The sequence below is a fragment of the Burkholderia sp. Ap-955 genome (assembly GCF_011753045.1).
Lineage (GTDB): Bacteria > Pseudomonadota > Gammaproteobacteria > Burkholderiales > Burkholderiaceae > Burkholderia > Burkholderia lata_D.
This window is the reverse complement of the sequence record NZ_VWWH01000013.1, coordinates 1-56620: the sequence shown is the minus strand read 5'-3', so window position 1 is coordinate 56620 and position 56620 is coordinate 1. Positions and strand designations below refer to the sequence as shown.

Annotated in this window: 54 protein-coding genes and 2 pseudogenes (1 of these 56 cut by a window edge); 15 read left to right on the top strand and 41 right to left on the bottom strand. The window is 66.4% G+C overall.

Features of this window, described 5'->3' with window-relative positions:
* On the bottom strand, window positions 1-129 hold the 5' portion of the coding sequence (locus tag F3J15_RS10390) for a hypothetical protein (protein WP_156814624.1). The gene continues 78 nt to the left of window position 1, outside the view; the window shows 129 of its 207 coding nt (coding positions 1-129); its start codon is at window positions 127-129; the stop codon falls past the left edge of the window.
* A gap of 38 nt (window positions 130-167) precedes the next feature.
* On the opposite strand from F3J15_RS10390, the gene flgE reads away from it, so the two are divergent.
* Entirely contained in the window at window positions 168-1412 is a 1245-nt protein-coding gene (gene flgE, locus F3J15_RS10385) for a flagellar hook protein FlgE (RefSeq protein WP_166890481.1), read from the top strand.
* Between the two features lie 104 nt (window positions 1413-1516).
* On the opposite strand, the gene asd is transcribed toward flgE, so the two are convergent.
* The 9 genes and pseudogenes from asd to F3J15_RS10340 form a co-directional block, all read right to left on the bottom strand.
* Window positions 1517-2638, bottom strand: a complete 1122-nt coding sequence (gene asd, locus F3J15_RS10380; RefSeq protein WP_089447393.1) for an aspartate-semialdehyde dehydrogenase — start codon at window positions 2636-2638, stop codon at window positions 1517-1519.
* An 81-nt stretch (window positions 2639-2719) separates the two neighbouring features.
* Window positions 2720-2839, bottom strand: coding sequence for a hypothetical protein (locus tag F3J15_RS38210; protein WP_047850271.1), 120 nt, complete (start codon window positions 2837-2839; stop codon window positions 2720-2722).
* Between the two features lie 98 nt (window positions 2840-2937).
* On the bottom strand, window positions 2938-4005 hold the full coding sequence (leuB, locus tag F3J15_RS10370) for a 3-isopropylmalate dehydrogenase (RefSeq protein WP_046549898.1): 1068 nt from the start codon (window positions 4003-4005) through the stop codon (window positions 2938-2940).
* A gap of 79 nt (window positions 4006-4084) precedes the next feature.
* On the bottom strand, window positions 4085-4735 hold the full coding sequence (gene leuD / locus F3J15_RS10365) for a 3-isopropylmalate dehydratase small subunit (RefSeq protein WP_069251144.1): 651 nt from the start codon (window positions 4733-4735) through the stop codon (window positions 4085-4087).
* Window positions 4736-4803: 68 nt separating this feature from the next.
* Entirely contained in the window at window positions 4804-4950 is a 147-nt protein-coding gene (locus tag F3J15_RS10360; RefSeq protein WP_166890478.1) for an entericidin A/B family lipoprotein, read from the bottom strand.
* Window positions 4951-4953: 3 nt separating this feature from the next.
* Complete coding sequence (leuC, locus tag F3J15_RS10355; protein WP_069251142.1) at window positions 4954-6363, bottom strand: 3-isopropylmalate dehydratase large subunit; 1410 nt, start codon at window positions 6361-6363, stop codon at window positions 4954-4956.
* Window positions 6364-6566: 203 nt separating this feature from the next.
* A pseudogene (locus tag F3J15_RS10350) lies at window positions 6567-7049 on the bottom strand (cytochrome-c peroxidase); the annotation flags it as partial.
* A gap of 92 nt (window positions 7050-7141) precedes the next feature.
* Complete coding sequence (locus tag F3J15_RS10345) at window positions 7142-7909, bottom strand: Tat pathway signal protein (RefSeq protein WP_166890475.1); 768 nt, start codon at window positions 7907-7909, stop codon at window positions 7142-7144.
* A gap of 30 nt (window positions 7910-7939) precedes the next feature.
* Window positions 7940-8761 (bottom strand): hypothetical protein, encoded by an 822-nt coding sequence (locus tag F3J15_RS10340; RefSeq protein ID WP_166890472.1) that lies wholly within the window; start codon window positions 8759-8761, stop codon window positions 7940-7942.
* Between the two features lie 392 nt (window positions 8762-9153).
* Here F3J15_RS10340 and F3J15_RS10335 point away from each other — a divergent pair, with 392 nt between their 5' ends.
* Together F3J15_RS10335 and F3J15_RS10330 are read left to right on the top strand one after the other, a co-directional pair.
* Window positions 9154-9477 carry a cupin domain-containing protein gene (locus F3J15_RS10335; protein ID WP_166890470.1) on the top strand — a complete coding sequence of 108 codons (324 nt, stop codon included), beginning with the start codon at window positions 9154-9156 and terminating at the stop codon, window positions 9475-9477.
* 128 nt (window positions 9478-9605) lie between these two features.
* Window positions 9606-10331: a glutathione S-transferase gene (locus tag F3J15_RS10330; RefSeq protein WP_069252887.1), complete on the top strand. Its 726-nt coding sequence runs from the start codon at window positions 9606-9608 to the stop codon at window positions 10329-10331.
* A gap of 167 nt (window positions 10332-10498) precedes the next feature.
* On the opposite strand, the gene F3J15_RS10325 is transcribed toward F3J15_RS10330, so the two are convergent.
* From F3J15_RS10325 to F3J15_RS10305, 5 genes are all read right to left on the bottom strand, one after another.
* A complete protein-coding gene (locus F3J15_RS10325) occupies window positions 10499-12031 on the bottom strand; it encodes an amino acid permease (protein ID WP_166890467.1) in 1533 nt (510 codons plus the stop codon).
* A gap of 102 nt (window positions 12032-12133) precedes the next feature.
* Window positions 12134-12598 carry an Lrp/AsnC family transcriptional regulator gene (locus F3J15_RS10320; RefSeq protein ID WP_089447388.1) on the bottom strand — a complete coding sequence of 155 codons (465 nt, stop codon included), beginning with the start codon at window positions 12596-12598 and terminating at the stop codon, window positions 12134-12136.
* 98 nt (window positions 12599-12696) lie between these two features.
* Window positions 12697-13455, bottom strand: coding sequence for an arginine deiminase family protein (locus F3J15_RS10315; protein WP_166890465.1), 759 nt, complete (start codon window positions 13453-13455; stop codon window positions 12697-12699).
* 206 nt (window positions 13456-13661) lie between these two features.
* Complete coding sequence (locus F3J15_RS10310) at window positions 13662-14912, bottom strand: DUF1479 domain-containing protein (RefSeq protein ID WP_166890462.1); 1251 nt, start codon at window positions 14910-14912, stop codon at window positions 13662-13664.
* Between the two features lie 110 nt (window positions 14913-15022).
* A complete protein-coding gene (locus F3J15_RS10305; protein WP_166890459.1) occupies window positions 15023-15412 on the bottom strand; it encodes a VOC family protein in 390 nt (129 codons plus the stop codon).
* 71 nt (window positions 15413-15483) lie between these two features.
* Between F3J15_RS10305 and F3J15_RS10300 the strand changes: the two genes are divergently transcribed.
* Window positions 15484-16461 carry an AraC family transcriptional regulator gene (locus tag F3J15_RS10300; RefSeq protein WP_166890456.1) on the top strand — a complete coding sequence of 326 codons (978 nt, stop codon included), beginning with the start codon at window positions 15484-15486 and terminating at the stop codon, window positions 16459-16461.
* A 90-nt stretch (window positions 16462-16551) separates the two neighbouring features.
* On the opposite strand, the gene gltA is transcribed toward F3J15_RS10300, so the two are convergent.
* The 7 genes from gltA to F3J15_RS10265 all read right to left on the bottom strand — a co-directional run bounded on the left by gltA (window position 16552) and on the right by F3J15_RS10265 (window position 22482).
* Window positions 16552-17853, bottom strand: a complete 1302-nt coding sequence (gene gltA / locus F3J15_RS10295) for a citrate synthase (RefSeq protein WP_069251133.1) — start codon at window positions 17851-17853, stop codon at window positions 16552-16554.
* 66 nt (window positions 17854-17919) lie between these two features.
* Entirely contained in the window at window positions 17920-18189 is a 270-nt protein-coding gene (locus F3J15_RS10290) for a succinate dehydrogenase assembly factor 2 (RefSeq protein WP_039358259.1), read from the bottom strand.
* Window positions 18190-18195: 6 nt separating this feature from the next.
* Complete coding sequence (locus F3J15_RS10285; RefSeq protein WP_011355743.1) at window positions 18196-18897, bottom strand: succinate dehydrogenase iron-sulfur subunit; 702 nt, start codon at window positions 18895-18897, stop codon at window positions 18196-18198.
* Window positions 18898-18918: 21 nt separating this feature from the next.
* Window positions 18919-20694 carry a succinate dehydrogenase flavoprotein subunit gene (gene sdhA / locus F3J15_RS10280; protein WP_069251132.1) on the bottom strand — a complete coding sequence of 592 codons (1776 nt, stop codon included), beginning with the start codon at window positions 20692-20694 and terminating at the stop codon, window positions 18919-18921.
* 3 nt (window positions 20695-20697) lie between these two features.
* Window positions 20698-21066 (bottom strand): succinate dehydrogenase, hydrophobic membrane anchor protein, encoded by a 369-nt coding sequence (gene sdhD, locus F3J15_RS10275; protein WP_011355745.1) that lies wholly within the window; start codon window positions 21064-21066, stop codon window positions 20698-20700.
* A gap of 4 nt (window positions 21067-21070) precedes the next feature.
* Window positions 21071-21487 (bottom strand): succinate dehydrogenase, cytochrome b556 subunit, encoded by a 417-nt coding sequence (sdhC, locus tag F3J15_RS10270; protein ID WP_069251131.1) that lies wholly within the window; start codon window positions 21485-21487, stop codon window positions 21071-21073.
* A 170-nt stretch (window positions 21488-21657) separates the two neighbouring features.
* Window positions 21658-22482: a GntR family transcriptional regulator gene (locus F3J15_RS10265; protein WP_039358249.1), complete on the bottom strand. Its 825-nt coding sequence runs from the start codon at window positions 22480-22482 to the stop codon at window positions 21658-21660.
* A gap of 288 nt (window positions 22483-22770) precedes the next feature.
* Here F3J15_RS10265 and F3J15_RS10260 point away from each other — a divergent pair, with 288 nt between their 5' ends.
* The 5 genes from F3J15_RS10260 to acnA all read left to right on the top strand — a co-directional run bounded on the left by F3J15_RS10260 (window position 22771) and on the right by acnA (window position 29940).
* Window positions 22771-23757 carry a malate dehydrogenase gene (locus tag F3J15_RS10260; RefSeq protein WP_069251130.1) on the top strand — a complete coding sequence of 329 codons (987 nt, stop codon included), beginning with the start codon at window positions 22771-22773 and terminating at the stop codon, window positions 23755-23757.
* Between the two features lie 184 nt (window positions 23758-23941).
* A complete protein-coding gene (locus F3J15_RS10255; protein ID WP_166890591.1) occupies window positions 23942-24949 on the top strand; it encodes an aldolase/citrate lyase family protein in 1008 nt (335 codons plus the stop codon).
* Between the two features lie 231 nt (window positions 24950-25180).
* Complete coding sequence (locus tag F3J15_RS10250) at window positions 25181-25696, top strand: hypothetical protein (RefSeq protein ID WP_069251128.1); 516 nt, start codon at window positions 25181-25183, stop codon at window positions 25694-25696.
* Between the two features lie 22 nt (window positions 25697-25718).
* Entirely contained in the window at window positions 25719-27170 is a 1452-nt protein-coding gene (locus tag F3J15_RS10245; protein ID WP_089447382.1) for a bifunctional 2-methylcitrate dehydratase/aconitate hydratase, read from the top strand.
* A 52-nt stretch (window positions 27171-27222) separates the two neighbouring features.
* Window positions 27223-29940 (top strand): aconitate hydratase AcnA, encoded by a 2718-nt coding sequence (gene acnA / locus F3J15_RS10240; RefSeq protein ID WP_089447381.1) that lies wholly within the window; start codon window positions 27223-27225, stop codon window positions 29938-29940.
* Window positions 29941-30063: 123 nt separating this feature from the next.
* Here acnA and F3J15_RS10235 read toward each other — a convergent pair whose 3' ends face one another.
* The 3 genes from F3J15_RS10235 to F3J15_RS10225 are packed head-to-tail and all read right to left on the bottom strand — an operon-like array spanning window position 30064 to window position 31252.
* The gene (locus tag F3J15_RS10235; RefSeq protein ID WP_089447380.1) at window positions 30064-30501 is read right to left on the bottom strand and encodes a DUF1801 domain-containing protein; all 438 of its coding nucleotides are present in this window, start codon (window positions 30499-30501) and stop codon (window positions 30064-30066) included.
* Entirely contained in the window at window positions 30498-30929 is a 432-nt protein-coding gene (locus F3J15_RS10230) for an SRPBCC domain-containing protein (RefSeq protein ID WP_089447379.1), read from the bottom strand. Before F3J15_RS10230 ends, F3J15_RS10235 begins: the two co-directional genes overlap by 4 nt.
* Complete coding sequence (locus tag F3J15_RS10225; protein WP_069252885.1) at window positions 30929-31252, bottom strand: metalloregulator ArsR/SmtB family transcription factor; 324 nt, start codon at window positions 31250-31252, stop codon at window positions 30929-30931. The genes F3J15_RS10230 and F3J15_RS10225 overlap by 1 nt, the downstream gene beginning before the upstream one ends.
* Window positions 31253-31895: 643 nt before the next feature.
* Between F3J15_RS10225 and F3J15_RS10220 the strand changes: the two genes are divergently transcribed.
* Window positions 31896-33629 (top strand): S53 family peptidase, encoded by a 1734-nt coding sequence (locus tag F3J15_RS10220; RefSeq protein ID WP_166890454.1) that lies wholly within the window; start codon window positions 31896-31898, stop codon window positions 33627-33629.
* 105 nt (window positions 33630-33734) lie between these two features.
* Here the strand turns inward: F3J15_RS10220 and F3J15_RS10215 are convergent, their stop codons facing one another.
* The 5 genes from F3J15_RS10215 to F3J15_RS10195 form a co-directional block, all read right to left on the bottom strand.
* Window positions 33735-35153, bottom strand: coding sequence for an MFS transporter (locus F3J15_RS10215; RefSeq protein ID WP_166890451.1), 1419 nt, complete (start codon window positions 35151-35153; stop codon window positions 33735-33737).
* 221 nt (window positions 35154-35374) lie between these two features.
* On the bottom strand, window positions 35375-36211 hold the full coding sequence (locus tag F3J15_RS10210) for an ABC transporter permease (RefSeq protein ID WP_069251120.1): 837 nt from the start codon (window positions 36209-36211) through the stop codon (window positions 35375-35377).
* Between the two features lie 37 nt (window positions 36212-36248).
* Window positions 36249-37505: an ABC transporter permease gene (locus F3J15_RS10205; protein WP_069252883.1), complete on the bottom strand. Its 1257-nt coding sequence runs from the start codon at window positions 37503-37505 to the stop codon at window positions 36249-36251.
* Between the two features lie 111 nt (window positions 37506-37616).
* Complete coding sequence (locus tag F3J15_RS10200) at window positions 37617-38663, bottom strand: ABC transporter substrate-binding protein (protein ID WP_069251119.1); 1047 nt, start codon at window positions 38661-38663, stop codon at window positions 37617-37619.
* Window positions 38664-38740: 77 nt separating this feature from the next.
* Window positions 38741-39847, bottom strand: coding sequence for an ABC transporter ATP-binding protein (locus tag F3J15_RS10195; RefSeq protein WP_166890448.1), 1107 nt, complete (start codon window positions 39845-39847; stop codon window positions 38741-38743).
* Window positions 39848-39955: 108 nt separating this feature from the next.
* Here F3J15_RS10195 and F3J15_RS10190 point away from each other — a divergent pair, with 108 nt between their 5' ends.
* Window positions 39956-41479, top strand: a complete 1524-nt coding sequence (locus F3J15_RS10190) for a PLP-dependent aminotransferase family protein (protein ID WP_166890445.1) — start codon at window positions 39956-39958, stop codon at window positions 41477-41479.
* Between the two features lie 36 nt (window positions 41480-41515).
* Here the strand turns inward: F3J15_RS10190 and F3J15_RS10185 are convergent, their stop codons facing one another.
* The 5 genes from F3J15_RS10185 to F3J15_RS10165 all read right to left on the bottom strand — a co-directional run bounded on the left by F3J15_RS10185 (window position 41516) and on the right by F3J15_RS10165 (window position 47152).
* Window positions 41516-42550: a lipase secretion chaperone gene (locus F3J15_RS10185; protein ID WP_166890442.1), complete on the bottom strand. Its 1035-nt coding sequence runs from the start codon at window positions 42548-42550 to the stop codon at window positions 41516-41518.
* A gap of 3 nt (window positions 42551-42553) precedes the next feature.
* Complete coding sequence (locus F3J15_RS10180) at window positions 42554-43648, bottom strand: triacylglycerol lipase (protein WP_166890439.1); 1095 nt, start codon at window positions 43646-43648, stop codon at window positions 42554-42556.
* 228 nt (window positions 43649-43876) lie between these two features.
* Window positions 43877-46009 carry a TonB-dependent copper receptor gene (locus F3J15_RS10175; RefSeq protein WP_166890437.1) on the bottom strand — a complete coding sequence of 711 codons (2133 nt, stop codon included), beginning with the start codon at window positions 46007-46009 and terminating at the stop codon, window positions 43877-43879.
* Between the two features lie 82 nt (window positions 46010-46091).
* Entirely contained in the window at window positions 46092-46460 is a 369-nt protein-coding gene (locus tag F3J15_RS10170; protein WP_166890434.1) for a DUF2946 domain-containing protein, read from the bottom strand.
* Between the two features lie 155 nt (window positions 46461-46615).
* On the bottom strand, window positions 46616-47152 hold the full coding sequence (locus F3J15_RS10165) for a cytochrome b (protein WP_046549930.1): 537 nt from the start codon (window positions 47150-47152) through the stop codon (window positions 46616-46618).
* 225 nt (window positions 47153-47377) lie between these two features.
* Between F3J15_RS10165 and F3J15_RS10160 the strand changes: the two genes are divergently transcribed.
* On the top strand, window positions 47378-48016 hold the full coding sequence (locus F3J15_RS10160; RefSeq protein WP_069252882.1) for a Pr6Pr family membrane protein: 639 nt from the start codon (window positions 47378-47380) through the stop codon (window positions 48014-48016).
* A 48-nt stretch (window positions 48017-48064) separates the two neighbouring features.
* Here the strand turns inward: F3J15_RS10160 and F3J15_RS10155 are convergent, their stop codons facing one another.
* Window positions 48065-48799 (bottom strand): peptidoglycan DD-metalloendopeptidase family protein, encoded by a 735-nt coding sequence (locus tag F3J15_RS10155; protein ID WP_069251112.1) that lies wholly within the window; start codon window positions 48797-48799, stop codon window positions 48065-48067.
* A 424-nt stretch (window positions 48800-49223) separates the two neighbouring features.
* Here F3J15_RS10155 and F3J15_RS10150 point away from each other — a divergent pair, with 424 nt between their 5' ends.
* A complete protein-coding gene (locus F3J15_RS10150) occupies window positions 49224-49544 on the top strand; it encodes a hypothetical protein (protein WP_166890432.1) in 321 nt (106 codons plus the stop codon).
* 118 nt (window positions 49545-49662) lie between these two features.
* Here F3J15_RS10150 and F3J15_RS10145 read toward each other — a convergent pair whose 3' ends face one another.
* The 5 genes from F3J15_RS10145 to F3J15_RS10125 form a co-directional block, all read right to left on the bottom strand.
* Window positions 49663-50004 carry a DUF4148 domain-containing protein gene (locus F3J15_RS10145; protein ID WP_089447368.1) on the bottom strand — a complete coding sequence of 114 codons (342 nt, stop codon included), beginning with the start codon at window positions 50002-50004 and terminating at the stop codon, window positions 49663-49665.
* A 199-nt stretch (window positions 50005-50203) separates the two neighbouring features.
* Complete coding sequence (gene gndA / locus F3J15_RS10140; RefSeq protein WP_043177729.1) at window positions 50204-51616, bottom strand: NADP-dependent phosphogluconate dehydrogenase; 1413 nt, start codon at window positions 51614-51616, stop codon at window positions 50204-50206.
* A gap of 97 nt (window positions 51617-51713) precedes the next feature.
* A complete protein-coding gene (locus tag F3J15_RS10135) occupies window positions 51714-52355 on the bottom strand; it encodes a DUF938 domain-containing protein (protein WP_069251110.1) in 642 nt (213 codons plus the stop codon).
* Window positions 52352-53248 (bottom strand): NAD-dependent protein deacetylase, encoded by an 897-nt coding sequence (locus F3J15_RS10130; protein ID WP_166890429.1) that lies wholly within the window; start codon window positions 53246-53248, stop codon window positions 52352-52354. The genes F3J15_RS10135 and F3J15_RS10130 overlap by 4 nt, the downstream gene beginning before the upstream one ends.
* Window positions 53249-54295: 1047 nt before the next feature.
* On the bottom strand, window positions 54296-54694 hold the full coding sequence (locus F3J15_RS10125; protein WP_166890427.1) for a lysozyme inhibitor LprI family protein: 399 nt from the start codon (window positions 54692-54694) through the stop codon (window positions 54296-54298).
* Window positions 54695-54878: 184 nt separating this feature from the next.
* On the opposite strand from F3J15_RS10125, the gene F3J15_RS10120 reads away from it, so the two are divergent.
* Together F3J15_RS10120 and F3J15_RS10115 are read left to right on the top strand one after the other, a co-directional pair.
* Window positions 54879-55838, top strand: coding sequence for an LLM class oxidoreductase (locus tag F3J15_RS10120; RefSeq protein WP_166890424.1), 960 nt, complete (start codon window positions 54879-54881; stop codon window positions 55836-55838).
* A 299-nt stretch (window positions 55839-56137) separates the two neighbouring features.
* A pseudogene (locus F3J15_RS10115) lies at window positions 56138-56620 on the top strand (mechanosensitive ion channel protein); the annotation flags it as partial.

The window sequence follows — 56620 nt, the reverse complement described above, 5'->3', positions numbered from 1 at the left end:
GTCGTTAGGATCGTCCTCAAACAAGAATCGGCGCAGTTCGACCATCGCGCTCGCACCCGCCATAAAAACGGGAACGCGGTCGGCCGGGCCGACGCCGTGAGGTGCCAGGGAGGCATCGCGCAGTCGCACGACTGCATTTACTCACCAGCTCGTTACGGGGATCGAACATGGGCTATCAACAGGGTTTGAGCGGGTTGGCCGGCGCGGCGAACCATCTCGACGTGATCGGCAACAACATCGCGAACGCAAACACGGTTGGCTTCAAGCAGGGTCGCGCGAACTTCGCCGACATGTATGCGAATTCGGTCGCGACGTCGACCAACACGCAGATCGGCATCGGCACGCGGCTCACGTCGGTGCAGCAACAATTCGGCCAGGGGACGATCAACACGACGAAGTCGTCGCTCGACATCGCGATCAACGGCAACGGCTTCTTCCAGATGTCGAACAACGGCGTGACGACGTACTCGCGTGACGGCGTATTCCACCGCGACAAGAGCGGCGCCATCGTCGACGCGCAGAACCGCAACCTGATGGGCTACGCGGCAGGCCCGGGCGGCGCGATCAACACTGCGGCGACCGTGCCGCTGCAAGCGCCGACAAGCAACATCGCACCGCAGGCGACGACGAAGATCACCGGCCAGTTTAACCTGAACTCGCAGGACAAGGTGCCGACCAAGACGCCGTTCAACGCGGGCGACAGCACCACGTACAACTACAATTCGTCGATCCAGGTGTACGACACGCTCGGCGGCGCGCAACAGGTGTCGATGTATTTCACGAAGAACGCGGCAGGTACCTGGCAGGCCTACGCGGGCGTGCAGGGCCAGACGCCGACGCATCTCGGCACCGTCACGTTCGACGCATCGGGCCGGATCAGCTCGACGACGTCGGCCGCAACCGGCCAGCCGACGCCGAGCCTCGGCCAGTTCGCGTTCTCGATCCCCAACGCGTCGGGCGGCGCCAATCCGCAAAACCTGACGCTCGACCTGACCGGCACGACGCAGTTCGGCGGGAAAAGCGGCGTGAACAACCTCGCACAGGATGGTTTCGCGAGCGGCACGCTGACGACGTTCTCGATCGGCACCGACGGCAAGCTCACCGGCAATTACTCGAACGGCCAGAGCGCCGTGCTCGGCCTGATCGCGCTCGCGAACTTCAACAACCCGAACGGGCTCGAGAACATCGGCGGCAACCAGTACGTGGAAACCGCCGCGTCGGGCGTGCCGCAGATCTCCGCGCCGGGCAGCACGAACCACGGCACGCTGCAGGGGAGCGCGCTGGAAAACTCGAACGTCAACCTGACGACCGAGCTCGTGAACCTGATCAAGGCGCAGCGCGATTACCAGGCGAACGCGCAGACGATCAAGGCGCAGCAGGCCGTCGACCAGACGCTCCTGAACATGCGCTGACCCGCACATGAAAAACGCGCCGCGCCAGCCTTGATATCGTCAAGGCCGACGCGGCGCGCAATCTTGTGCACCGCGGCCCGCATATCGCGGGCCGGACACGCAACTTACTTGTCGAGCAGGATGCGCAGCATGCGGCGCAGCGGCTCGGCGGCACCCCACAGCAGCTGGTCGCCGACCGTGAACGCCGACAGGTATTCACCGCCCATCGCGAGCTTGCGCAGGCGGCCGACCGGCACCGTCAGCGTGCCCGTGACGTTCGCCGGCGACAGGTCGCGCATCGACGCTTCACGCTCGTTCGGCACGACCTTCACCCAGTCGTTCGCCGATGCGAGGATGCCGTTGATCTCGTCGAGCGGCACGTCCTTGTTCAGCTTGATCGTCAGCGCCTGCGAGTGGCAGCGCATTGCGCCGATCCGCACGCACAGGCCATCGACCGGGATCGAACCCGGCTCGCCCATGGCCGGCTTGCCGAGGATCTTGTTGGTTTCCGCGCCGCCCTTCCACTCTTCCTTCGACATCCCGTTGCCGAGATCCTTGTCGATCCACGGAATCAGCGAACCGGCGAGCGGCACGCCGAAGTTGCTCGTCGGCATCGCATCGCTGTTCATCGCGGCCAGCACGCGGCGGTCGATGTCGAGGATCGCGGAAGCCGGATCGGCGAGCTGCTCCTTCACCGCGCCGTTCAGCGTGCCCATCTGCGCCAGCAGCTCGCGCATGTTCTGCGCGCCCGCGCCGGATGCGGCCTGGTAGGTCATCGCCGTCATCCAGTCGACGAGGTTCTCGCGGAACAGGCCGCCGAGTGCCATCAGCATCAGGCTGACCGTGCAGTTGCCGCCGATGAAGTTCTTCTGGCCCTTGACGAGCGCATCCTTGATCACATCGAGGTTGACCGGATCGAGGATGATGACCGCGTCGTCCTTCATCCGCAGCGACGATGCCGCATCGATCCAGTAGCCGTTCCAGCCGGCCGCGCGCAGCTTCGGGAACACGTCGTTCGTGTAGTCGCCGCCCTGGCACGTGATGATCACGTCGCACTTCTTCAGCTCGTCGACGTTGGTCGCGTCCTTGAGCGTAGTCTCGTTTTTCGCGAACGACGGCGCTTTGCCGCCCGTGTTGCTGGTGCTGAAAAACACCGGTTCGATCAGGTCGAAATCGCCCTCTTCCTGCATGCGCTGCATCAGGACGCTGCCGACCATGCCGCGCCAACCTACGAGACCTACGTTCATGACTAACCCTTTGATGGAGCTTCCCCGCCATTTCCGTCCCCGGTGTGACCGCGCGGGGAAATAGGCGGGCACGACGGACGATCAGCGTTTAATGATCGTTTTCGTGGTAATGGTTTTCGTGATGACGATGGCGCGCGCACCCGCACGGGCTGTGTTGCCGTGGAGTTTCAAGACCGGGGAGATCAGGGAAAGATGCGCCATCGTTCGAGTCTACACAAAGCCGGTGGCCCGCACAACGGCCAACCGCACGCGAACCGGCCGATTTCGCGGCCCGTTCGCACCCTTTCTACATGATTGCGTTACAGCGCCGCGACCACCGCGTCGCCCATCGCCGTCGTGCCGACCTGCTGGCAGCCCGGCGTCGCGATATCGCCCGTGCGGTAGCCCTGTTCGAGCACCGTTTTCACCGCGCGCTCGATGCGATCGGCCTGCTCGGCGCGATTCAGCGAATAGCGCAGCATCATCGCGGCCGACAGGATCGTCGCCAGCGGGTTCGCGATGCCCTTGCCCGCGATGTCCGGCGCCGAACCGTGCGACGGCTCGTACAGGCCCTTGTTGTTCTTGTCGAGCGATGCCGACGGCAGCATGCCGATCGAGCCCGTCAGCATCGACGCTTCATCCGACAGGATGTCGCCGAACATGTTGCCGGTGACGATCACGTCGAACTGCTTCGGCGCCTTCGCGAGCTGCATCGCCGCGTTGTCGACGTACATGTGCGACAGCTCGACGTCCGCGTATTCCTTCGACACGTCGATCATGATGTCGCGCCAGAACTGCGACGTCTCGAGCACGTTCGCCTTGTCGACCGACAGCAGCTTCTTCGCACGCTTGCGGGCCGCCTGGAACGCGACGTGCGCGATGCGGCGCACTTCCGGTTCCGAATAGCGCATCGTGTCGAAGCCTTCGCGCTCGCCGGCGAACAGGCCGTCCGGTGCGGCGCGCACGCCGCGCGGCTGGCCGAAGTAGATGTCGCCGTTCAGTTCGCGCACGATCAGGATGTCGAGGCCCGCGACCAGTTCGGGCTTCAGCGGCGAGGCATCGACGAGCTGCGGATAGCAGATCGCCGGACGGAAGTTCGCGAACAGCTCGAGGTGCTTGCGCAGCCCGAGGATCGCCTGCTCGGGGCGCAGCGCGCGCTCGAGCGAGTCGTACTTCCAGTCGCCCACGGCGCCGAACAGGATCGCATCGGCTTCCTTCGCGAGCTTCAGCGTCGCGTCGGGCAGCGGATGGCCGCTTGCCTCGTAGCCCGCGCCGCCGACCGGCGCCTGTTCGAGTTCGAACTTCTCGTCGAGTGCGTTCAGCACCTTCACGGCTTCATTGACGATTTCCGGACCGATGCCGTCGCCGGGCAGCACTGCAATCTTCATGCGAAATTCCTGACTGGGTAGGTTTTTATGGAGGCAGGCCGGCGAACGCGCCGCCGGCGCGCCCGCCCGAAAGGCGATCTCAGCCGACCAGCTTGGTGTTGAGCCACGGCTGCTTCACGAGGCGCTCGGCTTCGAACTGGCGGATCTTGTCCGCGTGGCGCAGCGTAAGGCCGATGTCGTCGAAGCCGTTCAGCAGGCAGTACTTGCGGAACGCGGCGATCTCGAACGGATACTCGCGGCCGTCGCCCGTGCGCACGACCTGCGCGTCGAGGTCGACCGTGACTTCGAAGCCGTTGAACGCGACCGTCTCGTTGAACAGGTGATCGACCTGCTGCTCGGTCAGCACGATCGGCAGCAGGCCGTTCTTGTAGCAGTTGTTGAAGAAGATGTCCGCGAAGCTCGGCGCGATGATCGCGCGGAAGCCGTACTGCTGCAGCGCCCACGGCGCATGCTCACGCGAGCTGCCGCAGCCGAAGTTCTTGCGCGCGAGCAGCACGGATGCACCCTGGTAGCGCGGCTGGTTCAGCACGAAGTCGGGATTCAGCGGACGCTTCGAGTTGTCCTGGCCCGGCTCGCCGTGATCGAGGTAACGCCACTCGTCGAACGCGTTCGGACCGAAGCCCGTGCGCTTGATCGACTTCAGGAACTGCTTCGGGATGATCGCGTCGGTGTCGACGTTCTCGCGATCGAGCGGCGCCACGACGCCGGTATGCACAATGAATTTTTCCATGATCCGTCTATCCGGTTGGAGGGCCGGCGTTCAGCCGGCGCACATCGACAAATTCTCGGTGGGGGACGTTACTCCGCGGCGCGCTTCAGCGCGCTGCCGGCGGCGTTGACGTCCTGCCCGAAACCCTGGACGGTATTGCAGCCCGCGAGGCCGAAGCCCAGCCCTGCGAGCGCCAGCGCGGCAACCAGCCACGCCACGAATTTCGATGCCGTCATGCGTTACCCCAGCTGGCGAATGTCGACGAAGTGACCTTCGATCGCCGCGGCTGCCGCCATCGCGGGGCTCACGAGGTGCGTGCGACCGCCCGCGCCCTGCCGGCCTTCGAAGTTGCGGTTCGACGTCGACGCGCAGCGCTCGCCCGGATCGAGCCGGTCGGCATTCATCGCGAGGCACATCGAGCAGCCCGGCTCGCGCCATTCGAAGCCGGCGTCCGTGAACACCTTGTCGAGCCCTTCGCGCTCGGCCTGTGCCTTCACGAGGCCCGAGCCCGGCACGACCATCGCGAGCCGCACGTTCGACGCGACGCGCCGGTTCAGCTTCTTCACGACATACGCGGCGGCGCGGATGTCTTCGATCCGCGCGTTCGTGCACGAGCCGATGAAGATCTTGTCGACCTTGATCGATTCGATCGGCGTGTTCGGCTCGAGCGCCATGTAGGCCAGCGCACGCTCCATCGCATCGCGCTTGACCGGATCCTTCTCGCGCTCGGGATCGGGCACGCGGCCGTCGATCGACGTGACCATTTCCGGCGACGTGCCCCACGTGACCTGCGGGACGATTTCGGCTGCGTTCAGCTCGACCACGCGATCGAACTGCGCGCCGTCGTCCGACTTGAACTGGCGCCAGTATTCGACGGCCTGGTCCCATTCCGCGCCGGTCGGCACGAACGGGCGGCCCTTCAGGTAGTCGATCGTCGTATCGTCCACCGCAACCATGCCTGCGCGCGCACCGGCCTCGATCGCCATGTTGCAGACGGTCATGCGGCCTTCCATCGTCAGCGCGCGGATCGTCGAGCCGCCGAATTCGATCGCGTAGCCCGTGCCGCCGGCCGTGCCGATCTTGCCGATGATCGCGAGCACGATGTCCTTCGCGGTACAACCGCGCGGCAACGTGCCCTCGACCTTCACGAGCATGTTCTTGCTCTTCTTCTGCAGCAGGGTTTGCGTGGCGAGCACGTGCTCGACTTCCGACGTGCCGATGCCGTGCGCGAGCGCACCGAATGCGCCGTGCGTCGACGTATGCGAATCGCCGCACACGATCGTCATGCCCGGCAGCGTCGCGCCCTGTTCCGGCCCGATGATGTGGACGATGCCCTGGCGCACATCGTTCATCTTGAACTGCGTGATGCCGAACGCATCGCAGTTCGCGTCGAGCGTGTCGACCTGGAGCTTCGAGACGGGATCGGCAATGCCGTGGCTGCGATCGGTGGTCGGCACGTTGTGGTCCGACACGGCCAGGTTCGCGCTGATGCGCCACACCGGACGCTGCGCCATCTTCAGCCCTTCGAATGCCTGCGGGCTCGTGACTTCATGCAGCAGCTGACGGTCGATGTAGAGCAGGGTCGTGCCGTCTTCCTCGGTGTGGACCACGTGGGTGTTCCACAGTTTGTCGTAGAGAGTCTGTGCCATGGGTATGCGGGGTCGTTGTGACTACAAGCCTTGCGGATGTGATCGATTATGCCACGCAAAATCGGCCCATGGAGTACCACGATAACGGAAAAAGTGAATAAAAACAGTGAGTTGGGTGGTACAGCCGATACCCGGATAAGCATTACCCGGCAACGCGGACACCACGGCGCGGCGGCGATTGCCGCCGCGCCGCGTTGCGCGTGTCAGGGCGACGCGCGCCGGCCGGCCGCTTTCGCCGGCGGCACATACCCGTCGTCGAGCGTCGCGAGGAAAGCCGCGACATCGTCGATATCGCGCGCGCTCCACACCGGTTTCTCGCCGCGCTTGCGCGTGAGCGGCACGTCCGTCGTGTCGACGTTCACGCGCAGAGGCGCAGGCAGGTCGTCGTACTGCACGACGCGGCCGTGCCGGTCGGCCGGATACCACTTCGCGGGGTCGGTATCGCGCTGCACGTAGAAGCGCAGCGCGTCCTTCAGCGTGTGGAAACGGCCGTTGTGGAAGAACACCCGGCGCAGCGACGTGTTGCGCAGCGAAGGCGTCTTGAACAACCCGCAGTTCGCGCGGTCCGCTGCCTGGTCCTTCCGGACGGGACCGCACAGCCCGAGGTCGTAGTAGTCGGGATTTGCGTTCGCGCGCAATTCGCGGTTGCGCGGCACGCCGAGCGCCTCGAACGTGAAGTCGGTCAGCGCGTGGCACGCAACCAAAAACGAAAGGACATGATGATTCCGGAATTGAAGAGGTGGATGAACGGGAAATGCTCCGCGAACGTCCGGCGGCTTCAGCCGTTCGGGTATTCGCGCTTGATCAGGTCGAGCCGCAGCATGCCCAGCTGCACGCCGACGTTGCTCAGCAGGTATAGGTCACGGCGCCGCAATGCGGGCATCTGCGCGGACGCGTCGTAAAGCGACGGCAGCGTCAGGGCCGCCGGCACCGCGGCCTGCATCCCCGCGGCATTCGACACGCGCACGGCAAGCGACGCCTGATCCGTATGGGTGACGATACCGACGTTGCCGAGTGCCGCAGCCGAGCCGGCCTGCTTGACGATCGCGGCAGCGACGCCGTCTGGCGTCGGTATCGGGCTGCCGGCGGCCAGGGCCGGGGTCGCGATCGACGTCACGCCGGCCGTCAGCCCGTATTTCGACGCGAGCACGCTCGCGACTTCCTGCTGCGCGAAGATCCGCACGGCAACCTTCTGGCGCAGCAGGAACACGGCGTCGGCAATCGCCTCGTTCACCGGGCCCGGCACCGGCGCGGCACCGGACGACGCCGCAGTGCGACTGCCGAAGCTGAATGCGGCAATCGTGTTGATCGCCGTGTTCTGGACGGTCGGCGGCATCCACGAGAAAAACGTATCGAACAGGTAACCGGTCTCGTCGGTGGCGGCTGCGCGGTCGTTCAGTTCGTTCGTCAGCTTACCGAGCATCTGGCGTTGCAGTTCGGCGTCTGAAACAGGCGCGTCGCTCGCGAAGGCCGGCGTACTGGCGGCAGCGGTCGCGGCCAGCGCGGAAGCGGAAACGGAAGCGAGAAAATGGCGGCGGGTCTGCATGGTCATCGGATTCGGGAGAAAGAAAGCGCGTCAGCCCTTCGGGAACGCCTGCATCGTCGCGCCGATCGCGCGGCCGAGCATCTGCGCATACATGTCGTGCACGAGGTACAGGCTGCGGTTACGCGTCCACGGCTGGCCCGACTGCGGGTCGTAAAGCGTCGGCAACGACACCTCGGCAACCGCGGCCGCCCTCATGCCCGCCTGTTGCGAGGCCTGGATGCAGCGCTTCGCGTGATCCCGATGACCGACCACCGCGACGCTGCCCATCGCGGCCGCGCCGCCCGCGCGCGACACGGCCTCGGCGGCCACGCCCGCCGTACTGAGGTACACGATCGTGCCGTCGCTCGCGATCACGGGCTCGATCGACGACAGCACGTCGGTGCCCATCCCGTATTTCGACACGAGAAAGCGCGCAATCTCCCACTGCGCGTAGACCTTGACCGGTTTCAGTTGCCGAATACGGTAGACGGCGTCCGCGAGCGCTTCGTTGACGGGCCCCGGATCGGGCAGCGCGGACTGGTTGCCGCCCGTGCTCGACGTATTGCCGCTTGCCGCGTTCGGGCGATTGCCGAAGCTGTACGCGACGATCGCGCCGACCTGGGCCGCCGGCATCGACGGCAAGTCCCAGGTAAAGCCGACGTCGGTCAGCGCCGGCTGGATCGCGCCGACCGTCGCGGCATCGCCGAGCTGCGCATTCAGCTTCGCGGACATTTGCGCGGCCAGCGCCGCGTCGGAAACGGGTGCCGACGTAACGTCGTCGCCACCGCACGCGCTCAGCAGCGGCACAGCCGCGACGGCCGGCGCGGCGGCCAGGAATTTTCTGCGTGAAGCAGCCAGCGGATTCAGTTTCATAAGAAATACGAAATGATGCGAATAACGTCGACGGGATAGCTCGGCATCGCATTCACGGTCACGGGAAATGGCAATCGGGCGGGTCGCGCAGGTGGGCGACGGACGGCCGTGCCGCAGCGCGGATCGAATCGCTGCGTCTCTGTCGATTGACGAGGCCGGATCGTAGTCGGTGTTTATTAAATTGCGGTGAAGCTCACGATAGAATCCGCGCAATCACATCGTCGTTTCACGGATGGACACCGCTGTTTCATGCGTGGCGAGCGCCCGTGTAACTCGTTCCACGGATGGCGATCGCGCGTCCCGCGCGCGCCGTATGACGCCCCGGCATTTCGCGCTACGATGGCACGATCCGTATGGCCCGATCCCCACGATCCAGACCCGGAGCCCCCGCCATGAAGCTCGGCCTGAACGAATCGCTCGCCCGCCTCGACGAAGAAGGCACGCTGTTCACGACACTGTTTCGCCACGGCACGCTCGACGTCGAGCTGTACCGGCCGCGCAGCGAGGACAAGCAGAAGCCGCATACGCGCGACGAGGTCTACGCGATCGCCACGGGCACGTCGCGCTTCGTCGTCGACGGACGCGAATGCGAAGTCGCGGCCGGTGACGTGCTGTTCGTCCCGGCACACGCCGAGCACCGCTTCATCGGCTTCTCCGACGACTTCTCGACGTGGGTGTTCTTCTACGGCCCCGAAGGCGGCGAGCGCGGCGCGTAACGCACGACGCACGCGGCACTTTTCCTGCGATCGCCTAGACTGTCTATTCGCAGCGGGTGGCGCGCGACGCGTGGCCGCCCGGTCGTCACGATGCCGGTGGCAGCCGGCTCAACGAACGGGAAAACAGCATGCGATACGAACTGTATTACTGGCCCGAGATCCAGGGCCGAGGCGAGTATGTGCGGCTCGCGCTCGAAGCGGCCGGAGCCGACTATGTCGACGTCGCGCGCGAATCGGGCCGCGGCATGGGTGTACCGGCAATGATGCGCATGATGGACAGCACGAAGGCGGAATGCGTGCCGTTCGCGCCGCCGTTCCTGAAGGCCGGCGACGTCGTCATCGGGCAGACCGCGAACATCCTGCTGTTTCTCGGCGCGCGGCTGGGGCTCGCGCCCGACGACGAAGCCGGCCGGCTGTGGGTGCACCAGCTTCAGTTGACCGTCGCCGATTTCGTCACCGAGATCCACGACACGCACCATCCGATCGCAAGCGGCCTCTACTACGAGGATCAACAGGCGGAAGCCGCCGAGCGTGCCGCCGATTTCCTCGAAAACCGGCTGCCGAAATTCCTCGGTTACTTCGAGCGTGTGCTCGACCAGAATCCGCACAAGAGCGGCTACCTCGCCGGCAACGCACTCAGCTATGCGGACCTGTCGATGTTCCAGTTGATCGAGGGCCTGCGCTACGCGTTTCCGAAAGCGATGAAGCGTGCGGAGCGGAAGATCGCGGCGCTGGTTGCACTGCACGACCGTGTTGCACTGCATCCGCCTGTCGCGCTCTATCTCGAGTCGGAACGCCGCATCCCGTTCAACGACATGGGCATCTTCCGGCACTATCCGGAGCTCGACAAGTAACGCCGGCACGGCATCCGCACCGCTTCCTTCATGCAGGGCGGCGGATGCCCGCTGCTCACGCGGCGACCGGCGTCTCGTGCAGATGACGCCGCACGCTAGCCGCCCGCATCGGAGCCCGCCGGACAAAACATGCCGGCTCCCGTTACCGCGCTTTCGGTACCAGGCAGTCAGTGCGACTGCCCGTGCTGCGTGGCCGCTGCATCGACGGCCTCGACCGAACGCGTCAGCCACGGCCCGATGTCCATCTCCTCGTAGCGCACGAGCCGGCTCTTGCGCGCACGGCGATACGCCCACCAGATCGCGACGAACAGCGGAATCCACACGTAGATCGACAGCACTTCCATCCAGTCGATACGGGCTGCGAAGAACGCCTGGTAATCCTGCCCGAGCGAGATCACGATGCAGATCGCGATCGCGAACAGCGGCCCGAACGGGAACCATTTCGCGCGGTACGGCAGCTGATCGAGCCGGTAGCCCTGCTTCAGGAACCCCTTGCGGAACCGGTAATGGCAGACCGCGATGCCGAACCACGCGATGAAGCCCGTGATGCCGACCGTGTTCAGCAGCCACAGGTAGATGCTCTGGTTGTTGGTCAGCGACGTGAGGAAGCACAGCCCGCCGACGGCCATGGTCGCGTACAGCGCGTTGCGCGGCACGCCGCCCGGCGATAGCGTCGCGAACATCGCCGGCGCGCGCCCTTCCGCCGCGAGGTTGTACAGCATCCGCGTCGCCGCGTAAGTCCCGGAATTGCCGGCCGACAGCACGGCCGTCAGGATCACGAGATTCATCGCGCCGGCCGCGAGCCGGAAACCCGCATGGCTGAACACCAGCGTGAACGGGCTCACGCCGATGTCGGTCACGTCGCTCTTCAGCAGGTTCGGGTCCGTGTACGGCACCAGCAGCCCGATCACGAAGATCGCGAACACGTAGAACAGCATGATCCGCCAGAAGATCTGCTTCACCGCACGCGGGATCGTCTTGCGCGGGTTTTCCGATTCGCCGGCCGTGATCCCGACCAGCTCGGTGCCGAGAAACGAGAAGCCCGCGATCAGCGCGACGCTCATCATCGCGTGTACCCCGCCGACGAACGGTGCGTCGCCCGTCGTGAAGTTGCGCAAGCCGACCGGATGCCCGTTCCCGATCAGGCCGGCGGCGATCAGCAGCCCGGCCGCGATGAACGCGACCACGGTGACGACCTTGATCAGCGGGAACCAGTATTCCGATTCGCCGAAACCGCGCACCGACAGCGTATTCAGCAGGAAGATCAGCACGAGGAAACCCGCGCCCCACCAGATGCCGGGTAGGGTTGGAAACCAGTAGCGCATCACGATCTGCGCGGCGACCAGCTCGATCGCGATCGTCACGGCCCAGCTGTACCAGTAGGTCCAGCCGAGCGCGACGCCGAAGCCTTCGTCGACGTACTTCTCGCCGTAGATCGCGAACGAGCCCGATACCGGCATCAGCGCGGCCATCTCGCCGAGGCCCGTGACGACGAAGTACACCATCAGCCCGATCGCGATATACGCGGCGATCGCCCCGCCCGGCCCCGCCTGGGCAACCGACGCACCCGACGCGACGAACAACCCCGTGCCGATCGAGCCGCCGATCGCGATCATCGCGATGTGGCGGCCCTGCAGACGGCGCTTCAGCGTCGTTCCGGACGGTGCGGCCGTCTCCGCTTCCGCTTGCAAAGCATCCATAGTGTTCACCCTGGTTCGATTGGAGCCTGACAATTTGCTTCGGAATGCAAATCGTCAGGCCCGGTCATTTGCGTCGAAACCGGCCCTTCCCGGCCGGCCGCATCACACGACGCTGCGCTTGATCGCCTGCAGTTCGGCCGTCGTCACGATCTTCTCGATCCGGAACCGCGGGCTTTCCAGCCACACGTTCGCGATCCGCCGGTACTCGTCGAGATCCTCGCACGCGAGCCGCACGAGAAAATCGAACGTGCCGCTGACGAGCCAGCAATCGAGCACGGCCGGATTCGTCCGCATTTCGTCCTCGAACGGCGCCTGCGAACGCCCGTGGTCGGCCAGCGTGATCTGCGCGATCACGACGATCGGCTTGGTCGCGCGCGGCGCCTTGATCACGGCACGGTACCCTTCGATCACGCCGAGCGCCTCGAGCCGCTCCACGCGCGCCTGGCACGGCCGCGGCGTGAGGTTCACGAGTTCCGACAGCTTCCGGTAGGAAATCCGCCCGTCGGTGCGCAGGATGTCGAGGATCCGGAGATCGATCTTGTCGAGCTGCATCTTCTTGTCGGTCATCCGCGTTCGCTCCGGTCGGGTCGTGGCTGGTGCGCGGAACGTCTCCTGTACCGCGCGGGGGCCACATTATCCGGCCGAAGCGGCCGCGCGCCAATCGGCTAGAACCGCAGCGACAGGCAGGTCAGGCCGCCGTCCATCTTGCGGAACTCGCTCGTATCGATCACGTGCAGCGGCAGCCCGAGCGACGCGATCGCGTCATGCACGCGCGGGTAGCCGGCCGGGGTGATCAGCGTGCCGTTCACGCGCAGCGTGTTGCCCGCGTATTCGTCGGCGTCCGAGATCGCGATCCGGCGATAGTCGGCGAAGGCCGGATGCGCGGCCAGCGCTTCGGTCACGAGCAGCGTGTCGTCGCCGAGCGCGTTGACGACCGACTTGAGATGCAGGCCGGCGCCCACCGGCACCGCGACGACCGAATAGCCGTAGCGCGATACGAGCGATTCGAATGCGGCGATGCCGTCGGCGTCGGTACGGCCCGTCAGGCCGATGTAGAAGCGCTTGCCGACCTGCATCACGTCACCGCCGTCGAGCCGACCGTCCTGCATCGGCAGCAGGTCGCGATGCGCGGCCAGCGCCGCTTCGATATGCACCGTCTCGCCACGCCGCGCGGGCGCACCCGGACGCGTGATCACCGCGAATTCCGGCGTCACGACCGCGGTGTCCTCGACGAAGTGCGAATCGGGGAACGCCTCCAGCGGCGGCAGCTCGGTCAGCTCGACGCCGAGCGTACGCAGCGCTTCGCAGTAAGCGTGGAACTGGGTGAGCGTCTTGTCGTAATCGGGCGCGCCGAGTTCGGCGGTGGTCAGGCCCGCGCCACAGGACGGCGCGGGACGGCGAACGATCGCTTGCGTGAATTGCATCGACTCCTCCATGGTCAGCGCCACACCCGTGCTTCACACGGGGCGGCTGCGTTGTGTCCGGACCATTATCGGAAGCCAAATTGCGCAATTCGCGTCGATTTCGGCGGCGCCGACAGCCGATTGCGTCGAATTGCACGCGGCGCGCAGCGGATTCGGCAGCCCGCCGTTCGCCGCCCGGCGAGCCGCCGCCACGGGCGGCACGCTTGCTACACGCCCGCCCCAAACCCCATCTGCGGACGGCCCAGCGCCGTGAGATCGTCCTCCCCGCCCCGCCCGTCGAATTCGACCTCGAAATGATCGGCCGGGAAATCGGGCGGGCTTTCGCCGCGCAGGAACGCCGCGCGCTGGCGCTGCAGGTACGCGTCGTTCTTCGCGCAACCGGGCGCGGCCGCGATGTACATCACGTTGCTGTCGCCGCTGCCGCGGTGCGCATCCTCGACCGCGTGCACGACGTCGCCGTGCCAGAACACCGCGTCGCCCGGCTCCATGTGCGGGATCGGCACCAGCGCGTCGAGCAGCAGCGCGTGCCATTCGGGCCGGATCGACAACGCGCGGCCCGGGCGCGCGCCGCAGAGGTCGTCGTCGGCCACGTCGTCCTGCAGCGCACGCAGCACGACGTAGGCCATCGCGTTCGCCACCGGGATCAACTGCAGCGTGCCGTCGCCGGGCCCCTGCGGCGTCAGTGCGGTCCAGCCCTGGAACGTGCGGAACATCGAGCACACGGCCGGCGACGGAATCTCCTCGACGTCGGGACGGAACGCCGCATCGAACGGATCGTAATCGCGCCAGCGGCCGGCCAGCACGTGACGGTAGACCTGCCGGAAATTCGCGCCGAGCCAGCGCTCGACCGAACCACCGTCGACATGCGGCGACAGCCCGAGCGACGTCGAGCCGGGCGGGCGGCGGCGAATCCGGTCCGCATAGGCCGGCACCTGGTCGGGATCGAAGTGCGTGCGGCCGCCGTCCGTGTGCCGCCACAGGCGGTTCAGGAACACGCGCGCCTGGGTCAATGCCGGCGACTGGCGCGCAGCCACCTGGGGCTTCGACCAGTAGACGCCGTAGATTTGCGGCTTGCCCGACGCGAGGTTGCCGAAATAGCGGTCCTCGGCACGAGCGTGCAGCCGCTCGGTGAAACGGTTCACGTCCAGGTACGCGCCGATCTCGTCGTTCCAGTCGCGCGCCTGCTGCGCATCGAATACGCCACGGATCACGACCGCGCCATGCGTGCGGATCGCGGCAACCGCGTGCGGATCGACGGCCCCGCCCGCGATGTCCGCGAACGGCACCACCGGAATCACGTCATGACCATGCGCATGCGTACGCCGAATCGCGTCGACCTGCCGCGCGATATCGCCCTCCAGTTCGCGGAACGTGGCCGCATAACCGGGCAAGTCGGCGCGCAGCGCCCTTTTCGCGTCGCGAATCGCGGCAGGCAGGTCGTCAATCGTCAGTTGCATCGTGGTCTCCTCGCTGACAGGTGTCGTGATGTGCTGTCAGCGTACGGCCGGCGCGCGGCCGCGATTACCACTTTCCGGCCAACTATCGATACAATCCAGACAACCGTGCGTCACTCCGGACGATGGCAGACCACGCACAGCTTGTTGCCGTCCGGATCGCGGAAATACGCGCCGTAGTAGTCGCGGTGATAGTCCGGCCGCAGGCCCGGCGCCCCTTCGCAGGTGCCGCCGTGACGCAGCGCGAGCGCGTGACAGCGATCGACGTGCGCGCGGGTCGGCGCAACGAACGCGATCGTGTGGCCATTGCCCGGTTCGGGCGCGCGGCCGTCGAGCGGCTGACCGAAGAAGAACAGCGGCCGCTCGGTGTCGGCCGGCATCCAGCCCGACCAGCCGTCCGGCTCGCGGAATTTCAGGCGCAGCCCAAGTTCCGCGAACAGCGGTGCGTAGAAATCGTAGGCGCGCGCGGTGTCGGTCACCCCCACGCAAACATGTGAAAACATGGCATCGCTCCGTCGTGACGATCGACCACGATCATGCCACGGCGCGATGCCGCTCTCCCCCGGAGACCGCGATGAAACCGCAGTACGAGCACGTGACGTTCGCCCCCGGCTGTTCGATCCGCGTCTATCACCGTCAGCTCGCGCGCATTCCGTTCGAATGGCATCGCCATCCCGAATACGAGCTGACGCTGACGCTCAACAGCCGCGGCCGGCGCTTCATCGGCGATCACGTCGCGCACTACGCGGACGACGACCTGGTGCTCGTGCCGCCCAACCTGCCGCATACCTGGTCGTCGAATGCACGCATCGATCGCGATGCGCCCGAAGTCGCGCTCGTCATCTGGTTCGACGGCGACTGGGCGCGGCGTCTGGCCGACTGTTGCCCCGAATACGCACCGCTGCGCTCGCTATTGCGGCGTGCCGCACCGGGCCTGCGCTTCGACACGGACACGGCCCGCGCGATGCGCGCAAGGTTGCCGCAGTTGCTCGATCCGTCGCCACGTACACGGCTCGCAGCCGCGCTCGACACGCTCGCCGATCTCGCGGAAGCCGGCGGCGAACCGCTCGCCACCGCACACGCGTACGACCGGGTCGACGGCACGACCCCGCCCGCCAACGTCGCCGCCCCGGAAGCCGAACGCCTCGACCGCGTGCTCGATACGATCGACCGGCACTTCCACGAGCCGTTGCGCATCGACGCGCTCGCCGCCACCGCGCACATGTCTGAACGCACTTTGCAGCGCCTGTTCGTCCGGCATCTCGGCGAAAGCGTCGGCCGCTACGTGCAGCGGCTGCGGCTTGCGCACGCGTGCCGTCATCTCGTCGGCACCGACTGGCCGATCGCGACCGTGGCCGCGCGCTGCGGCATTCCGAATGCCGCGAACTTCAATCGCCAGTTCCTCGCCGCACGCGGGATGACGCCCGGCGCATACCGGCAATTCTTCGTGCAGCACGGCCACGCGCCCGATGACGACGCACCCGCACTCGACACGCGCCCGCCGTCGCTTGAGCGCTGCGCCGGCCCGGGCGAAGCTCGGCCGCACAAATGAAAACACCCCGACGGGATGACCCGTCGGGGTGTCGTGGCGTTGCGATCGCCCGACGCGAGCGGCCAGCCGGCCGTTCGCGCCGCGCACGACTTAACGTGCGTTGAGCGGCTTCGCTTCGCGCGGCGTATCGCCGATGAACAGCTGACGCGGACGGCCGATCTTCTGTTCCGGATCGCCGATCATTTCGTTCCACTGTGCGATCCAGCCGACCGTACGTGCCATCGCGAAGATACACGTGAACATCGACGTCGGGATGCCCAGTGCGCGCTGGACGATGCCCGAGTAGAAGTCGACGTTCGGGTACAGCTTGCGCGACACGAAGTATTCGTCTTCCAGCGCGATTTTCTCGAGCTGCATCGCGAGCTTGAACAGCGGGTCGTCGTGCAGGCCCAGTTCGTTCAGCACTTCGTAGCACGTTTCGCGCATCAGCTTCGCACGCGGGTCGTAGTTCTTGTACACGCGGTGACCGAAGCCCATCAGCTTCACGCCCGAATTCTTGTCCTTCACCTGCTTGATGAATTCGGGGATGTTGTCCGGCGAACCGATCTGCTCGAGCATGTTCAGCGCGGCTTCGTTCGCACCGCCGTGCGCCGGGCCCCACAGACAGGCGATACCGGCAGCGATACAGGCGAACGGGTTCGCGCCCGACGAGCCGGCCAGGCGGACGGTCGACGTCGATGCGTTCTGCTCGTGGTCGGCGTGCAGGATCAGGATGCGGTCGAGCGCGCGGACGAGCACGTCGTTGACCTTGTACTCTTCGCACGGGTTCGAGAACATCATGTGCATGAAGTTCGCGCTGTACGACAGCGAGTTCTTCGGATACACGAACGGCTGACCGATGCTGTACTTGTACGCCATCGCGACGAGCGTCGGCAGCTTCGCGATCATGCGGATCGCCGACACGTCACGGTGACGCGGATCGTTGATGTCGAGCGAGTCGTGGTAGAACGCCGACAGCGCGCCGACTGCAGCGACCAGGATCGCCATCGGGTGTGCGTCGCGACGGAAGCCACGGAAGAAGAAGTGCATCTGCTCGTGCACCATCGTGTGCTTCGTGACGGTGTCGACGAATTCCTTCTTCTGCGCTGCGTTCGGCAGTTCGCCCTTCAGCAGCAGGTAGCAGCTTTCGAGGAAGTCCGCGTTTTGCGCGAGGTTGTCGATCGGGTAGCCGCGGTACAGCAGCTCGCCCTTGTCGCCGTCGATGTACGTGATCGCCGAATTACAAGCTGCCGTCGACATGAAGCCCGGGTCGTACGTGAACTTGCCGGTCTGGCCGTACAGCTTGCGGATGTCGATCACGTCCGGGCCCATCGTGCCCTTGTAGATCGGCAGTTCGACGCTCGGCGAGTTGTCGCTGAACGATAGCGTGGCTTTAACATCAGACGGAGTCATGGCACATCCTCAATCGAAATAAAGAAACGGGATTCGATAACGGGCACAACGCGTTACACCTGGGCGTTACACGTTGCGCAGCATCTCCAACAGCCGGTGAATATCCGGGCTGTCTAGGTCGCCTTCTGGTTCCTTGCGCGCGAGGAGCAAGTCCATCAGGTCGTTGTCGCTCAGATCGAGCAGGCGCGACAACGCGCCTACGTCTGCATCGGTGAGGTCATGCTCGTATCTGCTGAAGAAACGCTCGAAAATGATGTCGTTCTCCAGCAGACCCCGCCGCGCACGCCAGCGAAGGCGTGCGCGACGGTGCGGGTCGGATTGATGCGAATCGCTCATCTCGACTTAAACAGCGCGGCGGACCATCAGTTCCTTGATCTTGCCGATCGCCTTCGTCGGGTTCAGGCCCTTCGGGCAAACGTCGACGCAGTTCATGATCGTGTGGCAACGGAACAGACGGTACGGGTCTTCCAGGTTGTCGAGACGCTCGCCGGTGGCCGTGTCGCGGCTGTCCGCGATGAAGCGGTAAGCCTGCAGCAGGCCGGCCGGGCCGACGAACTTGTCCGGGTTCCACCAGAAGCTCGGGCACGACGTCGAGCAGCTCGCGCACAGAATGCACTCGTACACACCGTCGAGCTCGTCGCGCTCTTCCGGCGACTGGAGGCGTTCCTTCTCCGGCGGCGGCGCGTCGTTGATCAGGTACGGCTTGATCGAGTGGTACTGGTTGAAGAAGTGCGTCATGTCGACGATCAGGTCACGCACGACGGGCAGCCCCGGCAGCGGACGCAGCACGATCTTCTGCGGCAGGTCGTTCAGGTTCGTCAGGCACGCGAGACCGTTCTTGCCGTTGATGTTCATCGCGTCCGAACCGCACACGCCTTCACGGCACGAACGGCGGAACGACAGCGTCTCGTCCACGGCCTTCAGCTTGACCAGTGCGTCGAGCAGCATGCGCTCGTGCTCGAGCTCCAGCTCGTACGTCTGCATGCGCGGCGCTGCGTCCTTGTCCGGATCGTAGCGGTAGACTTCAAAAATGCGTTTTGCCATTTCGGATTCCTTTGACTCGGCTTAGAACGTGCGCGGCTTCGGCGGCACGGATTCGACCGTCAGCGGCTTCATTTGAACCGGCTTGTAGTCGAGGCGATCGCCTTCGCTGTACCACAGCGTGTGGCGCAGCCAGTTGTCGTCGTCGCGGTGTTCGTAGTCGCTGTGCGCGTGTGCGCCACGGCTTTCCTTGCGCGCTTCCGCCGACACCATCGTCGCGCGGGCCACTTCGATCAGGTTCTCCAGCTCGAGCGCTTCGACGCGCGCGGTGTTGAACACCTTCGACTTGTCCTTCAGGTGGATGTTTTCCACGCGCGCCTTCAGGCCGGCCATCTGGTCGACGCCTTCCTTCAGCAGTTCCGACGTGCGGAACACGCCTGCGTGCTTCTGCATCGTCGCGCGGATGTCGTTCGCGACGTCCTGCGTGTACTCGCCCGAGCTCGACTTGTCGAGCTTGTTCAGGCGCGCCAGCGAGAACTCGCCTGCATCGGCCGGCAGCGGCTTGTGTTCCTTCTGGTTCTTCACGTGCTCGACGATGTGGTTGCCGGCCGCACGGCCGAACACCACGAGGTCCAGCAGCGAGTTCGTGCCGAGGCGGTTCGCGCCGTGCACGGACACGCACGAGCATTCGCCCACTGCGTAGAAGCCGTTGACCGGATCCTTGTGGCCACGCGACGTGCCGACGACCTGACCGTGGATGTTGGTCGGGATGCCGCCCATCTGGTAGTGGATCGTCGGGACGACCGGGATCGGTTCCTTGATCGCGTCGACGTTCGCGAACTTCAGCGCGATTTCGCGGATCGACGGCAGACGCTTCATGATCGTCTCGGCGCCGATGTGCGACAGGTCGAGCAGCACGTGATCCTTGTTCGGACCCACGCCGCGACCTTCCTTGATTTCCTGGTCCATCGAACGCGACACGAAGTCACGCGGCGCCAGATCCTTCAGCGTCGGCGCGTAGCGCTCCATGAAGCGCTCGCCGTTCGCGTTGCGCAGGATACCGCCTTCGCCGCGCACGCCTTCGGTGATCAGCACGCCCGCGCCGGCCACGCCGGTCGGGTGGAACTGCCAGAACTCCATGTCCTGCAGCGCGATGCCCGAACGCGCCGCCATGCCGAGGCCGTCGCCGGTGTTGATGAACGCGTTGGTCGATGCCGCGAAGATCCGGCCTGCGCCGCCCGTCGCGAACAGCGTCGTCTTGCCTTCCATGATGTAGACGTCGCCCGTCTCCATCTCGAGGGCGGTCACGCCGAGCACGTCGCCGTCCGCGTCGCGGATCAGGTCGAGCGCCATCCATTCGACGAAGAACTGCGTCTTCGCTTCGACGTTCTGCTGGTACAGCGTGTGCAGCAGCGCGTGACCGGTACGGTCGGCGGCCGCGCAAGCGCGCTGGACCGGCTTCTCGCCGTAGTTCGCGGTGTGGCCGCCGAACGGGCGCTGGTAGATCGTGCCGTCCGCGTTGCGGTCGAACGGCATGCCGAAGTGCTCGAGTTCATACACGACGTTCGGCGCTTCACGGCACATGAACTCGATCGCGTCCTGGTCGCCGAGCCAGTCGGAGCCCTTGATCGTGTCGTAGAAGTGGAAGTGCCAGTTGTCTTCGCTCATGTTGCCGAGCGACGCACCGATACCGCCCTGCGCGGCCACCGTGTGCGAACGGGTCGGAAACACCTTCGACAGCACGCCGACCGACAGGCCCGCGCGCGACAGTTGCAGCGCTGCGCGCAAGCCGGAGCCGCCTGCGCCGACGATCACGACGTCAAACTTGCGGCGCGGGAGGGAAGTTTTGATTGCAGCCATTCTTTACACTCTCCAGAGAATCTGCGCGGCGTAGCCCGCACATGCGAGCAGCCAGACGATGGTCAGCGATTGCAGCAGCAGGCGCACACCGACGGGCTTCACGTAGTCCATCCAGATGTCGCGCACGCCGACCCATGCGTGGTAGAAGAGGGAAAGCAGCATCACGAAGGTCGCGAGCTTCATCCATTGCGCGGCGAAGATCGATGCCCAGCCTTCGTACGAGAAATCGTGCGCGCCGAAGAACAGGACGAGCAGAATGACCGTGTAGACCGCCATGATCGTGGCGGTGATGCGCTGCGCAAGCCAGTCGCGCAGGCCGTAATGTGCGCCGACGACGAGGCGCTTCGAGCCGATTCGGTTATTGGCTGCCATTTTCTTAGAATGCTCCGAACAGTTTGAGTGCCATGGCGATCGTCAGCGCGATCGAGACGACAAAGACGACGACTGCCGTCCGCTTGCCGCCTTCCTTCGTGACGGCGTCGTGGTTGACGTCCATCAGCAGGTGGCGAATGCCGGCGCAGAAATGGTGGAAGAAGGCCCACGACAGTGCGAGGACGATCAGCTTGACGATGATGTTGGAGAGGAACTGCTTGAAGACTTCGAAGCTGAGCTCGGAGGTGAGGCTCTGGTCGAAGAGGAACAGCAAGAACGGCAGGAACAGGAACAGCAGCGCGCCGCTGACTCGATGGAGAATCGACAAAGTCGCTGCCAGCGGCATGCGATATTTCATCGTGATATCGGCGAGTCCGATGTTCCGGTATTCCGGCCTCGGCTTTCTTACTGCATCAGTCATGCTAGACCCCTACTATGTTGTCACACTAATCCGCGATTTTAGCGCCTTTTTATATCGCGCTGCAGCGAAAGTCTGCTCTGGATAGTTGCGCGAACAAGAACAAAGGCGGCCCGAAACGTGCTTCGCGAACGTGGGGAACGCGAACGCACTCGGCTTGAGCCGATACACCGTCAACTCAAGTCATTCTGATAGTAGTACCCGGTTGTGACATACCAGCCGCGACGCACTTCCACCGGCCGGTCTCCGTATGTATAGGACACACGCTCGACCGACAGCAACGGGAAACCTGCCGGCACGTGCAGCAGGTCGGCCACCGCCGGCTCCGCCGCTACCGCGCGGATCTTTTCCGTCGCGCGGATCATCCGCGTGCCGAACTCCGTCTCGAACATCGCGTAGAGCGGCCCCTTGTACTCGCTCAGCCGCTCGAACGTGAGCCCGCGGAACATCGCGCCCGGCAGCCAGATCTCGTCCAGCACCGTCACTTCGTTCTCGAACTCCAGCAGGCGGCGCACCTGCACGACGGGATCGGCCGGCTTCAGGTCGAGTTGCCGCGCGATCTCGGCCGGCGCGCGCAGGCGCCGGCATTCGAGCAGGCGGCTCACGTGCGGATGCTCGGCACCGTCGTCGGCCAGCAGCCGCAGGAAGCGGAACTGCGCGCGATCCTCGTTGTGCGTTGCAACAAAAGTGCCCTTGCCCTGCCGCCGGACCACGAGGTTTTCGGCGGCCAACTCGTCGATCGCCTTGCGGACGGTGCCCTGGCTGACCTTGTAGCGGGCCGCGAGCTCCACCTCGCTCGGGATGATCTCGCCCGGCTTCCACTCACCGGTTTCGAGACTTTGCGTGATCAATGACTTAATCTGCTGGTATAACGGGCTGAACGTCGGCGACGGAGCCGCCGCAGGCGAAGGTGCGGGATCGCTCGCGCCCGGCTGCCCTGGGCCGCCTGCGCCGGTCTGATTCGCGGTATTCGCCTGATTCGATGTCATGGCGCGCATTTCATCACAAACCGCACTTTTAAGTCCACTCAATTTCCGCAAAACATCTGTCTTATATAAGACATATGATACCGTTTGACTTTGAGCCGGACGGCTCCTACACTCCGGGTCGAGCAAGGGTTCGCGGGTGCAAAAGCGCGTCCCCGGCTACGTGCCACGGCCGTCTCCAGGTTCACCGCGTCTGCCATCGCGAGTCCTCCGCCCTGCTTCAATGCAACACTCAGCACAACGCGCATAGAATGGCGTTTTCGCGAGTGTCCAACGCTTCACCCGTCCTGGAGATTTTCAATGGCTAAGCCCGCAAAGCGCGTTGCCGTCACCGGCGCCGCAGGTCAAATCGCTTACTCCCTGCTGTTCCGCATCGCGAACGGCGACCTGCTCGGCAAGGACCAGCCGGTCATCCTGCAACTGCTCGACCTCCCGCAAGCCCAAGGCGCCGTCAAAGGCGTCGTGATGGAACTCGACGATTGCGCGTTCCCGCTGCTGTCGGGCGTCGTGATCACCGATGATCCGAAGGTCGCATTCAAGGATGCCGACGTCGCACTGCTGGTCGGCGCACGTCCGCGCTCGAAGGGCATGGAGCGCAAGGACCTGCTGTCGGCAAACGCCGAAATCTTCACGGTTCAGGGCGCTGCACTGAACGAAGTCGCGAGCCGCGACGTGAAGGTGCTGGTCGTCGGCAACCCGGCGAACACGAACGCCTACATCGCGATGAAGTCGGCACCGGATCTGCCGAAGAAGAACTTCACGGCCATGCTGCGCCTCGACCACAACCGCGCGCTGTCGCAGCTCGCGGCGAAGTCGGGCAAGCCGGTCGCATCGATCGAGAAGCTCGCCGTGTGGGGCAACCACTCGCCGACGATGTACCCCGACTTCCGCTTCGCGACCGCCGAAGGCGAATCGCTGCTGAAGCTGATCAACGACGACGTGTGGAACCGCGACACGTTCATCCCGACCGTCGGCAAGCGCGGCGCGGCGATCATCGAAGCGCGCGGCCTGTCGTCGGCAGCGTCGGCAGCAAACGCAGCGATCGACCACGTGCGTGACTGGGTCCTCGGCACGAACGGCAAGTGGGTCACGATGGGCATCCCGTCGGACGGCTCGTACGGCATCCCCGAAGACATCATCTACGGCGTGCCGGTCACCTGCGAAAACGGTGAATACAAGCGCGTCGAAGGCCTGGAAATCGACGCGTTCTCGCGCGAGAAGATGGACGGCACGCTGGCCGAGCTGCTCGAAGAGCGCGATGGCGTCGCCCACCTGCTGAAGAACTAAGCATCAAGCACCTCGCCGGGCGGCCCTCGGGCAGCCCGGTTTCGGCCCGGGCCGGCATGCCGCCGGCCCGGCCGACCGATCCGATCCGCGCACGTTTTGCCGCCCCGCGCTTGCCGCACACAGGCCCAGAACGCGTCCGAATCCGATTTTCTCCACGTTGACCCGCTTCCCTGACGTAGACGAGATGGCCGCGCTCACTCCCGCACAAGTGCTGTACGACGGGGCGTCCCCGCCCGCGATCCTGCCCTGCTGTGATCATTACGCGGGCAGCGAAAAGCTGATGCGCAAGTCGCTCGCGCTGCAGGCCGAGCTGGGCCCCGTGTTCGACATCACGCTCGACTGCGAAGACGGCGCCGCCGTCGGCCAGGAAGCCGCGCACGCGGCGCTCGTCACCGACATCCTCGGCAGCGACGAGAACCGCTTCGGCCGCGTCGGCGTCCGCATCCACGACTTTTCCCACCCGCACTGGCGCGACGACGTACGCATCGTGCTGCGTGCGGCGCGCGCCCCCGCCTACATCACGCTCCCGAAGATCGCGATTGCCGCCGACGCAGCCGAAATGACCGCGTTCATCGAAGGCACGCGCCGCGAGCTCGGCATCGCGCAGCCGATTCCCGTCGACGTGCTGATCGAGACGCACGGCGCGCTCGCGCAGGCGGCCGCCCTCGCCGCGCTGCCGACGGTCGGCACGCTGAGCTTCGGCCTGATGGATTTCGTCTCCGCGCACCATGGCGCGATTCCCGATTCCGCGATGCGCTCGCCCGGCCAGTTCGAGCACCCGCTCGTGCGCCGCGCGAAGCTGGAAATCGCCGCGGCCTGCCACGCGCACGGCAAGACGCCGTCGCACAACGTGACGACCGAGGTGCGCGACATGAGCGTCGTCGCCGCCGATGCACGCCGCGCGCGCGACGAATTCGCGTTCACGCGGATGTGGAGCATCCACCCCGCGCAGATCCGCCCGATCGTCGACGCATTCGCGCCGCGCACCGACGAGGTCGCGCTGGCCGCCGAGATCCTGCTGGCCGCGCAGGCCGCCGACTGGGGCCCGACGCGCCACGGTGATACGCTGCACGATCGCGCGAGTTACCGGTATTACTGGTCGGTGCTGCGCCGCGCGCGGGCCACCGGCCAGCCCGTGCCGGCCGAGGGCGCGCCGCTGTTCGGCCCGGCCGCCGAGGGCAGCGCGGCGTAAGCCGCGCGCCGCCGGCCGATACACGAGTTTCATGCATTCGACGAGGCGCGAACCGGATAGAGGTTTGCGAAACGACAAAAAACGTAACGGAGCCCGAAAACCTGATATACACGCGGCCAAATAGGTGAAAATAGCGGCCGCTGCGCGCTTTCGGGGCGCGTGCAGTTTCAAACCGGCCGGCGGCGCAGACTGCCGGCCCTTGTCAACTGATTATCGAAAGGTTCTGACTCCATGAAGAAACTCCTGATCGCTACCGCCATCGGCGCCTTGTCCGCCACGATGCTGGTGTCGGCTCCGAGCGCGTTTGCCCAGGGTACGACCACGACGACCGCGAAGAAGGCAACGGCCAAGCGCCCGGCGCCGGCCAAGCGCATCATCCCGCGCAGCAAGAAGGCACAGGCACGTGCCGCAGCCAAGGTTGACACGGTGCCGGACGGCGCAGTCAAGTGGTCCTGCAAGGAAGGTCTGTCGTTCGACCTCGCCGGTGACATGAAGCGCGACCAGGTCGTCACGGTTCACTGGGCGAAGAAGAACTACAAGCTGCCGCGTCAGGCCACGACGACGGGCGCCGACACGTTCTACGATCCGGCCGCAGGCTTCAAGCTGGTCGTGATCCCGACCAAGGCGATGCTGTTCTCCGACGCGAACGGCGGCGAACGCCTCGCGGACGAATGCGTGACGCCGGAAATGGCGCAAGGCACGCCGGCACCGACGCAGTCGAACGAGCTGAAGCCGGCAACGAACTAAGCGCGTTCCCATCGGCCCCTCGATGTCCGCCCCGGTCTCCAACGTCCGCCCTGCTCCGGATACGGTACTCGTCGATATCGTCGACTACGTGCTGAATGCCGGCATCGACAGCGCGCTCGCGCTGGAGACGGCGCGTCATTGCCTGATCGACACGCTCGGCTGCGGACTCGAGGCGCTGTCCTACCCTGCCTGCACCAAGCTGCTCGGCCCTGTCGTGCCCGGCACGATCGTGCCGAACGGCGCGAAGGTGCCCGGCACGTCCTTCCAGCTCGATCCCGTCCAGGCCGCCTTCGGCATCGGCGCGATGATCCGCTGGCTGGACTTCAACGACACCTGGCTCGCCGCCGAATGGGGTCATCCGTCCGACAACCTCGGCGGGATCCTGGCGACGGCCGACTGGCTTTCCCGCACGGCCGTCGCGGCCGGCCGGAAGCCGCTCACGATGCGCGACGTGCTGGTCGCGATGATCCAGGCCCACGAGATCCAGGGCTGCCTCGCACTCGAGAATTCGTTCAATGCGGTCGGGCTCGACCACGTGCTGCTCGTGAAGGTCGCGTCGACGGCCGTCGTCGGCCGGCTGCTCGGGCTCACGCGCGACGAGCTGATCAACGCGGTGTCCAACGCGTTCGTCGACGGCCACGCGCTGCGCACCTACCGCCACGCGCCGAACACGGGCTCGCGCAAGTCATGGGCGGCCGGCGACGCAACCTCCCGCGCGGTGCGCCTCGCGCTGATCGCGAAAACGGGTGAAATGGGCTACCCGTCGGCGCTCACCGCCAAGACCTGGGGCTTCTACGACGTGCTGTTCGACGGCAAACCGTTCCGCTTCCAGCGCCCGTACGGCACGTACGTGATGGAAAACGTGCTGTTCAAGATCGCGTTCCCCGCCGAATTCCACGCGCAGACGGCCGCCGAGGCCGCGCTACAGCTGCACGCGCAGCTCGCTGCCGCGGGCCGCACGACCGACGACATCAGCCGGATCACGATCCGCACGCACGCGGCCGCGATCCGCATCATCGACAAGCAGGGCCCGCTCGCCAATCCGGCCGACCGCGACCACTGCATCCAGTACATGGTCGCCGTGCCGCTGCTGTACGGCCGGCTGACCGCGGCCGACTACGAAGATTCGGCCGCCGCCGATCCCCGCATCGACGCGCTGCGCGCGAAGACCGTGTGCGTCGAGGATCCGCAGTTCACGAAGGATTACCACGACCCGGACAAGCGCTCGATCGCGAATGCACTGACGATCGAGTTCACGGACGGGTCGAAGCTTGCCGAGGTGGCGGTCGAATACCCGCTCGGCCACCGGCGGCGCCGGGCCGAAGGCGTCCCGCTCCTGGTCGAGAAGTTCCGGACCAACCTTGCCCGCCGCTTCCCGGCAAAGCAGCAACAAGCGATTCTCGACGTGTCGCTGGACCAGGCAAAGCTCGAAGCGATGCCGGTCGATGAGTACGTCGATCTGTACGTGATATAGCCGTCATTTACAGGACACGTAGTTTCCTAGCCTTAAACCCAGGAAAATCACCATGGCCCACAATCTCCACAAGACCCTCAAGGAATTCGACAGCGGTTCCGGCAAAGGCAAGTTCTACTCGCTGCCGCAGCTGGGCAAGGAACTGAAGACGAAGATCGAACGCCTGCCGGTGTCGATCCGTATCGTGCTCGAGTCCGTGCTGCGCAACTACGACGGCAAGAAAATCACCGAAGAGCACATCGCGCAGCTCGCGAACTGGAAGCCGACCGAGAAGCGCGTCGACGAGATTCCGTTCGTGGTGTCGCGCGTCGTGCTGCAGGACTTCACGGGCGTGCCGCTGCTCGCCGACATCGCGGCCATGCGCGGCGTCGCGGAGCGTACCGGCAAGAACCCGAAGAAGATCGAGCCGCTGGTCCCGGTCGATCTCGTCGTCGATCACTCGGTGCAGATCGACTACTTCCGCCAGAAGGACGCGCTCGACCTGAACATGAAACTGGAATTCCAGCGCAACAACGAGCGCTACCAGTTCATGAAGTGGGGCATGCAGGCATTCGACACGTTCAAGGTCGTGCCGCCGGGCGTCGGCATCGTCCACCAGGTGAACCTCGAATACCTCGCGCGCGGCGTCCACAAGAAGACGGACGGCGGCGACACCGTGTACTACCCGGACACCCTCGTCGGCACCGACAGCCACACGACGATGATCAACGGCATCGGCGTGGTCGGCTGGGGCGTGGGCGGCATCGAGGCCGAAGCCGGCATGCTCGGCCAGCCGGTGTACTTCCTGACGCCGGACGTCGTCGGCGTCGAGCTGAAGGGCAAGCTGATCGAAGGCGTGACGGCCACCGACCTGGTGCTGACCATCACCGAAATGCTGCGCAAGGAGAAGGTCGTCGGCAAGTTCGTCGAATTCTTCGGCGAAGGCACGAAGTCGCTGTCGCTGCCGGACCGCGCGACGATCGGCAACATGGCGCCGGAATACGGCGCGACGATGGGCTTCTTCCCGGTCGACGAAAAGACGATCGAGTACTTCGAAGGCACGGGCCGCACGAAGGCGGAAATCGCCGCGTTCGAAAACTACTTCAAGGCGCAGAAGCTGTTCGGCATCCCGAAGGCCGGCGACATCGACTACACGAAGGTCGTGACGCTGGATCTGGCAACGGTCGCGCCGTCGCTGGCCGGCCCGAAGCGCCCGCAGGACCGCATCGAGATCGGCAACGTCAAGTCGACGTTCACCGACCTGTTCTCGAAGCCGGTCGCGGAAAACGGCTTCGCGAAGAAGGCCGAAGATCTGGCCACGCAATACACGACGAGCAACGGCGTCGACGTGAAGAACGGCGACGTGCTGATCGCCGCGATCACGTCGTGCACGAACACGTCGAACCCGAGCGTGCTGCTGGCCGCCGGCCTGCTCGCGAAGAAGGCGGTCGAGGCCGGCCTCACGGTCGATCCGAAGATCAAGACCTCGCTCGCGCCGGGATCGCGCATCGTCACCGAGTACCTGACGAAGACGGGCCTGCTGCCCTACCTGTCGAAGCTCGGCTTCGAAGTCGCGGCCTACGGCTGCACGACCTGTATCGGCAACGCGGGCGACCTGACGCCGGAGTTGAACGAAGCGATCACGAAGAACGACATCGTCGCGGCAGCCGTGCTGTCGGGCAACCGTAACTTCGAAGCGCGCATCCACCCGAACATCCGCGCGAACTTCCTCGCGTCGCCGCCGCTGGTCGTCGCCTACGCGATCGCCGGCAACATCACGCGCGACCTGATGACGGAACCGGTCGGCAAGGGCAAGGGCGGCCGCGACATCTACCTCGGCGACATCTGGCCGACGAGCGAAGAAATCCACGCGCTGCTCAAGTTCGCGCTCGACCCGAAGAAGTTCGAGGACAACTACTCGAAGCTGACCAAGAAGGGCGACCTCTGGAGCAAGATCGAGGGCGAATCGGGCCAGGTCTACGACTGGCCGAAGTCGACGTACATCGCCGAGCCGCCGTTCTTCGGCAACGACTTCTCGATGGAACCGGCTGCGTCGATCCCGACGGTCAAGGGCGCGCGCGCACTCGGCATCTTCGGTGACTCGGTCACGACCGACCACATCAGCCCGGCAGGCTCGATCAAGGAAGACTCGCCGGCAGGCAAGTGGCTGAAGGAAAACGGCGTGCAGAAGGCCGACTTCAACAGCTACGGCTCGCGCCGCGGCAACCACGACGTGATGATGCGCGGCACGTTCGCGAACGTCCGGATCAAGAACCTGATGATCCCGGCGAAGGCAGACGGCACGCGCGTCGAAGGCGGCCTGACGATCCACCAGCCGAGCGGCGAACAGCAATCGATCTACGATGCAGCAATGCAGTACGTTGCCGCCGGCACGCCGACCGTCGTGTTCGCGGGCGAAGAGTACGGCACGGGCTCGTCGCGCGACTGGGCCGCGAAGGGCACGCAACTGCTCGGCGTGAAGGCCGTGATCGCACGCAGCTTCGAGCGCATCCACCGCTCGAACCTGGTCGGCATGGGCGTGCTGCCGCTGCAGTTCAAGGGCGCGGACAGCGTCCAGTCGCTCGGCATCACCGGTGAAGAGACGTACGACATCGAAGGCCTCGGCGACGACTTCAAGCCGCAGCAGGACGTCACGCTCGTGATCCATCGCAAGAACGGTGAAACGCAGCGCGTGCCGGTGCTGCTGCGCATCGATACGCCGATCGAAGTCGACTACTACAAGCACGGCGGGATCCTGCCGTTCGTGCTGCGCTCGCTGCTCGCAGCGTAAGCGCCCTGCACCTTGCAGGTGCCGCAGCCGCCTCGCGGGCGGTTGCGGCCGATTTGGATGCCCGACCTCGTGTCGGGCTTTTTTTGCCTGCGCGCTACGCTGCGTGACCGGTCGTGCAGCGCGTCATGCCGCCTTGTCGGCCCGCGCCTTCGTGCCTGTGCCCGCTCGCCGGGTGTTCTTCTTCAGATGCGTGCGGTTGTAGTCGATCGCCGCGCGCACCAGATTCTTCAGTGCCCGCTTGTCGAGCTTGTCGCCTTCGAAGAAATCGATCGCGCGCCGCGCATTGCCGTCGAGGCCGTCGTTAAAGAGCTTGTCGGGATCGGGCAGCTGCGCGCCGTGCATGAAGGTCAGCTTCACCTTGCCCTTGTGCGCATTCGCCACCGCGATCATCCCGTCGCACGACCATACGGGGCTGCCCATCCATTTCCATTCCTCGACGATGCCCGCCTGCGCGTCGAGGATCGTCTGGCGCAGGTCGGCGAAGGTCTTGCCGCGCCAGTCGGCGATGCCGGCGATCAGCGCGTCGATACGCTCCGACGGCGTGAGATCCGTTGTGCTCATGCGCGCGCCTCCGTGCCTTCGTCGGGGCGCGCCAGCACCTGTTCGAGCGAGTCGAAGAACCGGACCCAGCCGTGCTGCGCACCGCGGTACGCCTGCTCCTGGTCGGTACGGAAGCCGACCTGCTCCATCCGCAGGTGCGTGCCGTGCGGCGTCGGCGTGAGCGTCCACGTGACGACGCTTTCGAGGCCGTACGCGGCCCACGTATAGGACAACGCATGCGGCGGCTCGATCGTCAGGACCGTGCAGTCGACCGAGCCCCAGTCGGCGCGGAAGCTGAAGGCGCGGCCCGCGACGGGCTCGAAGTCGCTCTTCATCAGCCACGCCTCGATCAGGTGCGGTTGCGTGAGGGCGCGCCAGATCTTCTCCGGCGGATGAGGCAGCTCCCGGTCGACGACGACGGAGCGCGTTTCGGTGGTGGCCTGGTTCATTACTGGTCCATCCTTTTCAGAAGATCTTCGAGGGCATCGAACCGGGTCTGCCAGAAGCCCGCCATCTGGCTCGTCCAGTCGATCAACGGGGCCAGCGCTTGAGGCTGCGCGCTGTAGTGCGTCTGCCGGCCTTCGTGACGGTCGCTCACGAGCCCGGCCTGCTTCAGGACGCCCAGATGCTTCGAGACGGCCGGCTGCGAGACGCCCGCATGGGCCGTCAATGCGGCAACCGTCAGCTCGCCGTCCGCGCACAGCCGCTCGAAGAGCGCGCGGCGCGTGGGATCGGCAAGTGTCCTGAAAAGCATGTCGTGTGCGTTCTGCATGTCCAAATCCATAACCCGATGGTTATGGATTGAAGCATATCCGCTGATCGACGCACGTCAAGGCGGAATTTCGCGAACGACGCCGCGCGATCTTGCGCGGGCCCGCTGTCCGCCGCGCCGGGGTGTGGACGTCCCCGGATTCGAACCTTTCCTCTAATCCGCAATCGCCGCATGCGATCCGAAAGTCGCCTGCAAGACTGCCGGAAGCACCGTTCCACAGTTCGGGAAACGTTTGCGATCGACCGGCCCCTTTCTTGTGCACGCGCGAATCCGTTCCTGCCGTGTCGCTTCGTTTGACCACATAGTGCGACGCGGCACGCGGCAACGACCGGTCGCGCGCGATGCGTTCACGCGGCGATCCGCTCCGCGATCGCGCACGTTCCGGCGTCGCGACGAGCGACTCGTGCGTGCGAGCGTCGCGCATTGCCGCGCCGTCGTATCGCGAACCGGTTCCGCTCGCCGTTGCCGCCATCGCTTGCGCGCATGACACAGCGCATGCGTGCACCCGCGCTGATGTCAGAACTGACAGCTATGGAAAATGGCAGCTACCTGAACGGCAGCGACGCCCTACGCTCGTCACCGCTCGCGACCCCACAAGGGTCGAGGGCTCCAGCAACGTCGTCTCTCCTAAAAAGGACTCCCGATGAAAAGGAACGCCTGGTTTGCCCTGCCCCTGCCGTCGCCCCGCCGCCTTGCGTGCGTGGCACCGCTCGTGTTCGCCGCCGCTGCGGCGCATGCGGCGACGGACTGGGTCGACACCCATACGAAGGCCTTTCTGACCGGCACGCAGTTGATGGCGCGCAGCGCGGCGCCGTCGCTCGAACTCGCGGCCGGCGAAACGACCGACGTCGTCGTCAGCCTGAAACTGCGCAATGCCGCGCAGCTCAAGCAACTGTCGCGCGACGTGAACCGGCCGGGCAGCGCGCATTACCGCCAGTACCTTACGCATGAACAGTTCCTCGCCAACTACGCGCCGACCGAAGCGCAGGTGAAGTCGGTCGTCGACTATCTGCACAAGAGTGGCTTCGTGAACGTCGAGGTCGCACCGAACCGGCTGCTGGTATCCGCACGCGGCACGGCCGGGACCGTGAAGACCGCATTCAACACGTCGCTCGTGCACTTCGACTACGCGGGTCACTCGGGCTTCGCGAACACGTCGACTGCGCAGGTGCCGCGCGCGCTCGGCGACGTCGTCGGCTCGGTGCTCGGGCTGCAGAGCGTCGCACACGCGCGGCCGCTGCTGCACATCGGCAACGTGTCGAAGCCGCAGGCGCTCGCGGCCGGCACGGCGACCGGCCACTATCCGAAGGAATTCCCGGGCCTCTACAACGCGACCGGCGTGCCGACTGCGGCCGGCGTGACCGTCGGCATCATCACGATCGGCGGCGTGTCGCAGACGCTGCAGGACCTGAAGCAGTTCACGTCGAGCAACGGTTACGGCACGGTCTCCACGCAGACCGTCAAGACGAACGGTACGGGCGGCAGCTACACCGACGACCAGGACGGCCAGGGCGAGTGGGATCTCGACAGCCAGTCGATCGTCGGCTCGGCCGGCGGCCAGGTCGGCAAGCTCGTGTTCTACATGGCGGACCTGAACGCCACCGGCAACACGGGCCTCACGCAGGCGTTCAACCGCGCGGTGTCGGACAACACCGCGAAGGTGATCAACGTATCGCTCGGCTGGTGCGAGACAGACGCGAGCGCGGACGGCACGCTCGACGCCGAGGAACAGATCTTCACGACCGCCGCGGCGCAAGGCCAGACGTTCTCCGTTTCGTCGGGCGACGAAGGCGTGTACGAGTGCAACAACCGCGGCTATCCGGACGGCTCGAACTACACGGTGTCGTGGCCGGCATCGTCGCCGCACGTGCTCGCGATCGGCGGCACGACGCTCTACACGACGTCGTCGGGCGCCTTCTCGAACGAGACGGTGTGGAACGAAGGGCTCGACGCCAACGGCAAGCTGTGGGCAACGGGCGGCGGCGTCAGCACGATCCTGCCCGCGCCGTCGTGGCAGTCGGGCAGCAACCGCCAGTTGCCGGACGTCTCGTTCGACGCCGCGCAAAGCACGGGTGCTTACATCTACAACTACGGCCAGTTGCAGCAGATCGGCGGCACAAGCCTCGCCGCACCGATCTTCACCGGCCTCTGGGCGCGCCTGCTCGCAGCGAACGGCACGGGCCTAGGCTTCCCGGCCGGCAAGTTCTACGCCGACATTCCGTCGAACCCGTCGCTCGTGCGCTACGACGTGGTGTCGGGGAACAACGGCTATCAGGGGTATGGCTACAACGCAGGCACCGGCTGGGATTACACGACCGGCTTCGGCAGCCTGAACATCGCGAACCTCAACCAGCTGATCAAGTCGGGCGGGTTCTAAGCGAAGCGTGAAGGCCGGCGCGTGGCGGTGGTGGCCGCGCGCCGGCTCGAAAATTTCCCGCGATCGTCGTTCGGTAATCGGCCTGCGCCGCAACCGCGCGCCACCCTACTCCGTCGCCCGCTCGCTTACGCGCTCCGGCGCGGCCGCCACACCGGCCCGATGCGACGGCGCAAAGAGCCGCAATCCGCTCGCGACGCTCGCGGCCCCGGCGAAGCCCGCGCCGAGCATCAGCGCGAGCGTCGGCCCATGGCGTCCCGCGATCCCGAACGACAGCGCGACGAGCGCCGCGCCCGTCGCCTGCCCGATCAGCCGCGCGGTCGCGATGATCCCGCTCGCGCCGCCGCTGCGCTCGGGCGGCGCACTCGACATCAGCGCTTTCAGGTTCGGCGACTGGAAGAAGCCGAAGCCCGCGCCGCACAGCATCATCCGCCAGCCGATGTCGATGACGCTGGGCGCCGCCGGCAACACGGCGAGCGACACCATGCCCGCGCTCAGCAAGGCCAGACCGATCGCGCCGAGCAGGCCCGGCGGATAGCGATCCGACAAGCGCCCCGCGATCGGCGCGGCGAGCGCGACGATGACCGACCACGGCGTCATCAGGAACCCCGTCTCGACCGCGTTGCGATGCAGGACGGTTTCGAAATAGAACGGCAGCGACACGAACGCGAGCCCCTGCGCAGCGAACGCGCACACCGCGGTCAGCGCGGACAGCGTGAACACCGGCCGGCGAAACAGGTCGACCGGCAGCATCGGCGCCGGGTGCCCGGCCTGGCGGCGGATCAGCAGCCAGCCGAAGGTGAGCGCGACCGCCGCCGCCGCGAACACGATGGAAAGCGGCCCGCGCTGCGCGAATTCGCCGAGCGCGAAGATCAGCGATGCGAACGTGATCACGTTGAACAACGCGGCGACCGGATCGAACGCATGCTTGCCGCGCGCCGTCTGCGGCAGCGACGGAATCGCCACGGCAAGGGCGAACACGCCGAGCGGCACGTTCACCGCGAACAGCCACGGCCATGCGGCGACCGACAGGATCAGCGACGCGATGGTCGGCCCCACCGCGAACGACACGCCGACCACGAGCGCGTTGAAGCCGACGCCGCGCCCGAGCCGGTGCGCGGGAAACAGGCCGCGGATCAGCGCGACATTCACGCTCATGATCGCGCTCGCGCCGAAGCCCTGCACGATCCGCGCGGCCGTCAGCATCGGCAACGTCGACGCGAGCGAGCAGCCGAGCGACGCAACCGTGAACACCGCGAGCCCGGCGATATACACGCGCTTGTGGCCGACGATGTCGCCGAGCGACGCGAACGGCAGCAGCGTCGCGACCATCGCGAGCTGGTAGGCGTTGATGATCCATACGGACGCGGCCGGCGATGCATGCAGGTCGGCGGCGATCGCGGGCAGCGCGGTGTTCGCGATCGCGGTGTCGAGCGTCGCGAGCGCGACGGCCAGCAGCACGGCGGACATCGCACGCCAGTTGACGGCCGGCTCATGCGCGCCGGCGGGGGAAGCGAATTCGGACAAGATGAGGCTCGGCTGACGAGCGACGCGTTGCGCCGCGTCGCGGATTGGACTCGCGGCGGCGTTCCGGACGCACCGCACGGAACGCGCGCCGCCGCGCCCCGTATTGTTGCAGAGCCCCATCGAACGTGCAGGCGGCCGCCTCGTCAGTCAGCGAAATGAAAGCAAATGCGTTGCCGTGCAGGATGCGCGGCAACGCAGGCGCGGCAGGCAGGCTCGCCGCGTCAGGTCACCGCGCGCCGCGCATTGCGACCGCGCAGCCATTCGAGCGCCAGCAGCAGGCTCGTCGAGAAGATGATCAGGATCGTTGCGAGCGCAGCGATCGTCGGGCTGATGTTCTCGCGGATGCCCGTGAACATCTGGCGCGGCAGCGTCGTCTGGTCCGCGCCCGCGAGGAACAGCGTGACGACGACTTCGTCGAACGACGTCGCGAACGCGAACAGCGCGCCGGACATCACACCCGGTGCGATCACCGGCAGCGTCACGCGGAAGAACGTCGACACCGGATTCGCGCCGAGCGACAGGCTCGCGCGCACGAGGTTCTGGTTGAAGCCCTGCAGGGTTGCCGCAACCGTCGTCACGACGAACGGCACGCCGAGCGCCGCGTGCGCGGCGATCAGCCCCGTGTAGGTGTTCGCGAGCCCGAGCGGCGCGAAGAACAGGTACATGCCGACACCGACCACGACGACCGGCACGATCATCGGCGACAGCAGCACGGCCATCAGCAGCGCCTTGCCGCGGAAGTCGGCCTTCGTGAGACCGATCGCGGCAAGCGTGCCGAGCACCGTCGCGACGACGGTCGCCGACGGCGCGACGATGAAGCTGTTCTTCGCGGCCATCCGCCACTCGTCCGATGCGATCAGGTTCTCGTACCAGCGCGTCGAGAAGCCCGGGATCGGATAGACGAGGAACGTGCTCGACGAAAACGACAGCGGCACGATCGCGAGCACCGGCAGGATCAGGTACAGCAGCGTCAGCACGACGAGCACGCGCAATGCGACGTACCACGCGCGCTCGACGAACGACATGTGCGGCGCGAACAGCGGCCTGGCGAGTTTCATGGTCCGAATCCCCTTCCCGTTTCGTGGTGCGCGGCGCTCAACCGAGGCTCACGTTGGTGCGCGTGAAGCGCCCGTACACCGCGTACAGCACGAGCGTTGCTGCAAGCAGCAGCCCGCCGAGCGCGCACGCCATGCCCCAGTTGATCGTCACGTTCGTGAAGTACGCGACGTAATAACTGACCATCTGGTCGTTCGGTCCGCCGAGCAGCGCGGGCGTGATGTAGTAGCCGATCGCGAGAATGAACACGAGCAATGCGCCCGCGCCGACGCCCGGGTAGGTCTGCGGCACGTACACGCGCCAGAACGCGGCGAACGGATGGCTGCCGAGCGAGACGGCCGCGCGCTGGTAGGTCGGCGGGATCGACTTCATCACGCTGTAGAGCGGCAGGATCATGAACGGCAGCAGGATGTGCGTCATCGAGATGTACACGCCGATGCGGTTGAACAACAGCGTCAGCGGATGCGAGATCAGCCCGCTGCCGATCAGCGCCGTATTGATGAGCCCTTCGCTCTGCAGCAGCACGATCCACGCGGCGACGCGCACGAGCACCGACGTCCAGAACGGAATCAGCACGAGGATCATCACGAGGTTGGCACGACGCTCCGACAGCGTCGAGATCCAGTATGCGAGCGGATAGCCGAGCAGCAGCGCGAACAGCGTGACGGCGACGCCGATCACGAACGTGCGGCCGAAGATCGCGAGATAGATCGACTGGTCGGGGTCGGCCTGCACGATGTGGCCGAAGCCGTCCTGCTTGTGGTCGAGTGCGGCGAGCAGGTAGAACGGCGAATACGCACTGCCGTTCTTCGCGATCGCCTGCCAGTATGCGGCATCGCCCCAGCGCGAATCGAGTTCGACCAGCTTGTCGCGCGTCTGCGCGGGTGTCAGTGCCGCGTCGTTGTCGCCCTTCAGCGGCATCGCACGCGCCGTCTTCGCGACGAGCGAGCGATAGCCTGGAATCTCGGTGTTCAGCCGTCGCGCGAGCGCACCCATCGCCTCGCTGTCGGCCACCTTCGTCATGTCGGCCGCGAGTGCGACATACGCGGCGTCGGCCGGCGGCGCCTTGCGGTCCCAGCCCGACAGCGCCCTGACCGTGTTCGGCAGCGCTGCGGCGATCTCGGGGTTCTGCACCGCGCGCGTGAGCAGCGTGCCGATCGGCACGACGAAAATCAGCAACAGGAAAATCGCGAGCGGCGCGACCAGCAGCAGTGCCATCGTGCGCTTGCGGGCCTCGGCGGCCTTCAGCTCGCGCTTGAGCGCGGCGTTCGACGGCGAGGAAGGCGCGATCGTCATCGTATTCAACGGTTCTCTCCGGCCGGGCACGATCCGGCGGAAGGCCGCGCGACACGATCGACGCGTCGCGCGGCCGGTTGCATCACGACACCCGTGAGGATGCCTGACCGGTTACTTCGTTGCCCACGCGGCGAAGCGCTGTTCGAGCTCGTCGCTGTGGTCGGTCCAGAAGCCGATGTCCTCCAGTACCGCGTTCTTGCCGTTGGCCGGCGAGTTCGGCAGGTTCGCGAGCGTCTTCGCGTCGAGCGACTTGATCGCCGCGACGTTCGCCGGGCCGTACGCGATGTGCTGCGCATATGCCTGCTGCGGCTTCGGCGTCAGCGTGTACGCGATGTACTGCTCCGCCAGCGCCTTGTTCGGCGAACCCTTCGGAATCGCCCAGTAGTCGAGGTCGTAGATGCTGCCGTTCCACACGACCTTCAGGTTCTTGCCTTCCTTCTGCGCGGCGTCGATGCGGCCGTTGTACGCGGTCGACATCACGACGTCGCCGGCGACGAGGAACTGCGGCGGCTGCGCACCCGCTTCCCACCACTGGATGTACGGCTTCAGTTCGTCGAGCTTCTTGAACGCGCGATCCTGGCCGGCCTTCGTGCCGAGCACCTTGTAGACGTCCTTCGTCGCGACGCCGTCGGCCATCAGCGCGAATTCGAGGTTATAGCGCGCGCCCTTGCGCATCCCGCGCTTGCCAGGGAATTTCTTCACGTTCCAGAAATCGGCCCAGCCGGTCGGCGCCGATTTCAGCTTGTCCGCGTTGTACGACAGCGCCGTCGACCACACGAAGAAGCCGACGCCGCACACCTGCGGCGATTCCGGAATCAGGTCGGATTTCTTCGCGATCTTCGACCAGTCGAGCTTCTCGTACAGCCCTTCGTCGCAGCCGCGGTTCAGGTCGCCCGATTCGACTTCGACCACGTCCCAGTTGACGTGCTTCGCCTCGACCATCGCCTTCACTTTCGCCTGCTCGCCGTTGTATTCGACGGCCGTGACCTTGTTGCCGGTCGCCTTCTCGAACGGCTGGTTGAACGCGGCCTTCTGTGCGTCGCCGTTCGCGCCGCCGAAGTTGACGACCGTGAGTTCGGCAGCCGATGCCGATGCGCCGACGACGGCGAGCGCCAATGCCAGCGCGGTGCGCCGTGCGGTAATGCGTGCTCGGTTCATGGTGGTTCCTCTCCTCTCGTGGTGGAAGTGGGCAGTTGTTGTTGACGACGTGCTACGGAAAATCGGGGAAACCGTGCTCAAGCGAACACGCGCAGGTGTTCGGGCGAGAACGCGAGCGCGACCGGTGCGCCGGGCGAGAACGCATCGAGCGCACCGGTGCCGAGCGGCACCTTCACGAAGCATTCGTCCTGACCGGGCAGCGCGCAGCGCATGCGCACGTGGTCGCCGAAATAGATGAGGCTGCGCGCCTCGCCGCTCAGCTGGTTGGCGGCCGAGCCGTTCGCGTGCCCGTTCGCGCCGTGCGCGGCGAGGCTCATGCGTTCGGGGCGGATGCACGCGACGGCCGGCGCCCCCTCGGCCGCATCACCGATGCGGCGGCCGACGAGCTTCGTGCCGTCGTCGAGCCGGAATTCGCAGAATTCGCCGTCGACGCGCGCGATGGTGCCGCGCAGCCGGTTGCTGTCACCGATGAAGTTCGCGACGAATTCGTTGCATGGCGATTCGTACAGGCGGTCCACGGTGTCGAGCTGCTGCACGATGCCCTTGTCGAACACGGCGACGCGATCGGACATCGTCAGCGCCTCGCCCTGGTCGTGCGTCACGTACACGAAGGTCACGCCGAGTTTTTCGTGCAGCGCCTTCAGTTCGTACTGCATGTGTTCGCGCAGCTGCTTGTCGAGCGCGCCGAGCGGCTCGTCCATCAGCACCAGCTTCGGCTCGAACACGAGCGCCCGCGCCAGCGCGATGCGCTGCTGCTGGCCGCCCGACAACTGCGCGGGATAGCGTTTCGCGAAGCGCTCCATCTGCACCATCTTCAGCGCGTGCGCGACGCGTTCCGCGCGCTCGGCCGCCGGCAGCTTGCGCACGGTCAGCGGATACGCGACGTTCTGCTCGACCGTCAGGTGCGGAAACAGCGCGTAGTTCTGGAACACCATGCCGATGTTGCGCTTGTGCGGCGGCACGTTGTTCAGCAGCTCGCCGTCGAGGCGGATCTCGCCGCCGGTCGGGAATTCGAAGCCGGCCAGCATCATCAGGCAGGTGGTCTTGCCCGAGCCCGACGGGCCGAGCAGCGTCAGGAATTCCCCGCGGTGGATATCGAGGTCGAGCGATTTGACGACCAGCGTTTCGCCGTCGTAGGTCTTCCGCACGCCGCGAAAGCTGACGATCACATCATCGGACTTCATCGTGGCTGTCCCCTTGCTTCGCGACAATTGATTTTGAGATGCGAGCCACTATACGGCGCCCACGGTTCTACAATAGGGAACCATTTCAATATTACTAGTAGGACCACTTTGGATACCGTGATCCTCGCCGACTGGCTCTCTGCCCGCCTCGACCGCGGTTCGCCCGAGCCGATGTACCGGCAGCTGCTGCAGCAGATGCAGCAGGCCATCCTGACCGGGGAATTGGGGCCAGGAACAAAGCTGCCGAGTTCGCGCACGCTCGCGGCCGACCTGTCGATCGCGCGCAATACCGTGCTGCACGTGTACGACCAGCTGACGGCCGAAGGCTACGTGCTGACGACCACCGGCAGCGGCACCTATGTGGCCGACACGCGGCCGGACGCCGCCGCGATCCACGTGCCGGGCGCCGCGCCGCCGCCGTCGAGCGCCGGTGAACCGCCGCTGCCGGACGCGCAGGGCGGCCTGTCGATGCGCGGCCGGCAACTGATCGAGCACGCGGGCGTATCGCGGCGCCAGTGGGGCGCGTTCATGCCGGGCGTGCCGGACGTGTCGGAATTCCCGAGCCGGACGTGGAGCCGGCTGCAGGCGCGGCTGTGGAAGGAAGCGAATCCCGAGCTGCTGACCTATGCGCCGGGCGGCGGCTACCGGCCATTGCGGCGGGCGCTCGCCGATTACCTGCGCGTCGCGCGCTCGGTCAAATGCTCGCCGGACCAGCTGATCATCACGACGGGCATCCACCAGTCGATCGATCTCGCGGTGCGGCTGCTGTCCGACATCGGCGATCGCGCATGGGTCGAGGAGCCGTGCTACTGGGGCGTGCGCAGCGTATTGCAGGCGGCCGGTCTCACGCTGACGCCGGTGCCGGTCGACCACGAAGGGCTCGACCCGCATGCCAGCGACATGCAGCATCCGCCGCGGCTCGTGCTCGTCACGCCGTCGCATCAGTACCCGCTCGGGATGGTGATGAGCCTCGCGCGACGCCGGATGCTGCTCGAATACGCGCGCCAGCACCGCTGCTGGATCATCGAGGACGACTACGACAGCGAGTTCCGCTACGGCAGCCGCCCGCTCGCATCGCTGCAGGGGCTCGACGACGGCGGCCGCGTGATCTACGTCGGCAGCCTCGGCAAGATGCTGTTCCCGGGGCTGCGGATGGGCTACATGGTCGTGCCCGAGCATCTGGTCGACACGTTCCGCACCGGGCTGTCGGAGCTGTATCGCGAGGGCCAGCTGATGCAGCAGGCCGTGCTCGCCGAATTCATCATGGACGGCCACCTGACTTCGCACGTCAGACGAATGCGCACGCTGTACGGCGAGCGCCGGCAACTGATGATCGATGCGATCCGCGCGCGCTTCGGCGACGCGCTGCCCGTGATGGGCGACGAGGCAGGCCTGCATCTCGTGCTCGGCCTGCCCGACGCGTGCGACGATCGCGCGGTCACGCAGAGCGCGTTCGATGCGGGCGTGATCGTGCGCCCGCTCACCAGCTACTACAGCAGCCTCGACACCGCGCGGCGCGGCCTGCTGCTCGGCTATGCGTGCGTCGCGCACGAAGGCATCGGCCCCGCGTTCGACACGCTCGCGAATACCATCGAGCGCCACCTGCCGCGGAACCTCACGCGCGCGGCATAGCGGCGGTCGTGCGCCGCGCCGCCCGCGCCGCCCCCATTACCGGGCGCTGCCCGCCCCGCGATCGAGCGAAGCCGCGCGCACGGCTTCGCCGGGCTTCGTGAACACGCGCTGCCGCAGCGCGGCGATCTGCGCGTCGCGATCCTGCGGCGTCAGGCCCGCCGACTCGATCTGCGCACGCTGCGCCGCATAGTCCGCGTAGCGGCTTTGCCACGATGCGTCGTCCTGCTGCAACTGCACGACGCGCGCGGCGGCTTCGGGGCCGAGCGTCTGCGTCAGTTGCGCGCGCATCGCATCGGGCGTCGCCCCGCTCTTCTGCAATTGCGCGATCTGGTCGATCGCCGCCCGCTGCCGGTCGATGCGTTGTTGCGCAGCGCGTTCGTCGGCCGGCATCTGCTGTTCGAGCGCAGCGAGCCGCTCTGCCTTCTGCGCGTCCGTCAGCGTCGGATCCTGCGTGATCTTCAGCCGCGCGAGGTCGTAGCGCTGCCGCCACTGCTCCGCCCCGAAAAACGGCTGGCTCCAGTCGCCGAGCGTGCGATATGCAATCGACGCCCGCTGGTCGAGCGCGAGCTGCAGTGCGCCGAGGTCGGACTTGTCGACCGCGCCGGCATCGCGCAGCTTCGCGAGTGCGTCGAGATAGGCGCGATAGCGGTGCCATACGTCGAGCGCCTCGGCCTGCGCAACGGTGCCGTCGAGTTGCGCGGCAATCTCGCGCACGACCAACGCATCGAGCGCGGGCGCGCTCAGGTCGCTCTGCGCGGCCAGGCAGTAGTCGAAGAAATCCCGCACTGCGCGCGACTTCGCGAGATGGCCGCCGGCATCGAGCGGCAACCGCGGTGCGCTGGAGCCGGCGAGCGACGGCGGCAGGCCCGCGCTTGCCGGCACGGCGGCCTGCGGCGGTGCGGCAGCCAATCCGCCTGCCACCGGCGCATCCGGCGCTTCGCCGCCAGCCCCCGTCCCGCGATGCCAGCCCGCACCGCTCCACATCGCCACGCCGGCAATCGCCGCCAGCCCCGCGACGCCATAAATCATGGCGCGCCGCGCCAGCGGCGCGCGTCCTTCACGTACCGTCATCGATTACACGCCCGCCAGCTTCAGCCGGTTCGCATGCGTGCGGATCACCGCCACCGGATCTTCCGCATACGCGCCGCGCACGCCGAGCAGCTGGTTGATCTCGTCGAGATGGTTCCACTTGTAGCTCGTGCTCAGCACCTTGCCGTACAGCGCACTGCACTTCGACACGACCCCGTCGTTCTGCCCGGCGCCGCGGTTGATCATCACCGTGCCCGTGCCGAGCAGCGCGAGCGTCGACGCGTCGAGTGCGTTCGCCGGATCGACGACCGGAATGGTGCTCGTGTCCGTGGCGCCCGTCACGCCCAACACGGAGAGCGTCGGCTGGATCGCCGTGCCGCCCCACGAATACAGCAGGTGCGTGTTGCCGCCGACGGTTTCCGTCGGCGCACCGGTCTGGCAACTGCCCGGCGCACCCAGGCCTGCACTCGGGTAGTTCTGGTTGTACGTGACGGCCCGTGCGGTGGTCAGCGTCTGCAGTGCGGCGAGCGCGTCCTGGTTCGTGTTGTGGGTGCTGCTCGTCAGGATCCCGAACACATTGACGAACGCGGCGATCACCGATGACGAAAGCCCGGTCGGATCGTACGCGAGCACGCCCTGCACGAAGTCGGCGAACTCGGAGCCGCGATGCGGCGTGCCGATCGTCGTCACCGACGCAACGAGATCGGGCGCGACGGCCGCAACATAGCGCGACGTGAGGCCGCCCTGGCTGTGGCCGACGAGATTGACCTTGGTCGCGCCCGTCGCCGCGAGCACCGTCTTCACGTAAGCGAGCAACTGTTCGCCGCGCCCGTTCGGGCCGTCATCGCTCTGGTAACCCGACAGGTTCGCGACGTAGACGGTCGCACCGTTCTGTTGCAGGTCTTCCTGGATCCCGTACCAATAATCGAGCACGCCGGCGTACTTGTCGGTACCCGTCAGCCCGTGCACGAGGATGATCGGATAACGCGTCGCCGCGTAGCCATCGGCGGGTGCGGTCGCCGCCATCGCCGCGTGCGTCGTCGCGAGCGTCATTGCCACAGTCGTCCCCGCGAACGGCGCGATGCTCATCGCGCATGCCACTGCCCCTGCCACCACCCTGGAACGCATCGTATTGGCCATGCATGTTCTCCTGATTATTGTGCTGCCGGTGCGAATGAAGCCGGATCGACACGCACTATGCGTCGCCCACATCGCGACCACCATGTGTGTCGAATGCGGGAGTGAATCACGAGTCGCGAACGTTTGCGCCCTGACTAGACACGGTTCTCTAATCGGTTGACGCGCCCCGCCCGTTCGGGCGGGGCCGCGTTCGTCCGTGCGCATGCTGCAATGCACACGCGCGATGCGTTACAGCTTCGCACTCACGCGCACCCACGCGGTCCGGCCCGGCTCCATCACCGGCGAGTTCGCCGGGTAGCCGAAGCCCGCATTGCCGGCGAGGTTCAGGTGCTCGGTGTAGGCCTTGTTCAGCACGTTGTCGACGCCGACCGAGATCTGCACGGTCTTGCTGACGTTGTATTGCGTATGCAGCGAGAGCACACCGAATCCGGCACTCGGGCCGAAGTCCTTGCCGACCACGTTGCCCTCGTTCAGTGCATAGCGATGCTGCGGCGCAACGATGCGCCACAGCCCCCCTGCCGACCACGCGCCACGCGTGTATTCGAGCCCGAAGCGCGCCTCGAGCGGCGGCATCTGCGGCAACGGATCGCCGGTTGCCACGTTGCGCCCCCACGCATACGCGAGCGACGTCTCGACGCGCAGCGGTGAAACCGGTTTCCACGACACGCCCGCTTCGCCACCCATGATCTGCGCGTTGACGTTGGTTGCCTGCGTGGTCGGGCCCATCATGCCGGCCGCGTAGTTGAACAGGATGAAGTCCTGAACATAACCCGCATACGCCGACACCCATGCATCGAGCCGGTCGCTCTTGTATTGCGCGCCGATGTCGAGCTGCGTGGTCTTCTCCGGCTGCACCGCCGAGAACGCGTTGATCGAACCGGCCGGCCCGCGCTTCGCGGAAAACAGCTCCCAGTAGTCGGGATAGCGCTCCGTATGGCCGACGCCCGCGTACCACGTGACGGGCAGCGACGCGAGATCGCGCTCGTAGCGGACGAAACCGCTCGGCAGCACGCGCGTGCGATCGTCGTCGAAGGTCGGGTTCGGCTTGCTCTTCATCATGCCGCTCGTCGTCGCGCGCTTGTCGCGTGCGCTCGCATAGTCGACGCGCGCGCCGCCGATCACGCGCGACACGTCGCTCGCGTACCACGTCAGCTCGCCGAACACGCCTGCGTTCCACATCGTCGCCTGCGCATCCCACGGCTTGTCGCCGTAGTTCTGCCGCCCCATCGCCGAGCGCGAGTCGAGCCGGTTCGATTGCGCATCGACGCCCGTCACGAGCTTGAAATCGTCGGCAAGACGGAACGTCGCCGCCGCGCGCGCGCCGAACGTGCGACGCCGCACTTCCGACGCCATCCGCATCGGCATGCTGCTGGTCGGGTCCGGTTGCCGCAACGTGGTGTTGTCCATCACGTGATCGGCTTCGTTGTAGTACACACGTGCCTCGATCCGGTCGAGCACGTCGCCGAGATGCTTCTTGTCGAACGACAGGCCGAACGTCTCGCGGCGGAAATGCGCGCCGTCCATCCCGCGCCCCGCGTAGCGCGCATAGCCGTCGCCGGTGCCGGCGGTCAGCTCGACGCGCGTGTGGTCGTCCGGCGTCCAGCCGAGCGCCGCATCGGCATTCCACTTGTCCCACTGCGACGGCACGGTGTTGCCGTTGCCGTCCTTGTAGTCCTGCGAATGCGCGTGGTTCGCGGTCACGCGGCCATAGACGTCCGGCGTGCCGGCCGTCACGTCGATGTTCTGGTCGTTGCGGCCGAACGACCCGCCGACCAGGCTGCCCTCGAAGCGCATGCCGGGCTTGTCGAAGCGCGGCGTCACGCGCTCGAACATCACGGTGCCGGCCGACGCGCCGGGACCGTACAGCACGGTCTGCGGCCCCTTCACGACGGTGACCTTGTCATAGCTTTCCGGTGCGATATACGACGTCGGCGCATCCATCCGGCCCGGACATGCGCCGAGCGTCGACATCCCGTTCGCCAGGATGTTCAGCCGCGAGCCGAACATCCCGCGCAGCACGAGGTCGCCGTTGGTGCCGCCGCTGCGGATCGACGTGAAGCCGGGGATCGTTTTCAGGTAATCCGCGCCGTCGCTGGCGGGCAGCGGCTGGCGCGGGGTCTTCGGATCCGTGACGACGACGAGCGGCGTCGACAGCGGCGATGCGACGACTTCGATGGCCGGCAGCGGTGCGGCCGTATCGTCGGTCGGCGCGCCGGATGCGCGCGCCGTTTCGGCGGCCGCGGCGCTCGCGGCCAATGCGCCGACAGCGAGCGCGGGAACGGTGAGTTTCAGCACGCGCGGCATACGCCGCGCACAGGCATTGCGTGACGCCCGCGGCGCACGCAACTGGAAAATGGTCATGATCGAAAGCCCGAGTGACGCCCTCCACGCGGCCTCGACGGGCCGCACGGATATCGGCGATGAATGGAACGGAAACAGCGCGTCAGGCGCGCTCGGGCGGGGCGCGCGGGTACGCGCGCGGATAGCGGTCGGCGCGCGCCGCGACGGCAGGCGGCGCGACGGCGGAGACGGTAACGACGGGAACGGAAGCGAGTGCCGTGGCGGCAGGCCCGCCGATCGCGGGGCTGTGCGCGAAGAAACCGCAGTAGCCGCACGCATCGAGATGCAGCGCATGATCGTGCACGCGGCCCGCATCGGGCGACGGGTGCGCGCCATGCTCCGTACTGCAGACGATCGCGTCGGGCGTGGCCGCCTGCGCGACGCGCCACTGCGACACCAGCGGCGCCGCGATCGCGAACCAGATCGCGAGCACGCCAAGCCAGGCGGTCAGGTGACGATGTCGGTGCAGCATGCTCGGCAACGAGTAAGCGGAATGTAAAAACAGCCGAGATGTTACAGAATGTTCAACGCGATGGCCAGCGCCGATGGCGGTAAACGAAGCGGGGGCGCATGGTTGTCAACACAACCATGCGCCCCCGTCTGCTGCATGCTTCCGGAACGTGCCGCTCAGGGCGCCATGCGCCGCAGCACGTCGTCGCGCCGGATGAAATGATGGTAAAGCGCGGCCAGCGCGTGCAGGCCGATCACGAAGTAGAACGCGTTGCCGATCAGCTCGTGCGCTTCCTTGATCGTCGGCCGCAGCGCCTTGTCGGGGCCGAACAGCGTGAACGATATGCCGAGCCAGTCGAGCGACACCGGCTTGCCGCCCAGGTTGATCATCATGATGCCGAGCAGCGGCTGCGCAATGATGAACACGTAGAGCGCGACATGCGCAAGCTTCGAGAGCCAGCGCAACAGCGCCGCTTGCGGAATGGCCTGCGGCACACGGCTGACGGCTCGCCACAGCACGCGCAGCACCGACAGCACGAGCACGAGCGTGCCCGCGGTGAGATGCACGTTCATCCAGAACACCCGGCTGTCGCTGCCTTTCGGCCCGCGGATCTCGATGGCCAGGTAGGCCAGCGCCACCAGCAGGAAGACGGCCCAGTGGAAGAAGATCGCGGGCGAGCTGTAGCGCGTCTGTTTCGCGAGGATGTTTCTCATGCTTCGTCTCGTGTTGTATGCGGGGATGGGCGCATGCAGCCACCGGCCGGCGCCCGGCAAAACTGCCCCGATTGTAGCCGCACGGGCATCCGGTTTTGCACGACGCGCGCAAATATCCGACGAATCGTCCACGCACGCCGCGCAGCGCACCATATGGAAAGTCCGCATCGCGCGCCCGGACGGCTGTGGCACGATGAAGCTTTGGTGCGACGGCGCGCGGGCATCATGAGCAAGGCGTTCTTCGTTGCGGCCTATCGGCTGACCGCCGCGTTGCTCGCGGTATCCACCACGCTGCACAGCATCGCCGACTACTGGCACCTGCCGGGCTTTCATCTCGGCAACTACCTCAGCTACTTCACGCAACTGAGCAGCCTCTACGCAGCCGCGATGCTCGCCGTCGGGCTCCGGCGCATCACACGCCCCGGCTCGGCCCGCTACGAATCGATGCGCGGCGCCGCGGTGCTGTACATGCTGATCACCGCGATCGTCTACGAACTCCTGCTCGCGCGGCTCGATGCGCTGCACCACGTCACGCCGGCGTTCAACAACTGGGTGCTGCACCGGATCGTGCCGATCGTCGTGCTGTGCGACTGGCTGTACGTGGAGCCGCGCCTGCCGATCCCGTGGCGCAGCGCGTTCGCGTGGCTCTGCTTCCCGATCGTCTATCTCGGCTATACGTTCGTGCGCGGCTCATTCGAGAACTGGTATCCCTACCCGTTTGTCGATCCGCGGCCGCACGGCTACCTGCCGGTCGCGATCCAGTGTTCGCTGATCGCGCTCGGCGCGGCGGCGCTCGCAATGGGTATTCGCTGGCTCGGCAATCACGCGAGACAGGCCGGCGCGGTGACGCTCAGGAAAGGATGAAGGCGGGAGCGTGTGCGCCGCCCGGCGCACACGGGATGAAGCGGACGATCAGCCGCCGTTGCGCGGCAGGAAGTTCATCGGATCGACGACCTTGCCGTTCTGGCGGACTTCGAACTCGAACGTCGAACGGCCGCTCGCGTCCGTGCCCATTTCAGCGACCGGCTGGCCCTGGCGCACCGCGTCGCCTTCGTTGACGAGCAGCTTGCCGTTGTGTCCGTAGGCCGTGATGAGCCCGTTCTCATGCTTCAGGATCACGAGCGGCCCGTAGGCCTTGACGCCGGACCCGGCGTACACCACGCGCCCTGCCGCCGCGGCCCGCACCGAATGGTCGGGCCCGGACGCAGCGATCACGAGGCCGCGCGTCTTGCCGGCCGAGAACGGCGTCGCCACGACACCGGTGGCCGGCCAGGCGAGCGAGCCCGGCTGCGCGGCCGCCGCGGGCGGCTGCCCGAGCGACGTCGCGGCAGGCGGCGGCGCGACGCGCAGCACCTGACCGGGATACACGGCATCGGTCGGCGCCATGTGGTTCCAGCTGGCCACGTCCTGGACACGCTGCCCGTAGGCGTTCGCGACGCCCGCGAGCGTATCGCCCGGATTCACGCGGTAATAGCCGGCGATCACGCCCGGCGTCGCGGCCGACGTGGGTGCCGACTGGCGCGCCGGCTGCCAGCTGTCGGTCCACGGCGTCATCGTGCAGCCCGTCAGCGCGATGGCTGCGGCAACGAGCGCCGCCTGCGGCAGCCAGCGCGTCAGCGCATCGTGGATGGGAATAGTTTCTCTCAAGGGTCCTCCCGGATTTGCGTCGTTGCGCCGCCCACCGCCCCCCGGCGCGCGACGCACGATGTCCGGCCGAACGGCCGGGCCAACCTGTATCCGACCGCACTCGCGGCCGGCAGTTTCCACAGCGGGACGTGGGTGCGAATGGGCTCATCGGCCCCTTTGTCGCGTCGTCCCGATCGGCAAAGATACCATTTGTGGCGGTCAAGGCCGCGTCAGGTGCCTGATCCGGCAACAATCTTGCGCGTCGCATCCGCACGCCGGTGGCCTGCAAACCGCGCCGCGCGGGCCGTCGCGCGGGCCTGCAGCGGCTCTTCCTCATGCCGTGCCGCCCTCGCGGGCAGTATCGATCCCGTCACATTCTCCCCGTCGATCGCCACCTATACTCGGTGATGCACTGCGCGATCCAACGACAACGAGGAGCATGACCATGAACAACGCGACGTTTCTTTCCGTGCAGCTCAACGCCGACGACTTCTCCGGGTCCAGCGGCCTGGTCGAATTGCTCAACCGGCACCTGCTGTTCGCGACCGACGTCGCCGAGGCGGCCGATGCGCTCGTCCAGTTGGCGAGCGTCGCGCATATGACCGGCGCCACGCGCCACAGCGTCGAGCTGCCGATCCTCGCGATCGAGCGGCTGCGCGATGCGCTCGACACGTTGAGCGGCTACGACGAAACGTGGCTGCAGGTGCTGGAACCGGCCGAAGCGCTGTTCCGGGATATCGGGCACCGCCGGCGCGCGCTGCACTGAACTGACGGCTGGCGCGATACGCGCGCAGCCAATGAAAACAGCCCGCCGTTCCGCATGACGGAACGACGGGCTGTTCGTACTTCAGGGGTCGGATCAGGCCGCCGGTGCGGCCGCACCATTAACGACCCTTGTAGATCGGGGCGTCGTCAGCGATACGCTTGACTTGCCAGCCGGTCTTGGCCTTGGCCGGCGCGCCGGATTCTTGCGCGGCAGCCGGTTGCGCACCGTAGCCGGTCGTGTCGGCAGCGGCGACGTTCTGTTGCGGGTTCAGGCGGGCTTCCGCAGCCTGGATGCCTTCCGGGTAGTTCGTACGGTCGCTGCCCAGCTTGTAGCCAGCCTGTTGCACGGCGACCAGGTCGGCCTTCACTTGTGCACGGGTGACGGGCGCGTTCTGGGCGAACGAGACGGCGGGAACGGCGAGGACGGCAGCTGCGGCAAACGTTGCGATCAGCGATTTCATGATTACCTCCGGGATTTTTTGCTCCGCCGCACACACCATGTCTGCAGCGATGGAACAGAGTTTAGTCCCGGCAGCACCTAGGGAAAACCATGAAAGAACGAAAACACTGTTTCCCCGGAGCCAACAATGTCGGCATCCGGGAGTGAAAAACCCTATTCAAAGAATAGATTTTCGCAACAATGCCGCCCCCGCCAGCCGATCAGGACCAGTTCGCGTGGAAGCTGCCCGGCTTGTCGGTACGCTCGAACGTGTGCGCGCCGAAGAAATCTCGCTGCGCCTGCACGAGGTTCGCCGGCAGCCGCTCGGAACGGTAGCTGTCGAAGTAAGCGACCGCCGACGCGAACGCCGGTACCGGCACGCCGGCCTTCACCGCGGCGACCACGACGTCGCGCAGCGACGCCTGGTAATTCGCGGCGATGTCCTTGAAGTACGGATCGAGCAGCAGGTTCGCGAGCGCCGAATCCTTCGCGTACGCGTCGGTGATCTTCTGCAGGAAGCGCGCGCGGATGATGCAGCCGGCACGGAAGATCTTCGCGATCGTCCCGAGATCGAGGTTCCAGCCGTACTCTTCCGACGCCGTGCGCAGTTGCGCGAAGCCCTGCGCGTACGAGATCACCTTGCTCAGGTACAGCGCGCGGCGCACCGCTTCGACGAACGCGGCGCGATCGCCGTCGAACGGCGCGGCGGCCGGGCCCGACAGGACCTTGCTGGCCGCGACGCGCTCGGTCTTCAGCGACGACAGCACGCGCGCGAACACCGATTCCGTGATCAGCGGCAGCGGCACGCCGAGATCCAGCGCATTCTGGCTCGTCCACTTGCCGGTGCCCTTCTGTGCGGCGCGATCGAGGATCACGTCGACCAGGTGCTTGCCGGTTTCCTCGTCCTTCTTGCCGAAGATTTTCGACGTGATCTCCATCAGGTAGCTGTCGAGCTCGCCCTGGTTCCACTCGGTGTACACCGCGCCGAGTTCGTCGTTGGTCAGGCCCGCGACGTCCTTCAGCACCGCATAGCTTTCGGCGATCAGTTGCATGTCGCCGTATTCGATGCCGTTGTGGACCATCTTCACGTAATGGCCTGCACCGTCCGGGCCCATGTACGCGACGCACGGCTCGCCGTCCGACGGCGCCTTGGCGGCGATCTGCTTGAGGATCGGCTCGACGAGGTCATACGCATCACGCTGGCCGCCGGGCATGATCGACGGGCCGCGCAGCGCGCCCTCTTCGCCACCCGACACGCCGGTGCCGATGAAGTGCAGGCCCGATTGCGCGAGTTCCTGATTGCGGCGGATCGTGTCGGTGAAGTGCGTATTGCCGCCGTCGATCAGCACGTCGCCCTTCTCGAGCAGCGGCTTGAGCGATGCGATCGTCGCATCGGTCGCCTCACCGGCCTTCACCATCATCAGGATCCGGCGCGGCGTTTCGAGCGACGCGACGAACTCCTCGAGCGTATAGGTCGGCACCAGATTGCGGCCGGGGAATTCGGCGATCAGTTCGTCGGTTTTCTCGCGGCTGCGGTTGTACACCGACACCGCGTAACCGCGGCTCTCGATATTGAGTGCGAGATTGCGGCCCATCACCGCGAGCCCGATCACACCGATTGCTTGTTTGCCCATTAGTCAATTCTCCGGAAAAAACGGGGCGCGACCCGAGCCGGGTCGCGCGCACAGGCGAAAGGATAGTGGAAACCCGGCGGCGATGCGCGCTTCCGTGTCATTGCTCCGCGTGCGGCAGCCGCCGGAACACGACGCTCAGGTTGTTCGCCGGCATCTCGACCACCTCGATGCAGTCAAGGCCGCGATCGAGGCCGAGCGCGACGACGGTCTCGAGATCGCGCACGCCCCACGACGGGTCGCGGCTGCGCAGTTGCAGGTCGAACGCTTCGTTCGACGGCGCCGTATGCCGGCCCTCGCGGCGATACGGCCCGTACAGGAATAGCACGCCGCCCGGCCGCAGCAGGCGCGATGCGCCCGCGAACAGCGCGTCGGTGCAGGCCCACGGCGAGATGTGAATCATGTTGATGCAGACGATTGCATCGAGCGCGTCGACCGGCCACGACGCGTCGCGCACGTCGAACGCGAGCGGCCCGGCAACGTTGGCGAGGCCCGTATGGGCAACCCACGCGGCGATCGAACGCCGCGCCTGCGCATCGGGATCGCTCGGCTGCCAGTGCAGGCCCGGCAGCGCCTGCGCGAAATGGACCGCGTGCTGCCCCGTGCCGCTCGCGATTTCGAGCACCCGACCGCTCGCGGGCAGCACGCGGCGCAAGACGTCGAGGATCGGCCCGCGATTGCGTTCGGCCGCCGGCGCCGACAGCCGCTCGGACGGATCGGGCGAAGATGCCGGGCCGGTCACGACGCAAGCTCCGGTGCGTGGCCCGCCAGGCCAAGCCGCGCAGTCAGCGCATGGAGCGCGGGTGCGCAGCGCGCCTCGACCTTCAGCGTCAGCATCGGATCGGCGCGCGTATGGCCGAGATTGAGCGCGGCGACCGGCTTGTTCTGCGCCTGCGCCCACACGCAGAAGCGGTAGCCGGAATACACCATCAGCGACGAGCCGACGACCAGCAGCGCATCGGCCGCATCGAGCGCCTGCGACGCAAGCGCCACACGCTCGCGCGGCACGTTTTCGCCGAAGAACACGACCGCCGGCTTCAGCAGCCCGCCGCACGCGGGGCACGCCGGAATGCGAAAGGTGTCGAGCGCGGCCCATTCGAGGTGCGCGTCGCCATCCGCGGCCGGCTCGGCCTCCGCGTCCAACAGTTCGGGATTATCGGCCTCGAGCATGACCTGGATCGTCGCGCGCGCATGATGCGCGCCGCAGCCGAGGCACGTGACGCCGTCGATTCCACCGTGCAGTTCAATGACGTCGCCGCTGCCCGCGCGCTGGTGCAGGCCGTCGACGTTCTGCGTGACGAGACGCTCGATCCGTCCCGCGCTGCCGAGCCGCGCCAGTGCCACGTGCGACCCGTTCGGCTGCGCGCGGCCGACGACGGGCCAGCCGATCATGCTGCGCGCCCAATAGCGCCGCCGCGCGGCATCCGAGCCGAGGAATTCATGGAGCTGGATCGGCGGCGAGCGCATCCATTGGCCGTTGCGGTCGCGATAGCCGGGAATGCCGGAATCGGTGCTGATGCCCGCGCCGGTCAGCACCAGCAGGCGCGGATGACGCTCGACGAACGTGTGCAGCGCATCGAGTGCGGCCGGATCGACGTCGGCGGTTGAGGGGTCGTTCTGAGCTGTGTCGTTCATGTTGGCAACGCGTGATCAGGCGCGCCGGCAAGCCGTGCGCCCGCACGGGCGGCCAGGCACGCCAGCACATGATACAGAACGCCGCGCGATCGGGCCGATGGCCGCGTCGCACATCGGCGCACAAAAAAAGACGCCCATCCGCCGCTCGGCGATGGGCGCTTCAACAATTGATCCATCGGGGTAGTGGATCAACTGACAGCACAATTTCGCGGCGTCCGCCCTGCTGCGACTGGTGAACGCTTCCCCTGGACTCCATGTGTTCCGCGATACCGAATGCATCGATGCGCTGCCGGCTTTCCGGTGCGTTCCGGTTCGGCCCCGTCGCGCCGCCGCGATGCACGGCACGCACACGCCTGCGCCGCACGACGACTCGCGTTGCGCGCGGCAGATTGACGATCCGGGATCCGGGCCGGGCCATCCGCAGGCATTCACGGTTCATCCCCGACGGCCGACTGGCACCAGTCGGCCTCGTGCGTCATGCCTGCACGTCGTCGTTCAGAACAAACCCGATTGCTCGGATGGAACGGAAAGCCGCGCGCTTACGTCGCCTCGATAAACGGCGAAGCGAATAGCCCGGCAGGTCGGCGATTCATGTTTGCAACACGACACGTTGCGATTCGGTCTGTTTTCATTCTCTTGTCCCCGTCTCCGATACATCCGACCCACTGAAGCGATCGCCGGACCGACTGCGTCCGCGACCGCGCTCACGGCCTGCATAGATATGCAAGGAGCGCACCATGCTTCACGCCGCAAGGCCGCGCGGGTCGAAATGGGGCCATCGACGCGAATCGCGCACCGCCAAAAAGCGCGAACGTTTCGAAACTGAAACGCATGCCGGATCGGCTGCCGTCGGCCGGGCGAACCGTCACGCCGCACCCGCCCGGCCCGGGTGGACATCGCGACGTTGCCTCTGCGCGCGACCGCCGAACGGCTTACAGTCGCCCCACAGTGCCGCACCGCGCGTCACGACGCGTGGCGTCGCGCTTCGGTCTTACATTGCGCGTCACGACGCTGCGAGTGGCGTAGCACAGGGGCCGGCGCGACACCTCAACGAAAGGCTTCGATCACCTTGACGCGACGCTCGGTTTCGTCGACGAAGCAACTGTCGACCTCCACGAGCCCGAGCGTGCCGCCCGCATCGGGCTGCCGCGATTCGGCACACTTCGCGTCCCGCGCCTTGAGCCAGCGGCGCTCGTCGTTGCGCAGTCTCGCCTGGCCCTGCGCATCGAGGCTCGCCCTCTTCGTCTTGTAGACGGCATTCAAGCGCTTGTCGGCTGCTTCGTATTTCAGTCGGAGGCAATTGCGAATGTCAGCCGTGTAGCCCGTTTCCTCGGCAGTCTTGCAAATAGCGGCGCGCTCCGCGTCGTCCGCGAGCGCGTCCGATGCGACCGCGAAAAGCATCGCGCTCGCCGCCAGACCGATCGCCATGTGTTGAAGCGTGTTCATCCGGATTCGTTGTTTTCAATGACGGAAGGCGCCGATTATGCCGGCCCGTTGCCCGCATGACCTGCGTTGCGTCGACGTCGACTAGTCACTGCGCATGCCATACCGCGCAACCGTCGTGCAAACACGCTAGCATTCGCACACGCAACGTCGCGCGTTCGCTTCGCGCCGCATCCAAGGACTCGACATGACCACGCCCGCCCCTGCCCGCCCCGACGTCGCGCATCGCGTCTTTTCGGACGGACGGTTGTCGATCGGCCTCACGCTTCCGCTGCTGCGCACCGGCCATATCGTCGCCGACTTCGACGAGCAGCTCGAACTCGCGGCGCTGGCCGACACACTCGGCTTTCGCGCGCTGTGGATTCGCGACGTGCCGCTGAACAGCACCGACTACCCCGATCCGGTCGGCCACCTCGACCCGTGGGTCCTGCTCGGCGCACTGGCGTCACGCACGCGCCGGATCGCGCTCGCCAGCGGTGCGATCGTGCTGCCGCTGCGTCATCCGCTGCATATCGCGAAAGGCGCGCTGTCGGTCGCGACGCTGTCGGGCGGCCGCTTCATCCTCGGGCTCGGCTCCGGCGACCGGCCGCCCGAATATGCGGCGTTCGGTGTCGACGCAGAGACGCGGCGCGACCGCTACCGCGACCACTGGGACGTCGTCGCGGCCGCGCTCGGCGTGCCATCGCGCGTACTGCCCGACGAAGTGCCGCCCGATGCGCCCGAATTCACGCTGCTGCCGCGCGGCGCCGACGCCGTGCCGATGCTGGCGGTCGGCTCGGGCGGACAAAGCGTCGACTGGATCGCACGGCACTCGCTCGGCTGGATGACGTACCACCGCGATCCGGACACGCAGCGCGCACGCTATTCGATGTGGCGCGCGGCGGTCGACCGGCTCGCGACGCCCGCCTTTCGCGCGTTCGGCGTATCGATGCGGCTCGACCTCGTCGCGGATCCCGATGCACCGGCCACCGCATTGCCGCTCGGCTATGCAACCGGACGCCATGCATTGATCGACATCCTGCACGACATGCGCGCGGCGGGCACGCATCACGTCACGCTGAATCCGGGCGCGGACCGGCCCGTGCGCGAAGTCATCGAGGAAATCGCGGAACACGTCCTGCCGGTTTTTCACGCCGAACCGGCATGATTCGGCAGGATTCCAGATTAATTCCACCCGACGCGTGCGCGGCTCATCGTTGTCGACGCGCCAGCATTACAAATATCTTACGCGCCGACCATTGAAACACCCCGACCTATCCGACGACCTACAGTCCGCGTCGGACCCATGACTGCGCAAACGCGCCGCACGCGCCCGCGCCGCGTCGGGTATGCCCGATTCGAATGATCGTCGACGGAACTATTCGGTTCCGCTCGCGATCATGTTAACTTCCGTCCATCGTTCAGCCTGGCGGGCCGCGCGCCGATGCGCGCCCGCATGCCTACTCCATGCGACATTTCCTCCTCGGCTGGCTGCTGGCCGCCGTCGTCTCGGCCGCCCATGCGGCCGCTCCCGCCCCGGCCGCCGCGTCGGCCGCTTCCAGCACCGCGCCCGCGCTGACGCCACAACAGGCGCAGCAGGCACTCAATGTGCTCGAAAATCCACGCGAGCGCGCGCAGGTCGAAACGACGCTGCGTGCGATCGCGGCCGTCGGCGCGCTGAGCGCACCCGCGATCGCGGCGAGCGATGCGGCTGCGGCCAGCGCCGCGTCGGCCGCCGCGACCCCGGCCGCACTGACGTCGAACGGGCTCGCATCGATGCTCGTCCGGCAGGGATCGCGCTGGACCATCGAAATCGGCGGTGCGCTGAAGGAATCGCTGCACTCGCTGCTCGACGTCGGCTCGGTCGGCAGCTGGTGGCATGACAAGCTGGTGCGCGCCGACGAGCGCGCGGATCTTGCACACGCGCTCTGGATCATCATCGCCGTGCTA

Bases quoted from the DNA above. Each gene is read 5' to 3' on its own strand.
- flgE (WP_166890481.1), top strand. From the start codon at position 168: ATGGGCTATCAACAGGGTTTGAGCGGGTTGGCCGGCGCGGCGAACCAT.
- asd (WP_089447393.1), bottom strand. From the start codon at position 2,638: ATGAACGTAGGTCTCGTAGGTTGGCGCGGCATGGTCGGCAGCGTCCTG.
- F3J15_RS38210 (WP_047850271.1), bottom strand. From the start codon at position 2,839: ATGGCGCATCTTTCCCTGATCTCCCCGGTCTTGAAACTCCACGGCAAC.
- leuB (WP_046549898.1), bottom strand. From the start codon at position 4,005: ATGAAGATTGCAGTGCTGCCCGGCGACGGCATCGGTCCGGAAATCGTC.
- leuD (WP_069251144.1), bottom strand. From the start codon at position 4,735: ATGGAAAAATTCATTGTGCATACCGGCGTCGTGGCGCCGCTCGATCGC.
- F3J15_RS10360 (WP_166890478.1), bottom strand. From the start codon at position 4,950: ATGACGGCATCGAAATTCGTGGCGTGGCTGGTTGCCGCGCTGGCGCTC.
- leuC (WP_069251142.1), bottom strand. From the start codon at position 6,363: ATGGCACAGACTCTCTACGACAAACTGTGGAACACCCACGTGGTCCAC.
- F3J15_RS10345 (WP_166890475.1), bottom strand. From the start codon at position 7,909: ATGCAGACCCGCCGCCATTTTCTCGCTTCCGTTTCCGCTTCCGCGCTG.
- F3J15_RS10340 (WP_166890472.1), bottom strand. From the start codon at position 8,761: ATGAAACTGAATCCGCTGGCTGCTTCACGCAGAAAATTCCTGGCCGCC.
- F3J15_RS10335 (WP_166890470.1), top strand. From the start codon at position 9,154: ATGAAGCTCGGCCTGAACGAATCGCTCGCCCGCCTCGACGAAGAAGGC.
- F3J15_RS10330 (WP_069252887.1), top strand. From the start codon at position 9,606: ATGCGATACGAACTGTATTACTGGCCCGAGATCCAGGGCCGAGGCGAG.
- F3J15_RS10325 (WP_166890467.1), bottom strand. From the start codon at position 12,031: ATGGATGCTTTGCAAGCGGAAGCGGAGACGGCCGCACCGTCCGGAACG.
- F3J15_RS10320 (WP_089447388.1), bottom strand. From the start codon at position 12,598: ATGACCGACAAGAAGATGCAGCTCGACAAGATCGATCTCCGGATCCTC.
- F3J15_RS10315 (WP_166890465.1), bottom strand. From the start codon at position 13,455: ATGCAATTCACGCAAGCGATCGTTCGCCGTCCCGCGCCGTCCTGTGGC.
- F3J15_RS10310 (WP_166890462.1), bottom strand. From the start codon at position 14,912: ATGCAACTGACGATTGACGACCTGCCTGCCGCGATTCGCGACGCGAAA.
- F3J15_RS10305 (WP_166890459.1), bottom strand. From the start codon at position 15,412: ATGTTTTCACATGTTTGCGTGGGGGTGACCGACACCGCGCGCGCCTAC.
- F3J15_RS10300 (WP_166890456.1), top strand. From the start codon at position 15,484: ATGAAACCGCAGTACGAGCACGTGACGTTCGCCCCCGGCTGTTCGATC.
- gltA (WP_069251133.1), bottom strand. From the start codon at position 17,853: ATGACTCCGTCTGATGTTAAAGCCACGCTATCGTTCAGCGACAACTCG.
- F3J15_RS10290 (WP_039358259.1), bottom strand. From the start codon at position 18,189: ATGAGCGATTCGCATCAATCCGACCCGCACCGTCGCGCACGCCTTCGC.
- F3J15_RS10285 (WP_011355743.1), bottom strand. From the start codon at position 18,897: ATGGCAAAACGCATTTTTGAAGTCTACCGCTACGATCCGGACAAGGAC.
- sdhA (WP_069251132.1), bottom strand. From the start codon at position 20,694: ATGGCTGCAATCAAAACTTCCCTCCCGCGCCGCAAGTTTGACGTCGTG.
- sdhD (WP_011355745.1), bottom strand. From the start codon at position 21,066: ATGGCAGCCAATAACCGAATCGGCTCGAAGCGCCTCGTCGTCGGCGCA.
- sdhC (WP_069251131.1), bottom strand. From the start codon at position 21,487: ATGACTGATGCAGTAAGAAAGCCGAGGCCGGAATACCGGAACATCGGA.
- F3J15_RS10265 (WP_039358249.1), bottom strand. From the start codon at position 22,482: ATGCGCGCCATGACATCGAATCAGGCGAATACCGCGAATCAGACCGGC.
- F3J15_RS10260 (WP_069251130.1), top strand. From the start codon at position 22,771: ATGGCTAAGCCCGCAAAGCGCGTTGCCGTCACCGGCGCCGCAGGTCAA.
- F3J15_RS10255 (WP_166890591.1), top strand. From the start codon at position 23,942: ATGGCCGCGCTCACTCCCGCACAAGTGCTGTACGACGGGGCGTCCCCG.
- F3J15_RS10250 (WP_069251128.1), top strand. From the start codon at position 25,181: ATGAAGAAACTCCTGATCGCTACCGCCATCGGCGCCTTGTCCGCCACG.
- F3J15_RS10245 (WP_089447382.1), top strand. From the start codon at position 25,719: ATGTCCGCCCCGGTCTCCAACGTCCGCCCTGCTCCGGATACGGTACTC.
- acnA (WP_089447381.1), top strand. From the start codon at position 27,223: ATGGCCCACAATCTCCACAAGACCCTCAAGGAATTCGACAGCGGTTCC.
- F3J15_RS10235 (WP_089447380.1), bottom strand. From the start codon at position 30,501: ATGAGCACAACGGATCTCACGCCGTCGGAGCGTATCGACGCGCTGATC.
- F3J15_RS10230 (WP_089447379.1), bottom strand. From the start codon at position 30,929: ATGAACCAGGCCACCACCGAAACGCGCTCCGTCGTCGTCGACCGGGAG.
- F3J15_RS10225 (WP_069252885.1), bottom strand. From the start codon at position 31,252: ATGCAGAACGCACACGACATGCTTTTCAGGACACTTGCCGATCCCACG.
- F3J15_RS10220 (WP_166890454.1), top strand. From the start codon at position 31,896: ATGAAAAGGAACGCCTGGTTTGCCCTGCCCCTGCCGTCGCCCCGCCGC.
- F3J15_RS10210 (WP_069251120.1), bottom strand. From the start codon at position 36,211: ATGAAACTCGCCAGGCCGCTGTTCGCGCCGCACATGTCGTTCGTCGAG.
- F3J15_RS10205 (WP_069252883.1), bottom strand. From the start codon at position 37,505: ATGACGATCGCGCCTTCCTCGCCGTCGAACGCCGCGCTCAAGCGCGAG.
- F3J15_RS10200 (WP_069251119.1), bottom strand. From the start codon at position 38,663: ATGAACCGAGCACGCATTACCGCACGGCGCACCGCGCTGGCATTGGCG.
- F3J15_RS10195 (WP_166890448.1), bottom strand. From the start codon at position 39,847: ATGAAGTCCGATGATGTGATCGTCAGCTTTCGCGGCGTGCGGAAGACC.
- F3J15_RS10185 (WP_166890442.1), bottom strand. From the start codon at position 42,550: ATGACGGTACGTGAAGGACGCGCGCCGCTGGCGCGGCGCGCCATGATT.
- F3J15_RS10180 (WP_166890439.1), bottom strand. From the start codon at position 43,648: ATGGCCAATACGATGCGTTCCAGGGTGGTGGCAGGGGCAGTGGCATGC.
- F3J15_RS10175 (WP_166890437.1), bottom strand. From the start codon at position 46,009: ATGACCATTTTCCAGTTGCGTGCGCCGCGGGCGTCACGCAATGCCTGT.
- F3J15_RS10170 (WP_166890434.1), bottom strand. From the start codon at position 46,460: ATGCTGCACCGACATCGTCACCTGACCGCCTGGCTTGGCGTGCTCGCG.
- F3J15_RS10165 (WP_046549930.1), bottom strand. From the start codon at position 47,152: ATGAGAAACATCCTCGCGAAACAGACGCGCTACAGCTCGCCCGCGATC.
- F3J15_RS10160 (WP_069252882.1), top strand. From the start codon at position 47,378: ATGAGCAAGGCGTTCTTCGTTGCGGCCTATCGGCTGACCGCCGCGTTG.
- F3J15_RS10150 (WP_166890432.1), top strand. From the start codon at position 49,224: ATGAACAACGCGACGTTTCTTTCCGTGCAGCTCAACGCCGACGACTTC.
- F3J15_RS10145 (WP_089447368.1), bottom strand. From the start codon at position 50,004: ATGAAATCGCTGATCGCAACGTTTGCCGCAGCTGCCGTCCTCGCCGTT.
- gndA (WP_043177729.1), bottom strand. From the start codon at position 51,616: ATGGGCAAACAAGCAATCGGTGTGATCGGGCTCGCGGTGATGGGCCGC.
- F3J15_RS10130 (WP_166890429.1), bottom strand. From the start codon at position 53,248: ATGAACGACACAGCTCAGAACGACCCCTCAACCGCCGACGTCGATCCG.
- F3J15_RS10125 (WP_166890427.1), bottom strand. From the start codon at position 54,694: ATGAACACGCTTCAACACATGGCGATCGGTCTGGCGGCGAGCGCGATG.
- F3J15_RS10120 (WP_166890424.1), top strand. From the start codon at position 54,879: ATGACCACGCCCGCCCCTGCCCGCCCCGACGTCGCGCATCGCGTCTTT.